General features: G+C 27.4%; 54 protein-coding genes (1 of these 54 running past the window's edge). 5 read left to right on the forward strand and 49 right to left on the reverse strand.

Annotated elements, in window-relative coordinates; genetic code table 11:
* Positions 1–190: hypothetical protein (locus BUA70_RS13185; RefSeq protein ID WP_208974712.1), on the forward strand; the 190-nt coding region annotated here is incomplete at its 5' end.
* A 172-nt stretch (positions 191–362) separates the two neighbouring features.
* On the opposite strand, the gene trpA is transcribed toward BUA70_RS13185, so the two are convergent.
* From trpA to BUA70_RS05155, 11 genes are all read right to left on the reverse strand, one after another.
* Entirely contained in the window at positions 363–1,088 is a 726-nt protein-coding gene (gene trpA / locus BUA70_RS05105; protein WP_072894566.1) for a tryptophan synthase subunit alpha, read from the reverse strand.
* Positions 1,089–1,128: 40 nt separating this feature from the next.
* A complete protein-coding gene (locus tag BUA70_RS05110; protein ID WP_341457264.1) occupies positions 1,129–2,274 on the reverse strand; it encodes an iron-containing alcohol dehydrogenase in 1,146 nt (381 codons plus the stop codon).
* Between the two features lie 27 nt (positions 2,275–2,301).
* Positions 2,302–3,087 carry a BtpA/SgcQ family protein gene (locus BUA70_RS05115; RefSeq protein WP_072894203.1) on the reverse strand — a complete coding sequence of 262 codons (786 nt, stop codon included), beginning with the start codon at positions 3,085–3,087 and terminating at the stop codon, positions 2,302–2,304.
* A 3-nt stretch (positions 3,088–3,090) separates the two neighbouring features.
* Complete coding sequence (locus BUA70_RS05120) at positions 3,091–3,846, reverse strand: nucleoside phosphorylase (protein WP_072894206.1); 756 nt, start codon at positions 3,844–3,846, stop codon at positions 3,091–3,093.
* Between the two features lie 15 nt (positions 3,847–3,861).
* The gene (locus BUA70_RS05125) at positions 3,862–4,815 is read right to left on the reverse strand and encodes a carbohydrate kinase family protein (RefSeq protein WP_072894209.1); all 954 of its coding nucleotides are present in this window, start codon (positions 4,813–4,815) and stop codon (positions 3,862–3,864) included.
* A complete protein-coding gene (locus tag BUA70_RS05130) occupies positions 4,808–5,380 on the reverse strand; it encodes a cysteine hydrolase family protein (protein WP_072894213.1) in 573 nt (190 codons plus the stop codon). Before BUA70_RS05130 ends, BUA70_RS05125 begins: the two co-directional genes overlap by 8 nt.
* The gene (locus BUA70_RS05135) at positions 5,373–6,287 is read right to left on the reverse strand and encodes an ABC transporter permease (RefSeq protein ID WP_072894215.1); all 915 of its coding nucleotides are present in this window, start codon (positions 6,285–6,287) and stop codon (positions 5,373–5,375) included. The genes BUA70_RS05130 and BUA70_RS05135 overlap by 8 nt, the downstream gene beginning before the upstream one ends.
* Positions 6,288–7,403, reverse strand: a complete 1,116-nt coding sequence (locus tag BUA70_RS05140) for an ABC transporter permease (protein ID WP_072894217.1) — start codon at positions 7,401–7,403, stop codon at positions 6,288–6,290.
* Complete coding sequence (locus BUA70_RS05145; protein WP_072894220.1) at positions 7,393–8,922, reverse strand: ABC transporter ATP-binding protein; 1,530 nt, start codon at positions 8,920–8,922, stop codon at positions 7,393–7,395. Before BUA70_RS05145 ends, BUA70_RS05140 begins: the two co-directional genes overlap by 11 nt.
* A gap of 35 nt (positions 8,923–8,957) precedes the next feature.
* Entirely contained in the window at positions 8,958–9,992 is a 1,035-nt protein-coding gene (locus tag BUA70_RS05150; protein ID WP_072894224.1) for a BMP family lipoprotein, read from the reverse strand.
* 326 nt (positions 9,993–10,318) lie between these two features.
* Positions 10,319–11,047, reverse strand: coding sequence for a GntR family transcriptional regulator (locus BUA70_RS05155; protein ID WP_072894226.1), 729 nt, complete (start codon positions 11,045–11,047; stop codon positions 10,319–10,321).
* A 608-nt stretch (positions 11,048–11,655) separates the two neighbouring features.
* On the opposite strand from BUA70_RS05155, the gene BUA70_RS13270 reads away from it, so the two are divergent.
* Positions 11,656–11,781 (forward strand): hypothetical protein, encoded by a 126-nt coding sequence (locus BUA70_RS13270; RefSeq protein ID WP_278337198.1) that lies wholly within the window; start codon positions 11,656–11,658, stop codon positions 11,779–11,781.
* A 390-nt stretch (positions 11,782–12,171) separates the two neighbouring features.
* Here the strand turns inward: BUA70_RS13270 and rbr are convergent, their stop codons facing one another.
* The 3 genes from rbr to BUA70_RS05175 form a co-directional block, all read right to left on the reverse strand.
* On the reverse strand, positions 12,172–14,229 hold the full coding sequence (gene rbr / locus BUA70_RS05160) for a rubrerythrin (protein ID WP_072894229.1): 2,058 nt from the start codon (positions 14,227–14,229) through the stop codon (positions 12,172–12,174).
* Positions 14,230–15,510: 1,281 nt separating this feature from the next.
* A complete protein-coding gene (rlmD, locus tag BUA70_RS05170; protein WP_072894234.1) occupies positions 15,511–16,866 on the reverse strand; it encodes a 23S rRNA (uracil(1939)-C(5))-methyltransferase RlmD in 1,356 nt (451 codons plus the stop codon).
* A gap of 10 nt (positions 16,867–16,876) precedes the next feature.
* Complete coding sequence (locus tag BUA70_RS05175; protein ID WP_072894237.1) at positions 16,877–17,320, reverse strand: RDD family protein; 444 nt, start codon at positions 17,318–17,320, stop codon at positions 16,877–16,879.
* Between the two features lie 331 nt (positions 17,321–17,651).
* Between BUA70_RS05175 and BUA70_RS05180 the strand changes: the two genes are divergently transcribed.
* On the forward strand, positions 17,652–19,250 hold the full coding sequence (locus tag BUA70_RS05180) for a ClC family H(+)/Cl(-) exchange transporter (RefSeq protein WP_072894240.1): 1,599 nt from the start codon (positions 17,652–17,654) through the stop codon (positions 19,248–19,250).
* Between the two features lie 277 nt (positions 19,251–19,527).
* On the opposite strand, the gene selB is transcribed toward BUA70_RS05180, so the two are convergent.
* The 4 genes from selB to BUA70_RS05200 form a co-directional block, all read right to left on the reverse strand.
* Positions 19,528–21,435 carry a selenocysteine-specific translation elongation factor gene (gene selB / locus BUA70_RS05185; protein ID WP_072894244.1) on the reverse strand — a complete coding sequence of 636 codons (1,908 nt, stop codon included), beginning with the start codon at positions 21,433–21,435 and terminating at the stop codon, positions 19,528–19,530.
* Complete coding sequence (selA, locus tag BUA70_RS05190) at positions 21,432–22,826, reverse strand: L-seryl-tRNA(Sec) selenium transferase (RefSeq protein WP_072894247.1); 1,395 nt, start codon at positions 22,824–22,826, stop codon at positions 21,432–21,434. The genes selB and selA overlap by 4 nt, the downstream gene beginning before the upstream one ends.
* A gap of 151 nt (positions 22,827–22,977) precedes the next feature.
* Complete coding sequence (gene selD, locus BUA70_RS05195; protein WP_083573463.1) at positions 22,978–24,009, reverse strand: selenide, water dikinase SelD; 1,032 nt, start codon at positions 24,007–24,009, stop codon at positions 22,978–22,980.
* A gap of 131 nt (positions 24,010–24,140) precedes the next feature.
* Positions 24,141–24,866 carry a helix-hairpin-helix domain-containing protein gene (locus BUA70_RS05200; protein WP_072894262.1) on the reverse strand — a complete coding sequence of 242 codons (726 nt, stop codon included), beginning with the start codon at positions 24,864–24,866 and terminating at the stop codon, positions 24,141–24,143.
* Between the two features lie 190 nt (positions 24,867–25,056).
* On the opposite strand from BUA70_RS05200, the gene BUA70_RS05205 reads away from it, so the two are divergent.
* On the forward strand, positions 25,057–26,397 hold the full coding sequence (locus BUA70_RS05205) for a serine hydrolase (RefSeq protein WP_072894265.1): 1,341 nt from the start codon (positions 25,057–25,059) through the stop codon (positions 26,395–26,397).
* Between the two features lie 161 nt (positions 26,398–26,558).
* On the opposite strand, the gene BUA70_RS05210 is transcribed toward BUA70_RS05205, so the two are convergent.
* The 29 genes from BUA70_RS05210 to BUA70_RS05350 form a co-directional block, all read right to left on the reverse strand.
* Positions 26,559–27,449, reverse strand: coding sequence for an RluA family pseudouridine synthase (locus tag BUA70_RS05210; RefSeq protein ID WP_072894268.1), 891 nt, complete (start codon positions 27,447–27,449; stop codon positions 26,559–26,561).
* Positions 27,450–27,511: 62 nt separating this feature from the next.
* Positions 27,512–28,798, reverse strand: coding sequence for an LCP family protein (locus tag BUA70_RS05215; protein WP_072894284.1), 1,287 nt, complete (start codon positions 28,796–28,798; stop codon positions 27,512–27,514).
* A gap of 47 nt (positions 28,799–28,845) precedes the next feature.
* Positions 28,846–29,424 carry a bis(5'-nucleosyl)-tetraphosphatase (symmetrical) YqeK gene (yqeK, locus tag BUA70_RS05220; protein ID WP_072894287.1) on the reverse strand — a complete coding sequence of 193 codons (579 nt, stop codon included), beginning with the start codon at positions 29,422–29,424 and terminating at the stop codon, positions 28,846–28,848.
* Between the two features lie 118 nt (positions 29,425–29,542).
* Positions 29,543–30,145 (reverse strand): nicotinate-nucleotide adenylyltransferase, encoded by a 603-nt coding sequence (nadD, locus tag BUA70_RS05225; RefSeq protein WP_072894290.1) that lies wholly within the window; start codon positions 30,143–30,145, stop codon positions 29,543–29,545.
* A 5-nt stretch (positions 30,146–30,150) separates the two neighbouring features.
* Positions 30,151–30,456 carry a ribosome assembly RNA-binding protein YhbY gene (gene yhbY / locus BUA70_RS05230; protein ID WP_072894293.1) on the reverse strand — a complete coding sequence of 102 codons (306 nt, stop codon included), beginning with the start codon at positions 30,454–30,456 and terminating at the stop codon, positions 30,151–30,153.
* Positions 30,457–30,472: 16 nt separating this feature from the next.
* On the reverse strand, positions 30,473–31,759 hold the full coding sequence (gene obgE, locus BUA70_RS05235) for a GTPase ObgE (RefSeq protein WP_072894296.1): 1,287 nt from the start codon (positions 31,757–31,759) through the stop codon (positions 30,473–30,475).
* Between the two features lie 426 nt (positions 31,760–32,185).
* Positions 32,186–32,485 (reverse strand): 50S ribosomal protein L27, encoded by a 300-nt coding sequence (rpmA, locus tag BUA70_RS05240; RefSeq protein WP_072894298.1) that lies wholly within the window; start codon positions 32,483–32,485, stop codon positions 32,186–32,188.
* Positions 32,486–32,489: 4 nt separating this feature from the next.
* Positions 32,490–32,864: a ribosomal-processing cysteine protease Prp gene (locus tag BUA70_RS05245; RefSeq protein ID WP_072894301.1), complete on the reverse strand. Its 375-nt coding sequence runs from the start codon at positions 32,862–32,864 to the stop codon at positions 32,490–32,492.
* A 1-nt stretch (position 32,865) separates the two neighbouring features.
* Complete coding sequence (gene rplU, locus BUA70_RS05250; protein WP_072894304.1) at positions 32,866–33,177, reverse strand: 50S ribosomal protein L21; 312 nt, start codon at positions 33,175–33,177, stop codon at positions 32,866–32,868.
* 165 nt (positions 33,178–33,342) lie between these two features.
* Positions 33,343–34,785, reverse strand: coding sequence for an Rne/Rng family ribonuclease (locus tag BUA70_RS05255; protein WP_072894307.1), 1,443 nt, complete (start codon positions 34,783–34,785; stop codon positions 33,343–33,345).
* A gap of 94 nt (positions 34,786–34,879) precedes the next feature.
* Complete coding sequence (locus BUA70_RS05260) at positions 34,880–35,581, reverse strand: TIGR03936 family radical SAM-associated protein (protein WP_072894584.1); 702 nt, start codon at positions 35,579–35,581, stop codon at positions 34,880–34,882.
* Positions 35,565–37,418, reverse strand: coding sequence for a TIGR03960 family B12-binding radical SAM protein (locus BUA70_RS05265; protein ID WP_072894310.1), 1,854 nt, complete (start codon positions 37,416–37,418; stop codon positions 35,565–35,567). Before BUA70_RS05265 ends, BUA70_RS05260 begins: the two co-directional genes overlap by 17 nt.
* 114 nt (positions 37,419–37,532) lie before the next feature.
* Complete coding sequence (locus BUA70_RS05270) at positions 37,533–38,387, reverse strand: site-2 protease family protein (protein WP_072894313.1); 855 nt, start codon at positions 38,385–38,387, stop codon at positions 37,533–37,535.
* Positions 38,388–38,444: 57 nt separating this feature from the next.
* A complete protein-coding gene (locus BUA70_RS05275) occupies positions 38,445–38,789 on the reverse strand; it encodes a hypothetical protein (protein ID WP_072894317.1) in 345 nt (114 codons plus the stop codon).
* Positions 38,790–39,008: 219 nt separating this feature from the next.
* Positions 39,009–39,371 carry a methylglyoxal synthase gene (gene mgsA / locus BUA70_RS05280; RefSeq protein WP_072894320.1) on the reverse strand — a complete coding sequence of 121 codons (363 nt, stop codon included), beginning with the start codon at positions 39,369–39,371 and terminating at the stop codon, positions 39,009–39,011.
* Positions 39,372–39,414: 43 nt separating this feature from the next.
* On the reverse strand, positions 39,415–40,542 hold the full coding sequence (gene rodA / locus BUA70_RS05285; protein ID WP_072894323.1) for a rod shape-determining protein RodA: 1,128 nt from the start codon (positions 40,540–40,542) through the stop codon (positions 39,415–39,417).
* 130 nt (positions 40,543–40,672) lie between these two features.
* Entirely contained in the window at positions 40,673–40,939 is a 267-nt protein-coding gene (gene minE / locus BUA70_RS05290) for a cell division topological specificity factor MinE (RefSeq protein WP_072894326.1), read from the reverse strand.
* A gap of 12 nt (positions 40,940–40,951) precedes the next feature.
* Positions 40,952–41,749 (reverse strand): septum site-determining protein MinD, encoded by a 798-nt coding sequence (gene minD, locus BUA70_RS05295; RefSeq protein WP_072894330.1) that lies wholly within the window; start codon positions 41,747–41,749, stop codon positions 40,952–40,954.
* 22 nt (positions 41,750–41,771) lie between these two features.
* Positions 41,772–42,407: a septum site-determining protein MinC gene (minC, locus tag BUA70_RS05300; RefSeq protein WP_072894333.1), complete on the reverse strand. Its 636-nt coding sequence runs from the start codon at positions 42,405–42,407 to the stop codon at positions 41,772–41,774.
* 327 nt (positions 42,408–42,734) lie between these two features.
* The gene (locus BUA70_RS05305) at positions 42,735–45,698 is read right to left on the reverse strand and encodes a peptidoglycan D,D-transpeptidase FtsI family protein (RefSeq protein WP_072894336.1); all 2,964 of its coding nucleotides are present in this window, start codon (positions 45,696–45,698) and stop codon (positions 42,735–42,737) included.
* Between the two features lie 11 nt (positions 45,699–45,709).
* Positions 45,710–46,207 carry a rod shape-determining protein MreD gene (gene mreD, locus BUA70_RS05310; RefSeq protein ID WP_072894340.1) on the reverse strand — a complete coding sequence of 166 codons (498 nt, stop codon included), beginning with the start codon at positions 46,205–46,207 and terminating at the stop codon, positions 45,710–45,712.
* A 3-nt stretch (positions 46,208–46,210) separates the two neighbouring features.
* Positions 46,211–47,098 carry a rod shape-determining protein MreC gene (gene mreC, locus BUA70_RS05315; RefSeq protein WP_072894343.1) on the reverse strand — a complete coding sequence of 296 codons (888 nt, stop codon included), beginning with the start codon at positions 47,096–47,098 and terminating at the stop codon, positions 46,211–46,213.
* A 3-nt stretch (positions 47,099–47,101) separates the two neighbouring features.
* The gene (locus BUA70_RS05320; RefSeq protein ID WP_072894346.1) at positions 47,102–48,121 is read right to left on the reverse strand and encodes a rod shape-determining protein; all 1,020 of its coding nucleotides are present in this window, start codon (positions 48,119–48,121) and stop codon (positions 47,102–47,104) included.
* Between the two features lie 17 nt (positions 48,122–48,138).
* On the reverse strand, positions 48,139–48,846 hold the full coding sequence (gene radC / locus BUA70_RS05325; protein ID WP_072894349.1) for a RadC family protein: 708 nt from the start codon (positions 48,844–48,846) through the stop codon (positions 48,139–48,141).
* Between the two features lie 39 nt (positions 48,847–48,885).
* Positions 48,886–49,452 (reverse strand): Maf-like protein, encoded by a 567-nt coding sequence (locus tag BUA70_RS05330; protein WP_072894353.1) that lies wholly within the window; start codon positions 49,450–49,452, stop codon positions 48,886–48,888.
* Between the two features lie 532 nt (positions 49,453–49,984).
* Positions 49,985–50,710 carry an SPOR domain-containing protein gene (locus tag BUA70_RS05335; protein ID WP_072894356.1) on the reverse strand — a complete coding sequence of 242 codons (726 nt, stop codon included), beginning with the start codon at positions 50,708–50,710 and terminating at the stop codon, positions 49,985–49,987.
* A gap of 216 nt (positions 50,711–50,926) precedes the next feature.
* Positions 50,927–51,580, reverse strand: a complete 654-nt coding sequence (locus BUA70_RS05340) for a TVP38/TMEM64 family protein (protein ID WP_072894359.1) — start codon at positions 51,578–51,580, stop codon at positions 50,927–50,929.
* 319 nt (positions 51,581–51,899) lie between these two features.
* Positions 51,900–52,076 (reverse strand): HTH domain-containing protein, encoded by a 177-nt coding sequence (locus BUA70_RS05345; RefSeq protein ID WP_072894363.1) that lies wholly within the window; start codon positions 52,074–52,076, stop codon positions 51,900–51,902.
* A gap of 82 nt (positions 52,077–52,158) precedes the next feature.
* A complete protein-coding gene (locus tag BUA70_RS05350) occupies positions 52,159–53,619 on the reverse strand; it encodes an aminoacyl-histidine dipeptidase (RefSeq protein WP_072894366.1) in 1,461 nt (486 codons plus the stop codon).
* A 205-nt stretch (positions 53,620–53,824) separates the two neighbouring features.
* On the opposite strand from BUA70_RS05350, the gene pyk reads away from it, so the two are divergent.
* The gene (pyk, locus tag BUA70_RS05355) at positions 53,825–55,240 is read left to right on the forward strand and encodes a pyruvate kinase (protein ID WP_072894371.1); all 1,416 of its coding nucleotides are present in this window, start codon (positions 53,825–53,827) and stop codon (positions 55,238–55,240) included.
* A 147-nt stretch (positions 55,241–55,387) separates the two neighbouring features.
* On the opposite strand, the gene BUA70_RS05360 is transcribed toward pyk, so the two are convergent.
* Both BUA70_RS05360 and BUA70_RS05365 read right to left on the reverse strand, forming a co-directional pair.
* Entirely contained in the window at positions 55,388–57,082 is a 1,695-nt protein-coding gene (locus BUA70_RS05360; RefSeq protein ID WP_072894375.1) for a M3 family oligoendopeptidase, read from the reverse strand.
* Positions 57,083–57,171: 89 nt separating this feature from the next.
* Positions 57,172–57,671: the 3' portion of a tetratricopeptide repeat protein gene (locus BUA70_RS05365; protein WP_072894378.1), read on the reverse strand. Its footprint extends 16 nt past the window's final position; only the last 500 of its 516 coding nucleotides appear in the window; its start codon lies off the right edge, out of view — the gene reads right to left on this strand; it ends in the stop codon at positions 57,172–57,174.

Genomic DNA, 57,671 nt, shown 5'->3' on the forward strand with positions numbered 1-57,671 from the left:
TTTATTTAAAGATATGAAAGTTAATGATTTAAGTGATATAAATAAAATAAGCTTACTTGTATTAAGTAAGCTTATTTTATTTATATTTATTTTAAGTTCTGTAGTTAATATGGATTATTATAAATTATGCCTAATTAATAATAAAATAAAATGCAATACATGTCTTTATTTATTAAATACTTTTAGTTAAATTTAAATCTAAAATATTTTACTTATCTATCATTTAATGTATTTTAGTATATTAACTCTCTTTTTATTTATAATTTTCTATATTAAAGTAATTTTTAAAAGCTATTACTTTAATCTCAATATCCTAATACATTATTTTTTCATTTAATATTATAATTTATCATATACTTAAATTATTTTGTTGCTTCTTTCAATAGTCTTATATATCTTTTCATTTCTTCTATATCATTTTGTCTATTCATAATTGCACTTCCAACAAAAACTCCATCAGCACCAGCATCTTTTGCCATTTTTATATCTTCAGGTGTTGATATTCCAACTCCACAATAAACAGGATTTTTTAATCCTGATTCTCTTAAATAATTAATACAATCTTTTAATGTTTCATAACCTTCTTTTGGTTTACAATTTGTTGGTTTTCCTTGCATATAAGTAAAACCATTTGAATTCTTTGCTATTTCTATCTCTCTCTTATCTAAAAAATATTGAACATAACAAGATATTTTTATTCCATTATCTATTAATTTTTTCTTTACACTTTCATCTTCTATTCCCACTAATATCATATCCATAGTATTATTTTCTTTACAAAAATCAACATATTTTTCTACTCCAATTTTTCTAATTGTGTGATCATAAGCTAATAATATTAACGGAATTTGTGGATACAGTTTTCTTAATGTTTTTATTCCTTCAAAATATTTATCATAATCTGAACAAGACTCTAAAGCTTTTTTCATTCTTCCTGAAATTAACTCACTATCTAAAAATGCATTATCCGTTGGAAAATCACATTCTATCATATCACATCCTGATTCTATATAATGTTTTGCCATTTCTAAACTTTTATCAATACTTGGATATCCAAAAGATAAATAACTAATTAACTTTGTACTCATTTTTATTTCTCCTTTATTCTTAGATCTATTTTTATTATTTTTAAACATATATTTCTTTTACTAATTCTTTCATCTCATCTAAAGTTGGAATTATTGGATTAGTCTTAGTACATCCATCTTTAATTGCAATTTTTGAAAATTCTTCAATGTTCTTATTGTACTCATAGTCATTATTTATAAGACCTTTAACACCTTTTGGAATTCCAATATTTTCATTTAACTTAAATATAAAATCTTCCAGATTATCTATTTCTAATTCTTTTTCTATATCTGAATAAATTTTTAATGCTCTTTTATCTTGTTTGTTAAATTTAATTACATAAGGTAATACAATAGCATCTCCTACTCCATGAGGTATTCTATAATAACTTCCAAGAGTATGTGCAATACTGTGAACTATTCCTAAGGACACATTAGTAAATGCTAATCCAGCTACCATAGATGCATTTTGCATTATTTCTCTATATTCAAGATTATCTGCCTGTTCATAAGCTTTTGGAAGAAACTTTATTATATCTTTTATAGCTTGTTTAGCTAAAATATCTGATAAATAATTTGCTCTAGTTGATACTAGTGCTTCCATTGCATGGGTTAATGCATCCATTCCAGTTTCTGCTGTAATTTTCTTTGGCATAGAAATAGTTATTCCTGGTTCTAATAGCGCAATATCAGGCATCATTTCCATATCTCCTATACCACATTTCCTATGAGTATCATCTTCTGTAATAACAATTGATCTACTAACTTCACTGGCACTTCCACTTGTTGTTGGTATAGATATCATCTTCGCTTTCTTTCTTAATTCAGGAACTTTATTTGGACTCATAACATCACTTAAAGTTTTTAATTCTGGATGCTCATAGAAAATCCACATAGCTTTTGCAGCATCCATAGCTGATCCTCCACCTAATCCAATTATCCAATCTGGATTAAATTCTGTCATAAATTCTGCACCCTTTAATACTGTTGAAAAATATGGGTCTGGTTCTACGCCTTTAAAAACTTTTGACTCTATATTAGCTTCTTTTAAATTATTTGTAATCTTATCAAGATAGCCATTTCTTTCAACACTTCCTCCACTTATTACTATTACAGCCTTTTTACCCTTTATTGTTTTTAAATAATCAAGAGCACCTTCTCCAAATACTAGATTATCTCCTGCTAATTTCATTGGTCTCATTTTCATAATATTTCACCTTTAACCTTTCATCTATTATAAATTTTCTATAATTTCTTTTGCTTTATTTAAATCCACTTCGTTCCAAACATTGTTATCTACTTTTATGCTTGTGCCAATTATTGCTCCATTTGCAATATTCATTTGTTCTCTTATATTATCCTTATTTGTTCCACTTCCTGTTAAAACTGGAATACTAACAACATTTTTAACTCTTTTAATCATTTCAATTGGGGTTTCTTCACCGGTTTGAGTTCCAGTAACTATTAATGCATCTGCACCACAGCTCTCAGCAACCCTTGCAGATTCTTCTATAGGTATATTAGAAATTAGCATATGTGAATGTTTAACTTGAATATCTGCAAATATATTAACTTCCTCAGCTTCAATTTGTTTCCTATATTGAAGTGCTTTTGTTGCACATGGTGTTACTATTCCTCCAAAATATTCAACTGTATCAATAAATACTGGTATTCTTATAAAATCTGCTCCAGCTGCCTTTGCTATTGCGAGTCCACTTTTATAATCATTAAAAGCTGCATCTATACCAACTGGAATATTTACTTCACGTTTAATAACAGCTGTTGCAGCTGCAAGAGCTGCTGTTTGTGCTAAATCTAAATTAACTTTATATGGCATGTCTCCAAAATTTTCTACCATGATAGCACTAAATCCAGCTTCTTCTATTTTCTTTGCATCTTCAATCCCCTTTTCTATAATACTTTTCATATCACCTTTAAATCCAACTGTTCCTGGAAGTGCTTTAAGATGTACCATTCCTATTACAAAAGATTTATCTTCTTTGAATAAATTCACATTCATTTTCTAATTCTCCTTACTATCTAAAATAACTATTCCATCTAATACAACTTTAACTAAGTCCTCTTCAGCCTTTGTTCTAGCATCACCTTTTAAGTAATCCTTTAGATTTTCTAAAACTGTAGTTATTGTTACGACACAACCTTTAATACCCATTAAGTTTGTTAATGTAAGAAGTGTTGCTGACTCCATATCAATTCCAACTATGTTGTAATTTTTAACTTCATTAATTCTTTTATTTAAATCTCTTCCCATTTGTTTTGATAATCTTGATTCCTTCATTTCAACATAGAATCCATCTAAACTACACATAGGTTTATTTACATATTTAAGATTATTTTTAGTTACGCTTTCATTCATAATACTTACTAATTCAAAATCAGCAACGGCAGGATAGGATTCTCTTACATAAGATTTACTAGTACCATCATCTCTCATTACAGCATTAGGTATTATAAATTTACCAAGCAAATTATCTTGAAGTCCCATAACAGTTCCAAGCCTTACTGCCACTTCCATACCACATGTATACATTTCTTCTATTGCAATAGCTGCAGATGGTCCTCCAATTCCTGTTGAAGTAACTGTTATATCTACTCCTTTATATTTTCCTGTAAATGTATTAAATTCTCTATTTACTGCTATTTCCTTAACATCTTCTAAATGTTTAACAACTTGTTTTACCCTACCTGGATCTCCAGAAAATATTACATACTTTGAAATATCCTTCTTACTAGCTTGTAAATATAAAGTTTTTTCCATATTTAAATCCTCCAATTATTTTCCTATATAATTTTTCTTATATCTTTCTTCATATTCTTTTATAGTTGGTATCCTCCCTAAACATCCCATATCTTCAATTATGAAAGATGACGCTACAGCCCCATACTTTGCACATTCAATATAACTTTTTTCTTTAGTAAGACCATATAAAAACCCTGTTATATATGCATCTCCAACACCAGTAGTATCTATAATCTTATCCGGAACTGCTATATTTATATTTTCTTTTTTTATTTTTCCATCTTCTAAATAATAAACTTCACTGCCATCTGAACCTTTTGTTATTATAACTACTTCTGCACTGCCATCTTTAAAAAGTTCATCTATACTTTCTAAGTCAAATTTACTTTCTATTTCTTTTCTTTCTCCTTCATTAGCAAATATTATATGGCTTCCATATAATAATTCTTTTAAAAATTCAAAAGGAAAGGCATTAAAGTCACATTTCATTCCTGCTACTATTTTGTTCCCAGCTTTTTTGGCACATTTCATAAAATCCCAATTTTCTTCTAAGCAACCAACTGTAATTACTGCATATTTAGATTTTGAAAATATACTTTGATCTAACTTCTTATAATATTTGCTATCCATTGCACCTGGATAAAATAAAGTAATATGATTTCCATCCTTATTTTCTATAAGATAACAGTTAGATGTGTAATCATTTTCTATTACTCTTATACCTTCCAAGGGAACTTGTCCCTCTTCTAAAAAATTTTTTAATCCGACCTTTTCAAAATCACATCCTACTCTAAAGATAGGTAAAGCTTTAATTCCTAATTTTGATGCCAAATATACTATATTAGTTGAACATCCTCCATAATGAACCTGTGCATTATCTTTATTATGTATTAATGATGTTATTCCAAATGTTGGATTATCACTAACTTTTATTATTCTATCTAAACTTGGATAACCTGAAACTATAACATCATAATATTTATTCATTCTTTTCCTCTCCCTTTATAACTTCATTTAAATCATCAAGAGTAATTACATTACCAAAATATTTATCTATATCCTGTAAATGTACTTCATTTATGTTGATGTCATTTGTAGCAACACAATCTCTTATAACAAAAGTGTTATATTCTAAATAATAAGAATCATGTACTGATGCCCTTATACAGCAATTTGTTTTAGTTCCCACAAATATTACATTCTTAATTCCATGTTCTCTTAAAACTAAATCTAAATCAGTTCCATAAAAGGCACTATATCTTCTTTTTCTAATTATAAAATCCTTATCATAATTAATATGTAAATCTTTTATCATTTCATCTCCACCAGTACCATGTATACAATTTTTTCTACCTCTTAAAAGAGCTGTATCAAATTTTCCTTCTCTATGGTAATGCTGCATAAATATTATTAATCCATTATTTTCTCTACATATATCTATAGCTTTATTTACCTTCGGTATTATATTAAGATTTTCTGGATAAAAGACTGCTCCATTAGGATCTGCAAAATCATAAACCATATCAATAACTATTAATGCCCATTTATTCATCTTTATACCCCCTATAAACTATATTTTTCTTTTTATATACTCCAACTGCTGTAAGTACAACTATAATAAATAAAAATGGTATCATTTGAACAAAAGCTCCTGGAATATTTAATCCTTGTAATCTCATCTGAACTGCATCCGCTAAACCAAATAATTCCGCAAATATAAATGTTCCAATTGGTGTTCCTCTTCCACAAAATATTGCAGCTAAGGCTATAAAACCTCTTCCGTTTGTCATATTTTCTACAAACATTGTTAAATTTTCTAATGCGAGGCTAACTCCTGCAAGAGCACAAAAAACTCCACTTAGTATTACTGCACTATATTGAATTAAAGTTGTTCTTATACCAACTGACTTTACAGCTTCAATATTTTCCCCAACAGTTCTTAAATAAACGCCATATTTAGTTTTATATAAAACTACTATAACTGCTATTAAAAGTATAAAACTTACATAAACCATTGGTGTTTGATTATTTAATATAGGTCCAATAAAAGGTATACTTTCTAAGATTGGTATATTAATAGGTTTTATTCCAACTATAGCTGAATCTGAAAATACTCCTCTTCTATTGAAGGCAACTTGTAATATAAATGATGTAATTCCAAGGGCTAAAATATTTATAGCAAGTCCTGTTACTATGTGATTACTTTTAAGAGTTATTGCAAAAAAGGACATTATTAATGCAAAAATTATTGAAATTGCTATTGCAATAACTATGGCTAGTCCAATATTTCCAGTTAAATAAGAGGTTATTACTCCTGCAAAGGCTCCCATAAGCATCATTCCTTCAAGAGCTATATTTAAAACTCCTGCTCTATGGGTAAACACTCCACCAAGAGCCACAAGCACAATAGGAGTAGCCATTCTTAATGTTCCATGTAATATATTTATTAAAGTATCCATTTAAACATCACCTCCTACTTTTACATTTGGTGTCTTTACTTTTTCACAACATGCTATATTATTTAATTGTAATTTTCTTTTATATTTTTTAATTATTTTTGTTTTTATTGCTAAATAGTTAAGTGCTAAAAAGAATATTATTAAGCCTTGAATTATTTCTACTATACTTCTAGGTACACCAACTATTAGCTCTAAAGAACTACCTCCATTTTTTAATATTCCAAAAAATAATGATGCAATTAATACTCCAATTGGATTATTAGCACTTAAAAGAGCTATTGTCATTCCATCCCAACCATATCCAGGTGAAAATTCACTAATAAATCTATGATGAACTCCTAATATTTCTCCAGCTCCAGCAAGTCCAGCTAATGCTCCACTAATTAACATTACATATATTATCTTTCTAGAAGTCCTCATACCTGTTGCTTCTGCGAAATTCATATTTCTTCCAATTGCATCAATTTCATAACCTAGTTTTGTTTTTCTATATATTAAATAAATAACTGCCACAGCTATTAAAGCAATTATGAAAGAAAAATTTAATTGATTCTTATCTACAAGCCTTGGCAAAACTGCCGTTTTTTCTATCTCTGTTGTAGCTGCAAATCCCACTCCTTCAGCCTTAAATGGAAATGATGCAAGATATGTTGTAAATAATATTGCAACATAATTTAACATTATAGTAACAACCATTTCATTAACTTTAAAAAAGGCTCTTAACACTGCTGGTATTAACGCAAATAAACATGCGAAAATCATTCCAAATGCCAAACATACTAATATATGAACTAAAGTTGGCAGTCCTTTAAAGGTAAATCCTGCATATGCAGCTGCAAAAGCTCCCATATATAGCTGCCCTTCAACTCCCATATTAAATATGTTTGCTTTAAAAGCTATTGCAGTAGCTAATCCTGTAAAAATAAGAGGTGTTGCCGCAAATAATGTATTAAGTATTGCTGATTTACTTCCTAATGCACCTTTAAACATCGCCATATATGCTAAAATCGGATTATTTCCACTTATGGCTATAAATACTCCTCCAACAATAAAAGCTAGAATAACAGGCATACAAGCACATATTAAAATATTTAATATCTCTTTTTTACTTTTCATTCATAACACTTCCCTTTTTATTAATTCCAGTCATCATAAGCCCCAACTCTTCTTTGCTAGTTTCTGAAGTCTTTACTTCACCTATTATTTTTCCTTTATACATTACAATGATTCTGTCACTTAAATTCATAATTTCTGAAAGCTCTGAAGAGATTAAAAGTACTGCTTTCCCCCTATCCCTCATATTTATAATTTGGTTATGAATAAACTCTATAGAACCAATGTCTACACCTCTTGTTGGTTGACTTGCAAGTAAAATATCTGGATTTGCTGCTATTTCTCTTGCAATTATTACTTTTTGCGCATTTCCTCCAGATAATGTTCCAACATCACAATCATAATTACCAACTCTAATATCAAATTTTTCAACCATATTTTCATAGTTTTCTTTTATATACTTATGGTTCATAATTCCCTTTATAGTAACTGGTTTATTCATATGATAGCCTGCAACTAAATTTTGTGATATACTCATAGATTTGCATAAACCATGGGCATATCTATCTTCTGGAACTACAGCAAGTTTTCTTCTTCTAAGTTCATCTGGCCACATATTTGTAACATCCTCATTATTTAGATAAACATGTCCTTTAGTTACCTTTGTAAGACCTGAAAGTATTGAAGCAAGCTCTGATTGTCCATTTCCTTCAACTCCTGCTACTCCAAGAATTTCTCCAGCCCTAACGCTAAAACTTAAATCGTTTACAACAGTTATATCTCTTTCATCTTTAGTAGATATATTTTTAACCCTTAATACTTCTTTAGTTACCCTTGACTTTTTATTATTAATAACAAAATCTACATTCCTACCGACCATAGCTTTTGCAATATCTTTTTCACTTATGTCCTTAGTTAAAAATTCACCTACAATCTCTCCACGCCTTATTACTGTTATACTATCTGAAATTTTCTTAACTTCTGAAAGTTTATGAGTTATTATAATTATTGTTTTTCCTTCTTCCTTTAATTTCTTAAGGTTAATTAAAAGTTCTTCTACTTCTTGCGGAGTTAAAACAGCTGTTGGCTCATCTAAAATTAATATATCAATATCCCTATAAAGCATCTTTAATATTTCTACTCTTTGTTGAACACCAACAGAAACATCTCTTATTTTATCTGTTGGATTAAGATCAAATCCATGCTTTTCTACTAAATCTTCAATTATTTTAATTTCTTTCTTCTTATTTATTAAGCCTTTATTTACAATCTCAGCACCTAATAATATATTTTCATATATAGCAAAGCTTGGAACTAATTTAAAATGTTGATGCACCATTCCTATTCCCTTTGCTATTGCATCTTTAGGAGATTTAAAATTAACTTTTTCTCCTTTATAAAGTATTTTTCCTTCACTAGGTTCTAATAATCCAAAAAGCATATTCATTAAAGTTGATTTTCCAGCCCCATTTTCTCCAACAATTGCTTTTATTTCTCCTTTTTTTACCTTTAAATTAATGTTTTTATTTGCATAAAATTCTCCAAATTTTTTACTAAGGTTAACTGTTTCTATTACATTCATAATGACACCTCCTTATTACTTGCATAACAAACTATCTATTTTGCTATTCCTGTAACATCTGTAACCTTTATTTCCTTGTTATTTATTTTCTCTCTTATATTTTCAATTTTCTCTAAATCTTTAGGATTTATTTTATCCTTAGTATATTTCATTTCACTTATTTGAGCTCCTCCATCTTTCATAGACATATAAAGAATTTTATTTCCCTCTAAAGTTTCTTCCTTTAACTTTTCTGCTATTTTATAAAATGAATTATCAACTCTCTTCATTACACTTGTTAATACAAATCCTTCTGCAATATAATCTTGATCTGAATCTACCCCTACTGCAAATACACCTTTATCTTTACAAGCTGCAATTACGCCTTCTCCAGTACCACCTGCTGCATGAAAGATAATATCTGCTCCTTTATCAATTTGAGCTAATGTTAGTTCCTTTCCCTTTGATGGGTCTGCAAAACTATTTGCATATCCTTTTAAAATTTTAATATTAGGATTTACATATTTCGCTCCTTCTTCATAACCTTTATAAAATTTCTCAATACCAGGTGATTCAATTCCTCCAACGAAACCAATAATATTTTCTTTATTCATCCCTTTAATATTTGTGTCATTAGTAACTAAAGCAGATAATGCTCCTGCTAAAAATGCTGCTTCATGTTCTCCAAAAACTATAGAAACTATGTTATCCCCTTCTACAATTTGATTTAAAACAACAAATTTAGTATTAGGATAATCTGGTGCTATTTTTTTTACTATATCAGCATGTCCATATTCTAAAGTAGCAACAACATTATAGCCAGTTTTAGCCAGTTCTCTTAAATACTTTTCTCCTTCTGCAATATCTTTAGGTTCAACTATTTTATAATCTACTCCAAGTTCATCCTTAGCCCTCTTTAACCCTTCTTGTCCTGAATCATTAAAAGATCTATCACCAAGTCCTCCTGAACTAGTAATCATTGCTACTTTATATTTACTAGAACTATTGGAAGTGCTACTGGAACTACATCCAGAAATCCCAAGCAACAAAAAAAGAACACTGATACTAATAGCAATTAATTTTTTAGTCATTATAAAACCCCCTATATAAAATTTATAATATTATTATTTATAAATTTCTATATTTGAAAAGTTAAACCAAATATTGTCTATTAGTTATAAAATGTTCTATACTAATTCTTTAAATAATTTATTAATATTTAAAGAAAATTTTATTTTATTTTTCAATAAATATATTAAAAGACTATATTTTCTTTTAATTTTATGTTATTATATAATTTGGTTCATAGATCATTTTTAAAGTTGTTTTGTGGTGATTCAAACTCTATTTTTGATTTTATGGACCTCTTTTTTTAACTAATAGATAGTATTTACATTGTAACTAATCAAATATATATTTATCTGTATTGTTCTAAATAAAATTTGCAAATATTTGTTGCATAGGCACTTTCAAAGTACTCTAAAACAAATTCTTCACCATCCTTCTTACCATATACTTCTCCAGTAAAATATAATAGCGGTTGATTATCTTCAATATTTAAATTTTTTGATATATATCCATGACTTAATACTGCTTCTATTGTTCTATTAGCTTTAATTATTGTTATATTAAACTCCGTTTCTAATATTTTATAGAGAGAATTTTGAGATAAATCATATTCTTCAACACCTTTAATATTTTCATACTTCATATAGGAAGTTGTAATATTAATTGGTTCTCCATCCCCTAAAAATACTCTTACAATTTTTAATACTTTCTCTCCTTCATGTATTTCTAAATGATTTGCTATCTTTTTATTTGCTGTTATAATTTTCTTTTCTAATTGTTTTATCGTTGCCTTTCTGCCTATTTTTGTAATATCTTCTGTACAACTTGTAAGTTTTACCAGTCCCTGTTTAATATTACTTTTTTTCACATAAGTTCCTTTGCCTTGTATCTTGTATAAATATCCCTTGGAAACTAGCTCTTCTATAGCTTTTCTAACTGTTATTCTACTTACCTTATACATTTCTATAAGTTCTCGTTCAGCAGGTATATTTTTTCCAGGCACAAGCTCTTCATTTTCAATTTGCCTTATTATATCCTCCATTATTGTGTAATATTTAGGATATTTTGTATCAATCATAGCTATCCCTCCTAAATGATATTACATCATATTATTATGTTGTCATGACTAGTTGATAATTTTATTGTATCTAAATTTTCACAAAATATCAACAACTTTATGAAAATGTTTACTTGAAATTTGTTAATAATCTGTGAATTAAAAATTTATCCTTTACTTTTATAATTACTGTATGAATTATTTTAATTTTTAAAAATAAATTTATATATTTTATAATATATTGATATTAATTACATAATTGAAGATATAGGGGTATCACCAATATAGAACTTCTTTAGCCTTATCTTCCCACCTAGCAGTAGACTTAAATATAGTCTTATTTGATCATAATTTACCATGTAACTAAAGACTTTTATATTAAAATTCTTACTTGTATTTACCAATATATCAGCAACACCATTATATTAAGGAATTTCTATAACTAATTCTCCTTGCTTTTATTGACTTTCTTTTGAACCTAGATATTCTAATCACTTCCATCTACTTTTGTTAGTTTCTTTCCAACTTCATGTAACTTTAACTTATCTCAAGTCCAAGTTTCATCAGAATAAAGTATGTTAGCTTCATCAAACATCTTTTTGTTATACCATAGATAAAGTAATTTAATTATGGAATTAGAATGTAAAGGTAGAATTACATCTTATAGAAATATTACAATTTTTAGGGGGAAACCTCTTGAGGTAAAAGAATTTTTAAAAGAAAACAAAATAGAAAAAGGCATTGTATTATCATAATTTATTAATAGTCTATATAGGATTACAATATTATAATTATTGGTTCATAATATTCGTATATTTAGCATTATAGGTGGCCAATACCACCAATAATTTTTATTTGGCTATATTCCAGCACTATATTAAAACATAGCTTAAACAAAAGATAAACACTAGGTATTATCTATACCTAGTGTTTTAAATATTTAATAATTTAAATTACTTTATTTATGATTTTCTTTTCATAAAAATTCATCTACTATTCTTTTTTATTTTTGCTTTAAGAATATTCAGTAAATTATAAATGTACTTGAAAATCTATTTTATCCCTTATAAACTTATATATAATATTTCTATCGATATTTAAAATATTATAATTATTTATAAAAGATTTATTTACTAAACTAATTATTAATAATTTTCAGCTCTAACTTCAAAAAATCCTTTAGCATAATTACATACAGGACAAACATCTGGAGCTTTTTTACCAATAACAAGGTATCCACAATTTAAACATTCCCACATAGTTTCTTCTGATTTTTCAAATACTTTTTGCATTTCTATATTATTTAAAAGTTTTCTATATCTATCTTCATGAGATTTTTCTATTTTAGCGACTTGTATAAATTTTTCTGATAAATCGAAGAAACCTTCTTCCTCTGCCTCTTTTGCAAATCTAGCATACATATCTGACCATTCATAGTGCTCTCCTTCTGCTGCATGTAATAAGTTCTCCTTATTATCTCCTAAGTACCCTAATTCTTTAAACCACAACTTAGAATGTTCTCTTTCATTTCCAGCTGTTTTTAAAAATAATTGATAGATTTGTTCATATCCTTCATTTTTAGCTACATCAGCAAAGAATGTATATTTATTTCTGGCTATTGATTCTCCAGCTAATGCATCCATTAAGTTCTTTTCTGTTTTTGTTCCTTTATATTTGTTAGCATTCTCACTAATTGATGATTTTTCTTCAACCTTTACAAATACTGAAGCTGGACTTTTACAAATTGGACATATAAATCCTTCTGGTAACTCTCCCTCGTGTATGTAACCACAAACTGTACAACGGTATTTAACTAATTCACTCATTTCTTCTCCTCCTAAATCTTTACTTCTATCCAAATAAATTGTATGTAACATTTCCTCTGCTAAATTACTTAAAGGCTTTCCATAAAAATCTTCATACAATTTTTTGATTTCATAATTTTCATAACTTACTCTAACCTTCATACTTGAGTCTCTTTTATATAACCCATTTATGCGTTTTTCCCTAAGCTTGTCACCTTTAAATTCAATATCCTTTGGTTGTCCACCACCACCAATACATCCTCCTGGACAAGTCATAACCTCAATAAAATGATATTGTTTATTTTCATTTTTCATCTTTGAAATAAATTTTGAAGCATTTTTAGTTCCATAAATAACGGCTATGTTAATCTCTAAGTCATTAATCTTAAAGCTAGCTTCACGAACTCCCTCCATTCCTCTAACAGTTTCTAAATCATAAAATAACTTTGGTGGATCCTCTTTAGTTATGTATTTATATGCAGTTCGAAGAGCAGCTTCCATAACACCTCCAGTATTTGCAAAAATAACACCAGCACCTGAGGCTTCTCCCATTAATTTATCAAAACTACTATCTTCTAAAGAATTAAAATCTATTCCTTTTTCCTTAGCCCAAATAGCTAATTCCCTAGTCGTTATAACATAATCCATATCTCTCATATTATCTATACCATAATATTTTCCAGATGCATTCATCTCTTCTCTTTTAATTTCAAATTTTTTAGCTGTACATGGAGTTAATGCTACATTTACAATTTTAGATGGATCAATCCTCATCTTTTTTGCAAAATAAGTCTTTATTGTAGGACCTTGCATACCAATGGGACTCTTTGAAGTTGAAATATGCTCTAATATTTCAGGATGAAATGTTTCTGCATACTTTATCCAGGCAGGACAACAACTAGTAAATTGAGGTAATGGTTTATTCTTGTTTACTATACGATCTACTAATTCACTTGCTTCTTCCACTATTGTTAAATCTGCTGCAAAATTGGTATCAAGTACATAATTAACGCCTAATTTACGAAGTAAAGTAATCATTTTTCCCTCAACAAAACTACCATCTTCCATATTAAATTCTTCACCTAAAGATATCCTAACAGCTGGGGAAGTAGAAACTATAACTATCTTATCCTTATCAGTTATTGCCTTCTGAACCTTTCTATAGTCAAAAATCTCTGTAATACTGGATGTAGGACAAACATTTGCACATTGACCACAATTAATACAAACAGCAACATCATCAGTCTTTTCTAATGAATAATGTCCATTTACTCCTATATAGTCTGTACATATATTTTTGCAACTACTACACTTTATACATTTATCTTCATCTCTACAAATTGACGGGTTATCCTTTTCAATAGCTACACGAATATCTGTAGATAAATGCTTGCTCATTGATCTTCCTCCTAATATTTAAATTTAAACTCTATTTAGATAGTATTGATTTACAATTAAATTTAAGTTAGGTATAAAAAATATCTCAAAATTAATTTTCAAATAAATATATCTTAGATTTTATTTATAACTTATAGTTGATAATACTCCCTGAACCATATTTTTTCAATTTATATAATTAATTACTATTATCTATTTTATATATATTTATTAAAATTTTTCTAAAAATCTAACAACACTCTTAACATTTTTCTAATATATAGTATTTTTAGATAAAATCTTTCTTATTTCGTAAATAATTTATTAAAAACTATCTAAAAGATATATTGTGTAAAAAATGAGCAAAAATATAAATTATTATAGTAATCTTATTTATGTAAGAAATAAACTTAGTAAATCTAAGAGCTAATATGGCATTTCAAAAGCAACACTTAGTGGCTAGATAAAATATATTAAGACATAATGATATATGAGAATGAAGTCATTACATTAAAAGAAGTTAAGACTTTAAAAAAAGAAATGGAAAGAATAAAATAGAAAAATTATGGATATATTTGCAACAAAAAATTAGATTAAATAACAGAATTTATATATAGTAATAAAAGCAACAATGATTTTCTGCTCTCCAACACTTAATAAATATATTTTTTCATTGATATCGTAATCATAATTAATTTTTCTAGTAAGTAAAATTAAAATACCTTATAAAACTATGTTTATATAAAATTTATACTAAAGAGAAATTCAATATTTCTATAATAAATGTTATCCCTAAAAAGACTGTAAAATTTTTAAAACAATCTTCAAAAAACTTTTATTAGTTAAATTTTTAGGCTTTTCTATTTCTATTATTCTCAATATTTTTTATATTTTCATTAGAATAATCTAAAAAATTCATAATAGAAAAAATATTAAACCTATTATAAAAATTAAACGCACTATTTTCTTCATAATCTCTCCTAAAATAATGTTGAAAAACTCTATCTTTATTAGTATATAATATCGCTGCTAACACTATAACAATTATTAAGGACGTAGTTAATATAATAGTTAAAGCCATAAGCTTTTTAATTTTATAAGTTTCCTTTTTTCTCTTGTTCTATTTATTATCACTATAAAAAAAACTGTACTGTTAATATCTTTGAAAGAATCTTAAAAAAGTTGCCAGCTATATTATAATAATTCTCCACGCTAAATAAAAAATGCCACCCTCTTAAGAAAAAGGTGGCAAATGGGTGGCAGACGGCAATCTTCCACCCTAATAAATCCTTATAAATAGTTCTATGCCTTGATTAGCTTAACAACCGTCTCTACATGTGGTGTATTAGGGAACATATCTTTTAATAATGTCTTTTCCACTTTATATCCTGCTTCTTCTAATACTTTTAAGTCTACAACTAATGATTTAGGGTTACAGGATACATATATTATTTGTGGAGCATTGAATTTTATTACGTAATCTAATGCTTTTGGGTGTACTCCACTTCTTGGTGGATCTAGTATTATAATCTCTGGTTTATCTTTAACCCTTTTTATAACTTCTGCTACGTCTCCAGCTATGAAGTTACAGTTATTTAATCCATTAAGCTTAGCATTTTCCTTTGCAGCTTCTACTGCTTCTTCTATAAGCTCGATTCCAATAACTTTTTTTGCTTTTCCTGCTGCTATTTGGCCTATAGTACCAGTTCCGCAATATAAATCAAATACTGTTTTGTTATCAGCATCTCCCATAAAATCTCTAACTATACTATAAAGCTTTTCTGCTCCTAGTGAGTTTGTTTGGAAGAATGAAAATGGAGATATCTTAAACTTTAATCCTAAAAGCTCTTCTGGTATAAAATCTTCTCCATATAAAACATTTAATTTATCACAGATTACTGCATCTGATAAAGAATCATTTTGTGTGTGAAGAATTCCCTTTAACTTTCCTTTATAGCTTTCATTTTTAAGTAATTCTACCCATTCTGTTAAATCAAAATCTAATTGAGTAGTAGTTACTAAGTTAACCATTATTTCTTCAGTTTTTTTACTTTTTCTTATTATAAAATGTCTTAAGTAACCTTCTCTTTTCATAACTCTATAATAAGGAAGATTTTTCTCTCTAAAATACTTTACTGTAAGATCTAAAATCTTTCTAAAGTCTTCATCAACTAAAGCACATTTATCAACATTTATTATTCCAAAACTTCTACCTTTCATGTGCATTCCAAGGGTTAACTCTCCCCCTTTTTCTTCATCACCAAAGGTAAATTCCATCTTATTTCTATATTCCCACTGAATTGAGCTTGGTTCTATACCTAAAAACTCTCCGGTATTAGCTTTTCCTTCGTCAAATAATGCCTTAACTTCCTCACATTTAAATTGAAGCTGCTTTTCATAAGGTATTGTTTGTGAAGAACATCCACCGCAAACTCCAAAATGAGGGCATTTTTTGTCTATTTCATAAGATGCTCTTTCTCTTATTTCTAAGGGTTTCATTTCTGCCCAATCTTGTTTTTTCTTTGTTATTCTTCCAAAAACTTTTTGTCCCTTAAAAGTATTTTTAGCATAAACCTTAAAACCTTCATGAAAGCCTATTCCCATTGATGGAAACTCCATAGCTTCTATATTAAGTTCAAATTGATTTCCTTTTTTCATATGTTATCTCCTACTTATTTAATTTTGTTATCTTTTCTCCTAAAGTTCCTCTCATCTTGCTACATCTGCCTATAACAGGATGAAGAATATTTATTATAACATAAATAAAGAAGAATACTGGTATTCTTTCTGCTACATAAAGTCCAAATGGTTTTAATATTAAATCAAATACTAATAATAATATTAAAGATATTCCAAGGGCGATTATTTGATCTATTAATGAAGCTACTAGTCTTATTAAAAAGTTATCTTTCTTACTACACTTTGATTCTTCTTTTAAGTTATTTAGATCTTCTTTAAGATTACTATCTAAATTCTCAATTTTTTCTATTTCCTCTTTACTAGAATAATTATCTAATTCCGTTTCTATATTTTCTTCTTTTATTTCTTCGATTATTTCATCTTTTGCAATATTTATATCTTTTTCATTTTGATTTTCATTTTCTAATGACATTTACTTTTTCTCCTCTCTATATTTAAATAAGTAAATAAAGCATTAAAGTCACTAAATATCATTCTTTTAATATACTATATTTCCTTTTATCTGTAAACCAATCACCATCCTACTTTGTAAATCATATATAATATTTTTAATGATTATAATTAATTTGTTTTTATAACTTAATAAAAAATAAATTAATATAAAAACTTAAATTTTATAAAATAAAAAATAACATCAATAAAATTTAAACATTATTAATAAAAATCTTTATTCTAGTTAACATATTTGCTATATACTTTATTTATATTTGTAACCATCTAAAATGAAGGGAGTTGATATAAATATGAAAAATGATGAGGCTCTCAATTCTACAACTAAGCTTTATAAAGTTTTAAAAGCTTTAAAACTTAGAGTTCCTATAGAAGGAGCTTTTATTGGATTATTTTCAGGTCTCATAGTTGTTGCTTATAGAGTTTTGCTTGGTAAGGCAGAATATTTTTCTATAAAAGTCTATACATTTTTAAACCATAATAAAATATATATTCCTTTAGGATTAATTGCATTAATTTTAGTTGGATATCTTGTAGGAATTATGGTTGAAAAAGAACCTATGATATCTGGTAGTGGAATCCCCCAAATTGAAGGTCTTTTAACAGGATATTTTAAAATATCTCCATTAAGAGTTCTTATTGGTAAATTTTTTGGCGGAATACTTGCTATTGGTGCAGGATTATCTTTAGGTAGAGAAGGTCCTTCTATCCAATTAGGTGCAAGCTTTGGCCACTTAATTGGTAAACTTTTTAAGAAAGCTAATTTAGAATCAAGATTTTTAATAACTAGTGGAGCTAGTGCTGGTCTTGCAGCTGCTTTTAATGCACCTTTTTCCGGTGCTATATTTTCTTTAGAGGAAGTGCACAAAAACTTTTCACCTCTAGTTCTTCTTGCTGCTATGTCAGCTTCTGTTACATCGGATTTTGTTACTAAAATATTCTTAGGCCATAAACCACTTTTTGATATACCTGGTGCAAAACCTTTATCTATAATTCCTTTTAGATATTATTGGTCACTAGTAATTTTAGGAGCTTCCTTAGGTCTTGCTGGAGCTCTATATAATTTAACTCTTTTAAAAACTCAAGATTTATATAGCAAAGTAAAATCTACAAGGAAAAGAATCATAATACCTTTTATATTTGCTCTAATATTTGGCTTAACTTTTCCTCAAATATTAGGTGGAGGCCATGGTATAATTCATCAATTATTAAGGGCAGAAATAGCTTTAAAAATGGCTATTTTACTTTTAATTTTTAAATTTATATTTTCTATGATAAGTTTCTGTTCTAATGCTCCTGGCGGAATATTATTCCCACTATTAGTTTTAGGTGGACTTATAGGTTGTATTTTTGCAAGAATTGGAATCAATCTTTTTGGTATTGATTCTACATATTTATGTAGCTTTGCTGTTATATCAATGGCTGGAATGTTCGCATCAATTGTTAGAGCTCCTATAACTGGCATTATGCTTGTATGTGAAATGAGTGGATCCTTTAATAATTTATTAAGCGTTTCACTTGTATGTATAGTATCTTATTTAGTTGCTTGTTTAACTGGTAGCGAACCAATTTATGAGTCTTTATTAGAAGAACGTATAAAAAAACAAAGGGGAGATAAAGAATGTCCATATGGAAAAGAGAATGAAAAAATCTTTATAAGATACATAATAAATCAAGGTTCTGTAATTGAAGGATTACTTGTAAAAGACTTAAAACTTCCTACTAATTCTTTAATAGTTTCAATAGAAAGAGGCATAGAAGAGATTACTCCAAGAGGAAATACTAAATTATTAAGAGGAGATTACATAATAATACTTTCTAGTGTTAAAGAGGAAACCAAAATTAGAGATTATTTAGGTCCCTTATGTGAAGAATTGCCTTATAAACCTTAGTATAATCTTTATTATTTTACATTATAATTATTTAGATCTACTTATTATAATTAATACAATCTTTTTAAATTTCTTTTAAATATAGCTAAATTAAAATTTTAAGGTTATATAAAGTTTTTGTATTAATCAATTAATATATAAGTATAATAAATATTTATAGTATATTATTCTAATCCTACCAATTTATCACATAAAAAAGAGTAGCTAGATTTGTTCATTGCACAAATCTAGCTACTCTCTATATAATAAGCAAAACTTCATGATATAAGCTTTATTTTTAAGCTAATATTCTCTTATCTTCAACTCTCTTAGTTAATTTTATATTATCAAAACTTTCTAAGATAGCAACTGCATATTTTCTACTTGTATTAAATAAATCCCTAGCTTCTCCTGCTGTAATTGAGCCATTTTTATTTATATATTCTATAACTAACTCTTTAGCTTTTAAATAATTATTTTTAGAGAAGAAACAGTCATCTACAGTTTTAATTATATCTTCTCCATCTAAAAGATATTGATAAACCATCTTAAAAGCTCCCTTATCCTTCTCATCCTTTATTATATCTTCATACTTAGGAGTTTGATATTTTCCTTCTTCGTAAGTTTTTAAAATTTTATTTTTTATTCTCTCTTGTTCCTTGGTAAAATTAACTTGAAAATCATTTTTAGCTATAAAGCTTCCTTTAATCTTTATTTCACCTTTTTCTTCTAAAATCTTTAAAATCTCATCATAATTTTTTCCCTTTAATTTTGGTCCAAAGACCTTGCTTTTAATTTCTTCTTTACTCATACCTACTTTTAAAGGATTTGCTTTATGATAACCTTCTAAAAGTTTAACTATTTCATCACCTTTATTCATAAAAAATTTACTATGAATATATACAGGCTTATCTAAAGAAACTAGATTTATTATTTTTCTATCTTTTAATAAAACACCTAAGTATTCTTCAAGTTTTTCTTCTTTTCTTCCTAAGGATTTTAGTATTTCCTTACTATCTGGAAAACTTCCACTTATTCCTTCTAAAACCTTTTCTATTATATCTTCAGCACTACCTTTTTCCTTAATTTTAAGCTCTTTTATATACTCTTCATCAAACCTCTTAACCTTTTTGCCTACTGGTTCTATAATAACTCCTCCACCTATAGTTTCCATTGGTGAATAATTTCTTATAACTATCCTATCTCCTCTTTGAGCAGTTATTGTATCTTCTAATCTTAATTGAATATAACTTTCATCACCTGGTTTAAGTTCTTCATCTGATAAAAGTATTACTCTTCCAATAATCTCTTTAGTCCCATGATAAACTCTAACTCTTTGACGATTTTCTAAATTTTTGCTTTGACTTGAAAGATACTTAAAAGAACAATCTATTATATATGAAGGCTCCATAATATTTGGAGTTGCTATAATATCTCCTCTTTTTATATCTTCTTTTTTTATATTAGATAGGTTTATTGCAGATCTTTGTCCAGCTTCTGCAAAAGGTTTATCCTCTTCATGAACCTGAATATTTCTAACTTTACCTTGTATAGTTTCTGGATAAACTTCTATAGTGTCTCCAACAGATACCCTACCACTTATAATTGTTCCTGTAACTACAGTACCAAATCCACTTATAGTAAATACTCTATCTACTGGTAATCTAAAATGTCCCTCTCTATCCTTTGATTCAACTTCATCTGTAGCCTTTTCTATCTCATCTATAAGAGCTTTTATTCCATCTTTATTTTTAGCTGAAACTTGAACTAAAGGTGCATTTTCAAGAAAAGTACCTTTTAATTTTTCTTTAACATCTTCTGTTATCATCTCAAGCCATTCTTCATCTACCATGTCTTTTTTAGTTAGTACAACTATTCCCTTTTTTACATTTAAAAGACTTAATATTTCTAAATGTTCTTTTGTTTGAGGCATTACCCCTTCATCTGCTGCTATAACAAGTAGCACTACATCCACAGTACTAACTCCTGCTAACATATTCTTTATAAATTTTTCATGACCTGGTACATCTATTATTCCAGCTCTCTTTCCTGATGGTAAATCAAAATAAGTAAATCCTAAATTTATAGATATACCTCTCTTTTTTTCTTCTTCTAAAGTATCTGTTTCTCTTCCTGTTAATGCTCTTATTAAAGTAGTTTTCCCATGGTCTATATGTCCTGCAGTACCTATAATTACATGTTTCATATCTTATCTCCTACTTCCTTAAGTCCATTTAGGATTATTTCATAATCATCTTCTTGTATTGTTCTTAAATCTATTAAAACTTCACCATTATAAACTCTAGTTATTATTGGAATTTCATATGCTCTTAGTCCTTCTTCTATATCCTTTTCAGATATTTTATCACTTTTTATTTTTATAGCATAACTTTTCATTTCTGCTGTTGGCATAGAACCGCCACCTACCATTGAACTAATTTCTCCTACATTAAACTTAAAATTTTCTTTTAATGGTGATAACTTTCTTTTAAGTCTTTGTGCTCTTTTTTTAAGTTCTTCTTCACTTAAAAGCATCATATTTAAGGTTGGAATTTTCTTTATTGCATCTATTTCATCTCTATAATGCCTTAAAGTTCCTTCTAAAGCTGCTAAAGTAAATTTATCTACTCTTAAAGCTCTTGTAATTTGATTTTTTTTCATTCTTTCTATAATTTCTTTTTTTCCTGCAATAACTCCAGCTTGAGGTCCCCCAAGCATTTTATCTCCACTAAAAGTTACTACATCTACACCTTTTTTTATACTTTCTTGTACTGTAGGTTCATATGGGAAACCATACTTTGAAAGATCTACTAAAACTCCACTACCTATATCCTCCATAACTGGTATACCTTTTTCACTGCCTAACTTTACAAGTTCTTCTAAAGGGACCTCTTCTGTAAATCCATAAATTTTAAAATTTGACGTATGAACTTTTAAAAGTACTCCTGTATTTTCAGTAATATTATTTTCATAATCATAAAGATGAGTTCTATTTGTAGTACCTACTTCAACAAGGTTTGCTTTACTAAATCTCATAACCTCAGGTATTCTAAAAGAACCTCCAATTTCTACTAATTGACCTCTTGAAACTATTGCTTCTTTATCTTCACAAAGAGTATTTAAAGCAAGCATTACTGCTGCTGCATTATTATTTACAACTAAAGCTCCCTCTGCTCCTGTAATTTCTTTTATTAATTCTTCAATATGAGAATATCTAGATCCCCTTGAACCTTTTTCTAAGTTATACTCTAAGTTATTATAATGTTTTGCAACATTAAGAATACCCTCTACTGCATCTTCACATAAAAGAGATCTACCAAGGTTTGTGTGAATAACAATTCCTGCTCCATTTACTACCCTTTTAAGATGAGGCATATTCTTTCTTTTTAAAATTTCACTTGCTTTTTTTAATACCTCTTCATCAGTAAAAGATTTTTGTATTTTACCCTGTAAAATTCCTTTTCTATAAAAGTCTATACTATCCCTTATAGATTCTACTACAAGATTTCTACTTTCTTTCTCACATAAATCATTAACTTTCTTTAAAGAAAGTAATTCATCAACCTTAGGAAGCATTCTTAAAAGCTCTTTATTCATATTCCCAACCCCCATAAATTTAATAATGATACTAAAATAAGCTATAACCTTCTGAGAAAATTATAGCTTATCTAAACTCTACTTAAGAAAATATTTTTTCCATATTAAAGATTTTTAAAGCCTTTTAACTTAAAGCTATTATGTAATATAATTATTCAACTATTATATAATAATCTTTAAAGTTCTCAACTTCTCCAACTATATTACTTTCAAGTTCTAAAGTATTTAGCTCTTCCATTAGCTTTTGAGCTACACTTCTATTACAAGTTACCATAAGTCCCCCAGATGTTTGAGGATCAAATAATATATCTTCTAGCCAAGGCTCAACATTATTTAAAAGATACTTTCCTTCTATATATACTCTATTGCTATAGCTTCCTGCTGGTACTAGCCCCATTTCACTATATTCTTTAGCTTCTTCTATATAAGGAACCATTTCTTTATATATCCTAAAAGTTTTATTGGATCCATTAGCCATTTCATATCCATGACCCATAAATCCGAATCCTGTAATATCAGTACAGGAACTTATAGGATATTTTTGAGCGATTTCTCCTGCATATTTATTTAAGGTTACCATAACCTTTACTGCTTTATTATAAGCTTCCTCTGATGCTAATCCACCTTTAATTGCTGTATTTACTATTCCTGTTCCTAATGGCTTTGTAAGTATTAAAACATCTCCAACCTCTGCTCCATAGTTTTTAAATACTTTATCAGGATGAACAACTCCCGTTACAGATAACCCATATTTAGGTTCATCATCTTGAACTGAGTGTCCTCCAACAACTACAGCTCCAGCCTCTATAACTTTATCTGCTCCGCCCTTTAAGATCTCACCTAAAATTTCTATAGGTAAGCAATTAGGAAAACAAACTATATTTAAAGCAACTACCGGCTTTCCCCCCATAGCATATACGTCACTTAAAGAATTTGCTGCCGCAATTTGTCCAAAAGTATATGGATCATCTACTACCGGTGTAAAAAAGTCTAAGGTTTGTATAGTTGCTATATCATCACTTAACTTATAAACCGCCGCATCATCTGAGGTATCAATTCCAACTATAAGATTACTACTATTGGCCTTTGGTAATTTGTCTAATATTTTTGAAAGGGTCTCCGGCCCTATTTTCGCTGCTCAGCCTGATGTCTTTGCAAGCTCTGTTAGCTTTTTATTTATCATTATCCCACCTCCAATTAAATGCTTAAACTAATTATATAATATTTTATCCCATTATAAAAGAAAGTTACAAATTTAGTTTTTTAAGTATTTTTTAGGAAAATAATTTTTTTAATGTAATTATTTAAGGATTTTTAAGTTGTAATTTTATTTTTAAATTTTTCAAAGGTCTTATCTCCTATTCTATCTATATTTTTAATATCTTCTATATTTTTAAATCCTCCATTTTTTTCCCTATACTCTATTATTTTTTCTGCAGTTTTCTCTCCAACAGAAGGAAGATTCATAAGTTCTTCTTTGCTTGCTGTATTTATGTTTATAATAGAATCTTTATCATTACTTGAATCTCCATTAGAGCTTTTGCTATTTATAGTACTATCATTACTGGGTGGAATAGTGATTCCTGCATCCACTTCTGCTTTACTTTGAATTATTACAAGATCATGATTATTTAACTTTTTTGCCCTATTTATATTTCTAATATCCGCTTCTTCTGTAAGACCTCCTGCTAAAGTTATAAGGTCATTTATAATCTTATTTTCTTCTATATAATATACATTAGGATTTTTAACCTCTCCCCTTATTTCTACTACTATTTTATTTAAAGAATCTTTTTGAATTTCTTTATTATTTAAATTATTTTCTTCATTTTTATAATTAGAACTTTCTTTTAAATTGCTTTCTGAATTATTATTAGAAGAATTAACTTCCTTACTTCCTTCCTTTTCTTCTACAAACATTTCTTCTAAAGATATATCCTCATTTTTCTTAGGAGTTGAATTAAAATATCCAACAGCTAAAAATACTGCTCCAATTATTACCATTGCAATTATACCAATTAGCTTTTCTTTTTTTCTCATAAAATTCCTCCAATTTAATGAATCTAATTGAAGTATTGACACATTTTTGCAAATTTATAGCAATGTATGCTATTTTCTGATATACTATAAAAGATTTATAAATTATCTATAAATTTTTTATAAATCTTTTATATATTAATAAAATTTGTCAACAATATTGAATAAAACATATGAATTTTGGGGGAAATATATGAAAATTTCAACTAAAAATAGTATACAATTTAAAATAAAAAATTTTATATTAATATTAACTATGATTTTAACGACTTCAATTTTTACCATTGAAGCTAAAGGAGAAACTCTTCCACCTAATATTAACGCTGAAGGAGTAGTTCTTTTAGATGGTAATACTGGTAAAGTACTTTATGGTAAAAATGAGGATCAGTCTTTAGCACCAGCATCTACAACTAAAATCCTTACTGCATTAATAGTTTTAGAAAAAACTAACTTAAATGATATTGTTACAGTAGGTAAAAATCCACCTAATGCAGAAGGAACTTCTATAGGGCTTAAAGAAGGTGACCAATATACTATAGAGGAAATCTTACATGGTCTTCTTTTGGAATCTGCCAATGATTGTGCAGAAGCCTTAGCAGAATATGTAGGTGGTTCTATAGAAAACTTTGCTAAAATAATGAATGATAAAGCTCGTTCTCTTGGTGCTATAAACTGTAATTTTGTAAATCCTAGTGGATTATATGAAGATGACCATAAAACAACAGCCCATGATTTAGCTCTAATAATGAGAGAGGTTTATAAAAACCCTGATTTTATAAGAATATCAAGAGAACCTATTTTTAAATTTCCACCAAGTAAAGTTGATGGTCTAGAAAAGTGGGTTAATAATAAAAATATGCTTATTAGAACTAGTAATTCTTACTATTATCCTTGTGCTATTTGTGGGAAAACTGGTTACACAACAAATTCACAACATACATATACTGCAGTTGCAGAAAGAAATGGTCAAATATTAGTCCTTTCCATTTTAAAGTGTCCTGATAAAGATACTTATTTTAAAGGCTCTAAAGACTTATTTGAATACGGATTTAATAATTTCAAATCCTTAAAACTTTATAGTAAAGGTGATGAAATATCAACATATAAAATAAATAAAAATCTTGAAATGCCTTTAATAGCATCACAAGACTTTTACTACACAATAAAAAATGAAGACTTAAAAAAATTTTTAAATAAAGATTTAAAGGATGTTTCTAATGAAGAAATAATCTCTACTTTAAATCCAAAAGTAGAATTAGAAAATGTAAATTTAAAAAATAAATCCTTTAATAGAGGAGATAAAATTTTAAATGGCTCAGTAAAGATTAATGATGAGGTAATAGGAACTTTATCTTTAACAGCTCCTATTGATAGAGAATACTCTAAGCTTGAAACAAGTTATTCTTTTTCATCTATTCCTCTTATAGTGATAATAATTGCAGTAATAGCAGTTATATCTATTTTAATATTGATTATATCTAAATACTCAAGCCATAAAAAGATTAAAAAGTTTAATAATAGATTTTTTAATTAAAAATAGTAATTTAAAAGAGGCTATATAACAAAGCTTTCCAAAAGACAATATACTATTTAAATATTTTAAATAGTATATTATTTAAGGGTTAGCTTTTTATGATGCCTCTTAATTTTTTACAATAAATTCTATAAATTTTTATAAATATACTTATAAAATTTTTATTTTAGCTTTTCTATAAGATTTTTCATATCCTTTGGTATATCTGCTCTTAATGAAAGTTTTTTCTTTGTTCTTGGGCTTTCAAAATCTAATCCATAAGCATGAAGTGCCTGTCTTTTTATATATTCTTCATCTTCAGTTCCATATAAAGAATCTCCAAAAATAGGATGTCCTAAATGACTTAGATGAACTCTTATTTGGTGAGTTCTTCCTGTTTCTAAAAGACATTCTACTAAGTCTCCATCTTTAAAACTTTCTAAAACTTTATAATGGGTTATACTTTCTTGTCCCCTTGGATCTATTATTCTCTTTAATGTTCCTTCCCCTACTCTATATATAGGTGCATTTATAGTTCCTTCTTTTTCTTTAAGATTTCCATGAACTATTGCTAAATATCTCTTTTTAAAGTTTTCTCCTCTCATCTCTTTTGATAAAGCCATATGGGCATATTGATTTTTTCCAATTATTATAAGACCAGATGTATTCATATCTAATCTGCTTACTAATCTTACTATACAATTTTGATTAGTTTCCTTAAAGTAATATAATATACCATTAGCTAATGTACCACTTTGATGTCTTTTAGTAGGGTGAACAACCATAAAAGGCTCTTTATTTAAAACTAAAATATCTTCATCTTCATAAACTATATTTAAATCCATTTTTTCTGCATTAAAATCTTGACTTTCATTTTTACATAAATCTACTTCTATTTTTTCTCCTAAATTTAAAACATAATTCATCTTTACAGCTTTTCCATCTACAAAAATTCTTTTATCAATAGATGCTCCCTTAATAAGTCTTGAAGATAACCCTAGTTTTTCTTTAAGAAATTCTCTTATCTTTTTTTTATCATATTCTTTAGGAACTATTTCTCTTAGGTTACTCATCTTTTCCTCCTAAAATAGAATTTATTAAACTAAATATATAAATATTTTAATTAAGTATACAGCTATTCTCCAAATTTTTTATAATCTTTTCCTAATATTATTATTATATCAGAGTCCTTTTCATCCATAGGTAATTTTTCAGTCTTTTTTATTGTTATATCATCTAATATTAATTTTTTTAATCCTTTATCACTTACCTGTATTTCACTATTCTTTGATTCTTTATAATTTCCTATTTGAATATTTTCATATCCTTTTTCTTTTAAGGTTTTCTCGCATTCTGCTGCAAGACCTTGAATTTTAGTAGCGTTTAAAATTTTTATCCTAGCAGTTTTTCTTTTATCTTTAACTTCTACTATATTCTCATCTTCATCTTTTAAAGCATCTAAAGCTTCTTTATTATAACTTTTATTGTATACAACATAAGAAGCATGATTTATAGTTTTTAAGTCACCAGACATTGTATACATCTTTATATTTTCTGATTTAATAGAAGTTAATGCCATTCCATAGGATATTATTCTTTCTGGAGACATATTAGTTTCAATATATTTAGGTAAAATATCTAAAATATTCTTGGCCTTTAATATTATAGCAGGTGATGTGCACTTTTCTACTACTTTTGATATAAATACTTGCTGATTTTTTATTCTTCCTAAATCTCCATCGCTTAACCCTGTGCCATCATTATTTTTTCTCCATCTAAAAAATTCTTCTGCCTTTTTACCATCTAAAAGAACTGTTTCACCTTTTTTAAAGTTAATGTGTAAATCTTGGCCTGGATCATCATAATACATATTTCTATCTATATGCATCTCTATTCCACCTATAGCATCTATAAAGGATCTAAATCCATCATAATCTATCTTTACTATATAATCTATAGGAGCATCTATAATTTCTTGTACAGCAGTTTTTAAAGTTTTATCTCCTCCTATAGCATAAGCTTCATTTATTTTATGATTTTTATTTTTTACCTTAATAAGGGTATCCCTAGGTATAGAAACTATAGCTAATTTATTATTTTTAGGATCAAACTTAACTACCATTAAAGTATCGGTTCTCTTAATATTATGATTTTCTTTGTGTTTAGGATCTCCAATGTCTAATCCTGCAAGTAAAATTCTAACTGGTTCTTTTAGGCCTTTATTAGAACCTGATTCCCCAGAATAATTTTTACTAAATTTTCCAGTGTAGTTATAAAAAAAAGCTACTACCCCCATACTAGCAAAAATAAGTAGTAATGTTATTATCATAATTACAAATCGTACTTTATTCTTTTTCTTATGATTTCTTTTTTCTCTTTTATTGTTTTTTTCATTTATATGATTTTCCCCTTTTATACTCATAAGCTAAACCCCTTCATTATTTTTTGTCTTCAAGAGATTTAAAAAGACTATTTATTATTTTTTTCTTGTAATAACATATAGTTTCTAGCTTCAATAGTTAAAGGATGTATTAACTGCTCACAATCTATTACAAACTTTATAGTGTTTTCAAGCCCTTTAAGAACTCCCTTATTTAAATCTGAAAAAGTAAGTTCTCTTAATCTTTCTATACCTTCAAAATCCCTTGATGGCTCTATATAATCAGCAATATATATTATTTTTTCAAGAGTTGTCATATTGATATTGCCTGTAGTATGGTATTTAACTGCATTTAATATACCTTTATCTTTTATGCCAAATATTTTCTCTCCTACTATAGCCCCTACAATTCCATGAAGTAACTGTGGAGATTCTTTACAGATTTCATCCACTTCAATATTTTCTTCCTTTAATATTTGTAAAGATTTTTCTATAGTAAAATTTTTAGCACAATCATGAATTAACGCTGCAATCTCAGCTTTTTTTTCATCTTCATTATTAATAATAGCTAATTTTTTAGCAGTTTCTATAACTCCTAAAGTATGTTTATATCTATTTTCTTTTAAGTTTTCTTTTAAATAATTGTCTATTTCTTCTAAGGTCCACATATTTAAATCTCTCCTCAAAATAAAGCGTAATTTAATAAATTATTTTTATAAAATTTATTAAAAATTATATTAATAAAATCATTACCTTTATAAATCTATAAAATTTTATAATTAAGCTTTACTTATATAAATTATTCTTTTTAATAAATTTATCTACTTCTGAAGGCAGAAAAAATTGTACTGATAAGTTATTTCTTATTCTATCTCTTATAATTGTAGAAGAAATCTCAAGAGATAAAAAATCAAGATAAATTATTTCTTTACCATATTTTAATTCAGTTCTTTTTTTCTCTTCTAAGAATTCTTTTTTATTATGTCCTGGCCTATTAAAAACAACTAACTTACATAGCTCTAATATTCTAGGTACATTATTCCATGTATGAAGATCTATTAAACAGTCTCCTCCTGTTATAAAATAAATTTCACATTGATTATTTTCCTCTTTTAAATGCTCTAAAGTTTTATAAGTATAACTTTTCTCTCTTTTTTTTACTTCGTAATCGCTTACTTCAAAACCTTCATATTCTTTTACTGCATTTTTAACCATTTCATATCTTAAGTAGCTATCAGTAACTTTTTTATTTTGTTTATGTGGTGGATTTCCACTAGGAATGAATATAATTTTATCCAAACCTAGTGTTCTTTTAGCTTCATAAGCTATATATAAATGACCTAAATGAATAGGATCAAAAGTTCCACCAAAAACTCCTATTTTTTTCATACTTTTTATTTTGTCTTTGATTGAGGAAGCTCTATTTTAGGCTTTTTAGTTGATTGTTTAAAAAGTACTAATTTGCTACCTATAGCCTGAACTCCCTCACAACCTATCTTTTCACAGATTGTATTTGAGGCTTCTCTTGCTGCCAGCCCACTGTTTTCTAAAACCTTTATTTTTATAAGTTCTCTTGCTTCTAAAGCATCTTCTACTTGCTTTAAGAATGCATCTTCTATTCCATTTTTACCAATTTGAAATATTGGTTGCATTGTATTTGCTAAAGATCTTAAATAAGCTCTTTGTTTGCTAGTAATCATATTATTCCTCCAACTATTATAGTAAGTATTCAAATTCGAAGTCATTTAATCTTACAATTTCTCCATCTTTTATTCCCATTTCTCTAAGTTCATCTAAAATTCCTTTATTTCTTAAAACTTTATGGAAATATCTTAAAGAATCTGCATCATTTACATTTACAGCTAATAATAATCTATCTACAAAGGATCCTTCTACAACATAAACATTGCCTTCTTCTCCCTTTTCTATATTAATTGTATATGTGAACTTCTTATCTTCTTCTATAAATCTTTCATCATCTGATATTTCAAGTTCTGTTATTGGAATATTTTTAAGCATTCTAGCTGCTTCCTTAACAACCTCTTCTACACCTTCATAAGTTGCTGCACTCATCTTAAATACTTTATCATATCCCATTTCATTTAATTTGTTTTTAAAAGCTTCAAAAGCTTCATCATCATATAACATATCAGCTTTATTAGCTACAACTATTTGAGGTCTATCCCAAAGCTTAACACTATATTTTTTTAGCTCTTCATTAATTTTCATAAAATCTTCATAAGGATCTCTACCTTCTAATCCTGATATATCTACTACATGAATTAAAAGTCTAGTTCTTTCTATATGTCTCAAAAAGTCTAATCCTAATCCAACACCTTCTGCGGCACCTTCTATTATTCCTGGTATATCTGCCATAACAAAAGGTTCTATCCCTGGCACTGCAACTACTCCAAGATTTGGCTTTAATGTTGTAAAATGATAGTTTGCTATTTTAGGTCTTGCTTTAGTTACTGTTGATAAAAATGTAGATTTACCTACATTAGGGAATCCTAAAAGTCCTACATCAGCAAGAAGCTTTAATTCTAATAATACCATTCTTTCATCACCAGGCATTCCTGGCTCAGCAAAATTAGGCGCTTGTCTTGTAGGTGTTGTAAACTTACAGTTTCCTTTTCCACCTTTTCCACCTCTACAAGCTACATATTCATCATCTGAGTGTGAAAGATCTGCCATTATTTTATTCGTTTCAGCATCTCTTATTATAGTTCCCATAGGAACACTTATAATAAGATCCTTACCATCTTTTCCATAACATTTAGATCCAGATCCATTTTCACCTTTTTCAGCTAAAAACTTTCTTTTGTATTTAAAATCTAGAAGAGTTGTGATTCCTGTATCAACTTTAAAGATGATACTACCACCTCTTCCTCCATCTCCTCCATCTGGTCCTCCAAGTGGAACATACTTCTCTCTTCTAAAGGAAACAGCTCCATGTCCACCGTCACCAGATTTTATAAATATTTTGGCCATATCTATAAACATATAAATCACCTTACTTTCTCTTAGGCAAATTTTTTAATTTTAATTATGTTTTATATAATTTAAATAATTTATAAGATAAAAATATTATTTAATATTATTCATATTTTTATAACCTTTTAAGATTTTATGATATACATACATTCTCTGCTTAAATAATATTATACCCTATAAAATCTACATTAATTAACTATAAAAAATAATTTAGGAAAACATTTATTAGATTATAATATAATCTTAAAAAAAATTGAAGATATTTATATAAAAGTTTAATAATTTATTATATATCTTCAAGTTGAGATATAAAGAAAAGATATTTTGTAACAAATTTTATTACTTAAAAAAATTTTATAGATTTTATAAAATAAATCTATAAAAGTAAACTAATTTTAAAAAGCACCCTATTATAAGGGTGCTTTTTATAATAAACTATTCAGCTATTGCTTCTATGTTTACTGGGTATACGCTAACTTTTTTCTTATCTCTACCCATTCTTTCGAATTTAACAACTCCATCAATTTTAGCAAATAATGTGTCATCTTTACCTTTTCCAACATTATTTCCTGGATGAATCTTTGTTCCTCTTTGTCTAACTATGATGTTTCCTGCTAGTACGAATTGTCCATCAGCTGACTTAACACCAAGTCTCTTAGATTCTGAATCTCTACCGTTCTTTGAGCTACCTACCCCTTTTTTGTGAGCGAACAATTGAAGGTTCATTATTAGCATGAGACTACACCTCCTCTTTTAACATCTTTATATATTTACATCGTTTTTTATTTCCAAAACTCTGATCTAAAGATTGAATAACACTTTTTACGCTTAAATCAAAAGTTTTAAGAAGAATTTGACATAATTCAAGTTCTTCCTTTTTAAACTTACTTAAATCTATACTTAAAAAGCCTTCATTCAACTTATAATTAGCCTTAAGACCTAAGACATCTTCTATTCCTATAATAGCACTTTGAGAAAGTACAGAAATAGAATTGCATATAATATCATAAGCTTCTCCTACAGTAGAATTTAATTCTCCATTTGAAAGAGCATGACCTTTAATCTCAAAACCAACTATATTTTCTTTGCTTTCTTTAATTACAACTGTAATCATATTAAGCTTCTATTTTTTCTATAACTAACTTAGTGTATGGTTGTCTGTGACCACTTTTTCTTCTGTAGTCTTTCTTTGGTTTGTACTTGAATACTACAACCTTCTTAGCTTTGCCTTGAGCAACAACTTTAGCAACAACCTTAGCACCTTCAACAACTGGCTTACCAACTGTTATTGCTCCATCTTTTGATACAGCAAGAACTTCTGTTAATTCAACTGTTGATTCAACCTCAGCATTCATTTTTTCAACGAATATTACGTCTCCTTCTTGAACTCTGAATTGTTTTCCACCTGTTTTAACTACTGCGTACATTAAATACACCTCCTCATAACGGTCTCGCCACTTCAGGTACACATATACCTGTAATTTATAAAATAAATCATAAAAAAACTAAAATGTTTATGTGATTTTTCAACCCTTCGCGTGCGGTTTACAAAAGCCATTTTATCATACGGCACAATATTTGTAAAGTTAATTTTAGTATTTTTCAATATTAGTTACTATGTATTGCTTAACATTTTCTATTTGATTTTTAAATATAAGCGGCTCTACTTTATAGTACTCTATTGAATCTATAAAATTCAAATAAATTTTCTTATCTATTCCATCTATTTCCTTTAAAAAATAAAATAAGTTTTCTTTTATATCTTTTTCATATTCTTTATTTATTTCTATATAGAAATCATTTATAGAAGAGCCTTCTCCTTCAACTTTTAATATTTCATTTTTTATCAAAAGTGATATATAAGAAAGTTTTAGTTTCTCTCCTGTTCCATTACATGTACTGCATTTTTCTTCTATATATTCATATATACTTTTGCCTCTTCTTCTTCTAGCTATTTGAACGAGATTAAGTTCTGTAAAAGGATATATTATACTTTTTCTTTTATCATTTTCTAAACTCTTTTTTAAAAAAGCAGAAACTTTTTTCTTATTACTATCATTTTTCATATCTATAAAGTCAACTAATATAATTCCACTTAAATTTCTAAGTCTTATTTGTCTTCCTATTTCTTCTGCAGCTTCTATATTAGTTTCTTCTGCATTCTTTTCTGCATTTTTCCCAGTTATATTTTTGCTAGAATTAACATCTATAACATACATAGCTTCTGTTTTTTCTATTATTATATTTCCACCACATTTTAAGTTAATTTTATTTTTTCTAAGAGCTAAAATTTCTTTTTCTATTCCATAAAAATCAAAAAGACTTCTTTTTTCAGTATGAATTACTATATCTATTCCTTCATCTTTTGCTAAGTAATTACTTATCATAGAATAATCATTTTCATTATCTACATAAATTCTACTTGTATCTTCACTTATATTATCTCTTAAAACTTTATGTATTAAAGAATTTTCCCCATAAAGTCTTTTAGGTTTTAAAGAATATTTTCCTTCTCTTTCTATATTATAAAGCTTATCTTCTAATTCATTAATCTCATTCTTTAAGGTTTCAACACTTACAAACTGAGCGTTTGTTCTTATAGTTATTTCTATACCACCAATTGGATCTATAGAACTTTTTATAGTTTTTATTAAATCTTTATCAGATATCTTTTTTGAAAAAATTATCCCTTCTTTTCCTGGAGTTAAAACTACATATCTACCTGGCAAAGTATATTTATTTGTAATTTTTGCTCCTTTATCTCCAAACTGTTCTTTTATTACCTCTACAATTACATCGTCACCTTTTTTTAATTTATTATTATTGGATAAAGTCATATAACCTTGTTTTTCATAACCTATATCTACAAATAAACATTTTATAGCTGGTATTATATTTTTTACTACGCCTTTATATATTTCTCCTGGTAAAGGTTCATCTCTTTCCTCTTCTATAAAACATTCACTTAATAAATTATTTTCTTTTAAAGCTATTCTCAAAAGTTTTTCTCTTCTTTCAATAAATAATTCCTTCATACCTACACCTTTCCTCTTTAAAGATATAAAGTTGTGCATAATAGCACAACTTTATATATGATAAATTATATATTTTTAATTTATAGAGATTAATTTATATATATTTATAAAGAGGCACTAATTTTTTTCCCTTTAGTGCATACATTTCTTCTCTTTTTATTTCCACAAAAGCATCCTTATTAGCATCAGTAGTATGTTCTTTTATAAAATTTGCTAAAAGATCTGCTGATAAGTTTTCTCTGCTACCACAAGCTATTAAAGTATTTACTATTAAACATTCATCTTTAACCCAATATTTAAACTCTTTTACTAAAGGTTTAATGTCTACTGTTTTTTCTCCCTTTTTGCTCTTTTTAACAGTAACCCATTCTTTCTTTGATAAAAGTTCTTTCATTTCTTCTTCTATTTTAGAAGTATTATTATATTTTATTTTTATAGTATATAAAGCTGCATCTATAAGAGCCATTCCTTGAGGAACTCTTTTTTGATTCATAACAACTTCAATATTACTTACTTCTAAAAATTTAATTCCCTTACAAGTATAGTTATTCAATATATTTTTAACTTCCTCATTTGGAAGAGTTTCTGTTAAAACTATATCTAAATAATCTCCTGTAGAATATACTCCAACAGATAAAGGCTGAGCTATTGAAAGACTCATATGTGGATTAAATCCTTTTGAATACTCTATTGGAAGTTCCGCTCTTCTAATTATTCTTTGAATTGTTCTCATTAAATCTAAATGAGATATAAATTTTATATCACTTTCTTTAGTAAATTTAATTAAGTATCGCACCTTCAAAACACTTCCCTTCCTTAAAGTTTACATTTATACCACAACCTGTACATCCTTTTCTACAGTTTTGAGTAAGAGCTCCAACTTTAGCTTTTTCATTTTCTCTTTCAAGATATGATCTATTTACACCTATATCTATAAAGTCCCAAGGAAGTATTTCATCATAACTTCTCTCTCTAAAAGCATAAAAATCTCCATCAACATTGCATTCTTTTAAAGCTTCAGTCCATACTTCAAAATCAAAGTATTCTGACCAACCATCAAATTTAGCACCTTTTTCAAAAGCTTTTATTAAAACATCACAAAGTTTTCTATCTCCTCTTGCAAATACAGCTTCCATATAAGATGTCTTTTGCTCATGATAGTTATAGTTTATAGCTCTTGTTTTAATAGCTTCCTTAACAGCACTTATTTTTTCCTTAACTTCTTCACTTTTCTCCATTGCAGCCCATTGGAAAGGAGTAAATGGTTTTGGTACAAGTATTGATGTACTTACTGTAATCTTTAATCCCTTATTTCTTATTTCCTTTGGAGTAGTGTAATACTCTCTTGCTATTTTCTCAGCTAATAGACCTATTTCCTTAGCATCTTCTACAGTTTCATATGGAAGTCCTATTATGAAATAAAGCTTTAAAGTGCTCCAACCTGCTTCAAACGCATTTTTAGCTGCCTTTAATATTTTTTCTTCTGTTAAACCTTTATTTATAACATCCCTCATTCTTTGAGAACCTGCTTCTGGAGCAAAAGTTAATCCTGTTTTTCTAACTTTTTGAATTTCTTTTATTAAATCTACTGAAAAAGCATCAACTCTAATAGAAGGAAGAGCAATTCCTACATTTTCTTTACTATGTTCTGCTATAAGTTCAGTTATAAGTTCTCTTATTTCTGAATAATCACAGGTACTTAATGAAGCTAAGGAAATCTCATCATATCCAGTTGCCTTAACTAATTCCCTTGCTTGCTTTTCTAAAGTTTCCCTTGATTTTTCTCTAACTGGTCTATATATCATTCCTGCTTGGCAGAATCTGCATCCATTAGTGCATCCTCTAAATACCTCTAAAACTATTCTATCATGAACTATTTCAGTATATGGAACTATCATATTTGTTGGGAAAGATACATTGTCAAAGTTTGGTATTATTCTCTTTCTAACAACAGCTGGAACATCATCATATTTAGGTTTAAATTCTTTTATAGTTCCATCTTCATTGTATGTAACATCATATAAAGAAGGTACATATACACCTCTTATTTTTGATATTTCTCTTAAAAATTCCTTTTTCTTTCCTTTGCCCTTGTACTTTTTATAAACATCAAGAACATCATTCATAACTTCTTCACCTTCTCCAAATTCAAAGAAGTCTACAATATCACAAAGAGGCTCTGGATTGTATGCACATGGTCCACCAGCCATTACTATTGGCTCATCTTCTCCTCTTTCTGATGCTCTAATAGTTATATTAGACATATCTAACATATTTAATATATTTGTATAACTCATTTCATATTGAAGTGTAAAACCTAATATATCAAATTTATTCAATTCATCTTTACTTTCTAATGCATATAAAGATATATTATTTTCTCTAAGTTGTTTTTCCATATCAGGCCATGGTGCAAAAGCTCTTTCACAATAAGTATCTTTTCTTTCGTTTATTGTATGATAAAGTATCCTTGTTCCTAGATGAGACATTCCAACCTCATATACATCTGGAAAACAAAAAGCAAATCTTATGTCAACTTCACTTGGATTTTTTATAACTTGATTAAGTTCACCACCTATATATCTAGCTGGTTTTTCAACTTTATATAAAATATCATCTGATATTCTAACCATTATAGTTCCTCCTATGTCTTTAGCGACTTATTTTAAAGAAAAAAGAAGTACATCTCTATACTTCTTTTATCGTCATTATATTTTATCATAAAAGATTAAAATTCTCCAACTTATTTATGTTATTTGTTTATTAATACTTATATATTCCTCTAAGGAAATATTGCCGTATTTTTTAAGTCCATCAATTATTTTATCTTCATAAATTTGACCCAGTACCTTCATATCATCATCTAAAACAATAAATAGATTAAATTTATTTTTATCAACCAAACTAAAGACTTTTGCAAGTCCTTCTTTATAATGTACTGATATTGTTTTATTTTCTAACCATTTATTTTTATAAAATCTCTTTTTCTTTTTAAAAATATCTCCCATTATAATATACATTATCCTTCCTTTTTCTTTATATGTTAAATATAGTATAAATATAGAGCAAAATAGTAGACTTATGTTTAATCTATGTAAAAATCCATATAGAAAAAATAACCCCATAAGAAATATACCGCAGATATAACTTATATAAATAGTTATATCATGAGCTCTTTTATATAGTATTTTTTTACCTAAATATGATCTAACTATTCTAAATCCATCTAGTGGATATGCAGGTAATAAATTAAATAATCCTAAACTTAAATTTATTTCAAAATTTATTTGTAAAATATAGCTATTTATTTTTAAGTTAAGAAAATAAAATAGTATAGCCATCATAATGTTAAATAAGGGACCTACCATACATATTAAAATTTCCTTATTACATCCCATCTCATCTAAATCTTTAAGTTCTAAGCTTACACCTAATGGCCCTAATTTAAAATTTTCTATATTAGCTCCAAGAATTATAGACACAAAACAGTGACATAATTCATGAAGGATAATCCAAAAAAAAGCTATAAAAATAACACTTTTAAAACCTAAAATAAAAAATATAAATATTTGAGGAATTAACCATTTGCTAATTTTTATCATCTATCCTCCTATATATTTTATTTATATATTGAAAGTTAATATAATTTATAATATTATCTATTCCAAATTATAGTTATAATTTAGTATTTTATTAAAAAAACTATCTAAATTAATTTCTTCTATAAAAGCAGCTTTAGTATAACTATTAATTTTGTTTTCTATAAATCTATTATTACTTATAAATAATATAGCAACAATAAATACTAAACTTACTAAGGTTTCTACAATGAATCTTTTAAAGGAAAATCTAACAAATAAATACTCTAAAAAATACTGGTTTTTATTTATACTTGTTGAATTATAATTATCTTTTGATTCTATCTGTCCTTCATTATTTCTATTAAACTTATTCTTAGCTAAATTACTATAATAATTTCTATACTCATTTTCATATAGTCTCAATTTTATTTCTCCATAAATTATTCTTACATAATTATTTATATTTTAAACTTAATAAAAAAATGATTGTAAAAGTGGTTTTCTAAAATTTATTATAAAAGAATAGGAACATTTTTTATTTAAACTGTATATAATACATCCCATTTTTCCTATAAAAAAAGCTATAAAATAGATTTTTTTAAATCTATTTTATAGCTTTTTATTTTTATATAAATACAATTTTTATCTTAAAGCTTTTACAAATACTTCTGCACTTCCTATATTAGTTGCTATAGGCACAGAATGAACATCACATATTCTTATAAGAGCTGAAACATCTGGCTCATGAGGCTGTGCTGTTAATGGATCTCTAAAGAATATAACAAAATTAATTTTGCCTTCTGCTATTCTACCTCCTATTTGTTGATCTCCTCCCATAGGACCTGACAAATATCCATGAACTTTTAACCCAACTTCTTCTGTTATTCTCTTACCTGTAGTTCCTGTTCCACATAAAGTATGCTGTTCAAAAATATCTTTATATCTTGATACAAACTCTATTAGTTCTTCTTTTTTTTCATCATGAGCTATTAACGCTATATTCATTTTCCCCTCTCCTTTTTACCTTGATTTTATTTATATAATTTAATTAAAAGTTAATCTTTTTCCTTCTCATACCTACATTAAGTACTAATCCAATAGATAATACTGTAGTCATAAGGGAACTTCCTCCATAACTAACTAGCGGAAGGGTTATACCAGTTATTGGCATTATACCTATAGTCATTCCTATATTTTGAAGTATAGCAAATAAAAAATAGGCAGCCATTCCAATACATATTATGGACCCAAAAATATCCTTAGCTTCTCTAGATATTAATAAAAATCTATATATCATTATCCCATAAATTACAAGCAAAAATATTGCTCCTATAGTTCCAAAGTGTTCTCCTATTATTGAAAATATAAAGTCTGTTTGATTTTCTGGTACAAAAGTAGAAGAATATCCACCTACTGAATCCTTATTCATATTTAATCCCGTGCCAAAAAAGCCTCCAGATCCTATTCCAATCATTGATTGATTTAACTGAAGATTACTTCCAAGTTCATCAGCTTCTGGATTAAAAACTGCCTTTATTCTTCCCTTTTGATAATCATGAATAAGACCAGAATTCCAAACTATTACTATAGCTACCATTATACTTGCTAATCCGCCAACAATAACTCTCCAATCTAATCCAGCACAGAAGAATATTCCTAATGCTATAAAAAAACACACCATTGTCATTCCCATATCCGGCTGACTAACTATAAACATCATAGGTACAATGGCATAAAAGGCCAAAATACAAAAATTTTTAATATTATTAATTTCTCCGTCCATATCATTTAACTTTTTTGCTAGCATAAGTATCATACCCATCTTTGCTAGTTCTGCTGGTTGAAGAGAAAATGCCCCATATCTTATCCATCCTTGAGCTCCATTAATTGTTGCTCCTTTAAATTTTGTAAAAATCAAAAGACCTATACAAATCCAATAAAAAATTGGAACATAAGCCATTATTGTACTGTAATCTATAACTAAAAGAAAATACATTACAAATAATGATAAAATAAGCCAAACAAATTGTTTTTCTGAAAATTCCATTCCCTTACTTGCTCTTGTGGCTACATATATGTTAACTATCCCAAATAAGACTATCATTATCATGGATATTAATATGCTAAGATCTAATTCTTTTAATAATTTAGTATCAATTTTCAGCTTATTTAACATATTCTTTTACCTCCGATTTTATTTTATTTATAACATAATATATTATAACTTATAAATAATAAATAACAAATGACAAATTATTTATAAAAAACACCTAGTTTTCATAAAATTAGGAAAACTAGGTGTTTTTTTATCTTCCTTTAACATTCTTTATAGGAATATTTGCTACTAAAGCTGGTGACTCTCCTTCTACTTCTGAAGGATTAGTCACTGCAATGTCTATATCATCGATATCTATCTCAATATATTTTGATAGAACTTCTAATATTTCCTTTTTCATCTCGCTTATAACTTCAGGCGCTAAATCCCCTCTATCGTGGATTAATATTAGTCTTAACCTATCTTTTGCAACATCCTTTGGGGTTGGTTTATTGGAAAATTTTCTTAAAAACTCCATTACTTTATCCCCCTATCTTCTTTTAAATAATTTTTTTAGTGAACTTAAAAATCCACCAGAATTTTGACTTAAATCCATTAAAGGAACTTCTTCTCCTGTAATTCTTCTAGCTATATTCCTAAAAGCTTCACCTGCCAGTGAATTTTCCTCTAAAACTATAGGCTCTCCTTTATTAGTTGATACTGTAACATCTCTATCATCCGGTACTACACCTAAAAGTTTTATAGATAGAACTTCTATTATATCAGCTATATCTAGCATTTCTCCTTTTTGTGTCATTTCATAATTAAGTCTATTTATTATAACACTATGGTCATCTAACCCCTTAGCATCTAATTTCCCTATTACCCTATCTGCATCTCTTACAGATGTTATTTCTGGATTTACTACAACTATAGCTCTATCAGCTCCAATTATAGCATTTTCAAATCCTTGTTCTATACCTGCTGGGCAATCTATTACTACATAATCAAACTCTTCTTTAAGTTCACTAACTAATTTAAGCATCTTATCACTGCTTATATCATTTTTATCCTTAGTTTGTGCTGTTGGTAATAAACAAAGGTTTGGAAATCTCTTATCTTTTATTAAAGCTTGTTTTATTCTACACCTATTTTCTATAACATCTACTACGGTATATACTATTCTATTTTCTAATCCCATTAACACATCTAAATTTCTAAGACCTGTATCTCCATCAACTACTACCACTTTTTTTCCTAAAGCAGCTAAAGCTGTTCCTATATTAGCTGTAGTTGTAGTTTTACCAACTCCACCTTTACCAGATGTAATAACAATCGCTATTCCCATAAACTAATTCCTCCAAAATATTTTAGTATATATATTTATTAGGTAAGTAAGGCTCTACAATAATTGAATTATCTTTTAATCTTGCTACCTCTGGATGTTTTGGCTTTTCTTCATCATCTGGTGATATAGTTAAAATATCACAAATTTGAAGAACTTCAGGCTGTAATAAAAAAGCAGCTATTATAGCCTTATTATTTCCGTTAATCCCTGCATATACTAGTCCCTTAATAGCACCTAAAACTATTATATTTCCTGCAGCATGAACTTCTGCACCTGGATTAACATCACCTATAATTACTACATTACCTGAGTAATTTATACATTGTCCACCTCTTACCGTCTTTCTTACAAATTTTGTTCTGCCTTCATAGACTCCAGTAAATGTTTTACTTTCTTTTTCCTCTTTATCTTTAAAGATACAATCTTTAATCATAACTTCTTCAAAAAGAACATCTTTAAGTCTTCTCATTTGTCTTTCATTTATTAACTTAAGGCTTGTTACTACAGTCATAGTAGCTCCCTTATAGAATTGCTTTCCCACTGATAATCTATCTAAAAGATTATCTAACATTTCATCAAAATCTTTAAACTTGTCCATATTAATTAGAGCTACTATTCCATCTTTATTACCTTTAATAAAAATTCTATCATCATACATAAGAAATAAAAACCCTCCAAAATGAGCATACTTTAGTGTCAAAATAAAAGGCATAAACCTATTTTATATACTCTTACTCTTTAATTATATACTCTAAAAAACTCAACTAAAAGAGTTTTTTTATATATTAGATAAAAACTTTTCTTTTAATATATATTTATTGTCATAAAATATATAAATAAAAATATTTCCATATTTTATTATACAATAAAAGAGCCTAACAGTACTATGAATATTATACATTGCTAAGCTCTTTTATTTTTATAATCTAAAATATAAAGTAAATATTTATTTTAAATATTTATTATATTTTAATTAGTCTTTTTGTTACTTTACTTTAGCTGCTTTTTTCTCTTCTTCAGCTTTTTTCTTTTCTTCTTCTGCTTTTTGTTTTTCTTCTAATTTAGTTTTCTCAAGCTGTTTTTGTTCTGAAAGATGAACTCCATCATCTTTAACATCATCTAGTGGAGGATTTAATGAAAATGTATATGTTCCTCCATCCATAAATGTTGGTTTATAATTTGGATTTTCCGTCTTTAACTTATCTCTATAGTAAGTTTCATAGATAGCTCTTGCAACTGGTGCTCCCAAATATCCATGACCACCATCATAAATAACTACTGCCACTGCAATTTCTGGATCATTTATAGGTGCCGCTGATACATAAACACCAAAGGCTTCTCTACCAAAAGTTTTTTGATCTTCTCTAAAGGTAGCTGTACCAGTTTTACCCCCAGTTCTTATAGGAAATCCCCTAAATACACTTGCAGCTGTACCTACATCTACACTGTTAGTCATTTCCATACCTTCTCTTATTGCATTTACTGTACTTTCAGACATATCTATTTTATCTAAAATTTCAGGTTTAAACTCTTCAACAGTTTCACCTTCTGAATTAGTAATCTTATCTACAAGATGGGCTTTGTATCTAGTTCCACCATTTACAACTGTTGCAATATAGTTTGCAAGTTGAACTAATGTAAAGTTATTTGTACCTTGACCTATAGAATCATATACAAGTTCCGCTGGAGTTGTTATAGCTCCATCTTTATTTGATATAAATTGTTCTAATGCAAAAACTACTGTCTTGACTGAGTTTTTCTTTCCTTTAGCTTCAAAATCAGCTATACTTTTTTGATATTTAGGAGATACCTTCTGAAGCTCTTCAATTGCAGCCTTAGTTTTTTTATTAAAATCACTAGAGCCATTTTTAAAATCTGAATTGCCTATTTGATTTAATCTATCATTTACTATATCCTTTAAATTCTGTTTTGCCTTTTTTATAGGCTCAGAATCATCTTCATTATATGCAATATCTAATGGTGCAAATATATAGGAATCTATAGCTCCCTTCTCAAGAGAATCTACTAATTCATATTTTGCATAATATATATTTTGCTTTTTAAAACTTTGAAAATTATAAGTTTGCCCAAAATTTTCTGCAATTTCTATACCAGTAGAAGGTTTTGCATCACTATTAGGATCTACTCCAAGGCCTGCTTTCCAAGCATAATGGGCAATTGAATCTAAAGCACCAATATTTCTTCCATTTTTCATATACATTCTATATCCTGTCTCATAGAAATAGTGGTTACAAGATACTGCAATAGCTTTTCTTATATCTATATTTGCTCCGTGATCCTTATTATCTTGCGGAGCAAAGGTTTTACCAAAAACCTCTGGATGTTCATTAAAATAATATTTTTCAGGAATAACTTCATTTGGAGTTACAACACCTTCACTTAAAGCAGCTACTGCTGTCATTGGTTTAAAGGTAGATCCTGGTGGGAAAAGTCCCATTGTTGCATAGTTATACATAGGCTTTGGAAGTACATCGTATCTATCTTCCCTATTGCCATTTTTATCTTTAGGAAATACTGTATCTATGCTAGTTTTTAATCCTCTAGCCTTTATAAAAGCTTCTCCTTTTTGCTCTATATCTGTATTAAAATATTCTTTCATAGTATCTGGAGTTAATGCTCCTGGAGTAGAAAAAACATTAGGATCAAAATCAGGATAACTTACCATAGATAAAATTCTACCAGTTTTAACTTCTATCGCAACTGCTGCCCCTCTTGTTGCATTTCTAGTATCTACATCTTCAGCAGCTCTTCCTGTTTGAAGAAATTCAAGCTGATGCTTAAGCATTTGTTCTGCCGAATATTGTATATTTTTATCAATTGAAAGATGAACATTTTCTCCTGGTGCTGGCTCTAATTTAAATAATTCCTCAGTTTTTCTTCCTGAGGAGTTTACCTTAACGGTAGTACCACCTTTTGCACCTTTTAATATTCTTTCAAAAGCTGCTTCAATTCCAGCAACACCTATTTTATCAGTAGATACATCATATCCCTTTTCTTCATATCTATCTTTTTTATCTGAATTTATGGAAGATACATATCCTAAAACTGAAGATGCTAAATTTCCATATGGATAATATCTCATAGGCTCTAAAACAACATTTATTCCAGGCATATCATTAAGCTTTTGGAGAAATATAAATGCTGTATCTTGATTTATATTTGCTGCTACAGTTATAGGTTTAAATCCTGAAAATGATTGGATTTTTATAGCATCCTTTACAACCATATATCTTCTTATATCTTGCTTTGAATATTTTTCTTCTACTTTTTTTGCTATTTCAGAAGAATCCTCTTCTTTCAATTGCTTTATTTCATCCTTTGTAGGATTCAATAATCCATATAATCCATAAAGTTTTATTAAATAATTAAAGGTTTCATCAGGAGTTATCTTTAAAAGCTCTTCATTTATTTGGCTCTCTTCATCATCTGTTAAGTCTCCTTCCTTTCCTTTAAATAATTTCTTTCTTATAGAATCATTTAATCCTCTATCTCTTTTAAATCTTATTTCTAAAGCTTTTTTAGTTTCATCATCAACATTTCCAAAGTCAAAATAAACTTTTCCGTCTTCGTCTACTTTTAATTTAAAATCATCTATTTGTTTTTCTCCCCTATCATCTAACTGAGAAAAAACTTTTTCCATTGTAGTAAAAAAATCCTTTGTAGACTTATCTGTTTCTGTAAATGTAATATTATAGGTCTGCTTATTTGTTGCTAAAAGATTATCACTTGAATCATATATCTTCCCTCTAGGTGCCTTTTCTGCTAAAAATCTTCTAGCTGCAGTATTAGCTTTATCTTTATAGTCATTATATTTATAGACTTGAAGATATAAAAGTCTTAACAAAATAACAGAAAAAATACCAAACATTATACCTATTAAAACAGAATATCTATTTATCGGCTTTTTCTTTTTAGTTGTATTTTTCATATAACCACCTATTATTTATTAAATTTCCATTGACTTTTCATACTCTCTTTGTTTGATAACTTGTATGTCCAATTATATATAAAGAAGGCTAAAATCATATTGTAGATACCCATTATTACCATTCCAAAATCTACTTTAACAGAAATATTTATAAATTTCATAATTAGAAATACTAATATATATTTAAGAACGGTTATACCACCTACTAATAATACTGGCACTAATCTTTTATTTCTAAATATATTTTCCCCTATAAAAGCTGCTAAATAACAAAGAAGTAAATTAGTTAAACAATTAATCCCAAATCCATTTGCAAAATATAAGTCTTGAAGTGCTCCTGAATATACTCCTATGATAATAGCTTCACTTTTACCGTTAATAATAGAAAAGCATATAGCAAAAGTAAATAATAAGCTTGGATATATGCCTTTTATTGATATAAAAGGCATTATACTGTTATCTATAATCAAAAATAAAATACATAAAAGTGCAAGGACTACCCTTTTCATAAATTAGCCCTCCTTATATTGTATTTCTTTTGAAGTTTTATTTTTAGGAATTATAATTAATAATTCCTCCAATTTTGAAAAATTAACATAAGGTTTAATAACAGCTGTCTTTTGAACATTTACCTTATCTTCTTCAACTGACATAACTTCCCCTATTCTTATATCCTTTGGGTAAAGCAATCCTAAACCAGAAGTTGTAATTATATCTCCTTCTTTTATTTCAGAATTTATAGGTAAATAATAAAGTTTTGCTAACATATTATTTTTATTATCCCTATATCCTTTAACTATACCACTACTATCTTTTGTGCTTTGTACCATAGCACTTACTGCAATATTTTCATTTACAAGACATTGAACCTTCGACCAATTATCATAAACTTCTGTAACTTGACCTACTAATCCAATTATATCATCACTATTTTCTCCTCCAGCAGATGCTACTACCACCACGTCTTTTTCAACGCCGTCTTTTTTACCTTTATTTATAATATAACCATCAATAAAACTTCCGCCCATTTTTCCTATTATACTTGTGGTTACATAATTATAATCTGATTTTTGATTTTTAAAATCTAAAAGATTTTTTAACCTATCATTCTCTGATTTTAAGCTATCATATTCAATCATATTATTTTTAAGTTCTACATTTTTCTTTTTAAGCTCTTCATTTTCTTTTTTTACTTCTGAAAAATGAAAGAAAAAATCAAACCCACCTTTTACTTTATCTAAAGCATTATAAGCAACTTTTTGAATAGGATTTAATGCACTACCTGCTGCTCCTATAGCTATATTTCCATTATCCCTCTTGACACTATAAACAATTATCCCTAAAAAGGTAACTGACAGTACTATAACAGTAACTGCCAGTTTATTTTTGAAAAACTTCATATGCTATCCTCTTTGTTGTCTTATAAGATCAAATTTATCTAGAGCCTTTCCAGCGCCAAGTGCAACACAATCAAGAGGTGATTCTGCTATATGTACAGGCATATGTGTTTCGTGATTTATTAAAGCGTCTAATCCCTTTAATAAAGCTCCTCCACCTGCAAGCATTATTCCTTTATCCATAATATCTGCTGCTAATTCTGGTGGTGTTTTTTCTAATGTTGTTTTTATAGCTTCTATAATTGCTGCTACTGGTTCTTTTAAAGCCTCTCTTATTTGTGATTCTGTAACAACTACAGTTTTTGGAAGTCCTGAAATTAAGTCTCTTCCCTTAATTTCCATTGATGCTTCTTCTTCAAATTCATCTGCTTTAAAGGCTGAACCTATTTCCATTTTTATTTGTTCTGATGTTCTTTCACCAATCATTAAATTATATTCTCTTTTTATATATCCAATAATAGCTTGATCCAGTTCATCTCCAGCTATTCTTAATGACTTACTTGTAACTATACCTCCAAGAGATATAATAGCAACCTCAGTAGTACCTCCACCGATATCTACTATCATGCTTCCTGTTGGTTCATCTACTGGAAGTCCTGCTCCTATTGCAGCTGCCATAGGCTCTTCCATAAGAACAACCTCTCTTGCACCAGCTTGTTTTGTAGCTTCTTCTATAGCTCTTCTTTCAACTTCAGTTACTCCTGATGGAAAGCAAACTATAATTCTTGGACTTGTAAATGCACTTTTATTTGTAATCTTTTCTATAAACTTCTTAAGCATTGTTTGTGTTATATCAAAATCTGCTATAACTCCATCCTTTAAAGGTCTTATGGCAACAATGTTGCCTGGTGTTCTACCTATCATTTGTTTAGCTTCTGTTCCTACTGCTAATGGTTTTTTTGTTAAGTTATTAATAGCAACAACTGAAGGTTCTCTTAATACTATACCTTTTCCTTTTGAGTATACAAGAGTGTTTGCGGTACCTAAATCTATACCCATATCTTTAGTCATTCCAAATAATCCCATTTTAATTCCCCTTTCAGTTAGATTATTCCTTTTTCTTTCAAACTTATAAACTTGTAATTTCCTATTATAATATGATCCAACAAGTCAATACCTAATACTTTTCCACATTCTTTTAATCTAAATGTTATATTTATATCCTCTTCACTAGGAGACGGATCTCCTGAAGGATGATTATGACAAATTATTATAGAAGCTGAACTAAATTTTATAGCTTCTAAAAAAACCTCTCTCGGATGAACTATTGATGAATTTAGAGTTCCTTTAAAGACATCTCTATCCCCTATTATAGCATTTTTTGTATTTAGCATTATGACTTTTAATACTTCTTGCTTTAAGTTCATCATATATCCCATAACATAATTAGCTATATTCTCAGGTTCTGTCACCTTTATTTCATCTATATCTAACTTAGAATATTTAAATCTTTTAAAAAGTTCACATAAAGCTAGTATTTGTGAAGACTTTGCTTCTTTAACTCCCTTTATTTTCATAAGATCTGAAGAAGATGCTCTTAATAATCCATTAATCCCTTCAACTTCTTTTAATATTCTTCCACTTAGACTTAATATATTTTCTTTAGATGTACCTGTTCTTAAAATTAACGCTAAAAGTTCTGAATTAGATAAACTTTCTGCTCCATAAATTTTAAGTCTTTCCTGAGGTCTTTCTAATTTAGGAATATCTTTCATTGTTAAATTTTTAAAGTCACAAAACTTATTTTTCATTAAGAATTCTCCTCATTTAAAGAATCCTCATCCCCACACTTAAATTTCCTTTAATAATCTTTTTAACCTATTCAGTGGAAGTCCTACAACATTATAGTAACAACCTTTAATTTCTTCTACAAAAACCCCACCATATCCTTGGATACCATAAGCTCCAGCTTTATCCATTGGCTCTTTAGTATTTATATATTTTTTGATATCCTCATCAGATAAATTAGAAAATTTAACTTCAGTACAAACTGAATCATTAATAATTTTACCTGTTGATGTGTTTATTAAAGAAATTCCTGAATATACTTTATGACAATTTCCACTAAGCCTTTTTAACATAAAAAAAGCTTCTTCTTCATTTTTAGGTTTACCTAAGATTTCCCCTTGGAAAGTTACTACGGTATCAGCAGAAATAACTATAGAATCATTTAAGTTAAATTTTTCTGCTACAGTTTTACCTTTCCAATAAGCAATCTCCTCTACATACCTTGATACATCTCCCTGAAAAACAACTTTATCTTCATCAAAATCAGAAACTATTATTTTATAATCCGATATTATTCTTGATAAAAGTTCTTTTCTTCTTTCTGATGCTGAGGCTAAAATCTTTTTCAAACTATCACTTCCTACATATGACTTATAAATATTATTACCAATATAACTAAATATATTGAAACTAATCTAAGAACCTAAAATAATCGAAAAAACTTTTTATGCTAATCATCGTATGAAGTTCAACTAATTATAAAACAAAAATACTAATATTTAGTAAAATTTCAATTTAAAATTTATTACAAAATTAAATCAAAATTCGTCTTTCTTCATAGCTTTTCCACTTTATAATTACATCTTATATAGTTTAACATTTAATAATTCACTTAACAAGTAAATTTAAAGTTATTTAAAAAATTTTTATTATTTTTATAATCTTACTATAATATGGATTATTAGCAATCTACCATTATTTTTAAAATAATATTTTTTAACCATATATTCTAAATTTTTGTAAAAATTCTCATAATTTTATGTATAAAAAAACTAAATTTTTATAGAAATAAATAAAATAAAGTATTTATATCATTTTACTTAAAAAATTTGTTTAAGCTACATAATATAAATACTTTTAATTTTTATATGTTATATATTTTTAATTTACTCTAAAAGGGCTTAAAGCCTTATATATTGTTTTATATGTTTGTTCTATATTTTCTTTATTTAATTCCTCTGGAAGCTCTGAAATTTCTTTTTTTACATCTTTTATTGTCTCTATATGTTCTTTACTATTAGGTTCTTCTAGGGAAGTTGTCCATTTTTTAAAATCTTCTGTTTTTACACTTTTAACATCTTCTTCCTGAAGCTTATTTACTATTTGAAGATACCCATTAACTATTTCTGCAAGTTCTGCAGCTCCAGAATCTTCCTTTCCTATTTCATAACGAGTAACCATACTTTTTATTCCTTCACTTTCTAATTTAGATGCGACCTCTTCTCCCTTTACTTTATCTCCTATAAATACTCCCACTCTAAATTTATCTCCATCTTGTACCGAAAAAGAATTATATTTTTCTCTAAGAGCATCTCTTTGAATATTAGCATTTGCTTCTTGAGAATAAACTCCACACTGTACTACTGCTAAAGAAAGACTGTTTTGGCTACTAATATTTTCTCCATTATCCTTATTTTCATTTATTAGAATACTATTTGAAGTATCTTTTGAAGGTTCATTTTTAAGAGACTTATCAAAAATAAACTTTCCCATAACAGTTGCTACTAATATAGCCACTAAAATCATACTCATAAAAACAATAATTACTTTTCCAATATCCCCACCTTTATTTTTTTTCTTTTTCCAATCATATCTTGTGTATTTCATATTATCACCCCACATTAATTTCTATATTTATATTCATATTGTTAAAAGTGATAATATATACCTGTATTTTTATATATAAAAATTAAATCCCCAATATATTTTGTAAAATTTATAGTTTTACATATATTAAACTTATTACTATAAAAATAATAAGTTCTAATTTGATAATAAATTTAATTACCTAACTAGAACTTAAAACTATTTATTAAATTAATATTAAACTGAATGTCTTTTTTTAAATATATATCCAGAACTTAAAGTAGCAACTATTATAAATATTGCTGGTAATATAAATTGAGGGGAAAAAGGATTAAGTATATTTTTCCCTATTATTGAATAACATAATGTTTCTGGAACAACCCCTAATAAAGATGCCAATATAAAATCTGTATATTTTATACTAGTTAATCCGCAAGTATAGCTTAAGGGATCATAAGGAAGTACTGGAGGTAATCTTAATAAAAATAATATTTTAAACCCTTTTTTGTCCATATTTTCATCAAGCTTAATCATCTTTCCTCTAACTATAGTTTCAACAAAACCTCTTCCTAATTTTCTTGCAATCCAAAAAGCTATAGTTCCTGACAAGAAAAACCCTACCATATTTAGAATAAATCCATTAAATGGTCCAAACATCACTCCTCCTGCTAGGGAAACTACTGCTGATGGAAAAACTACTACAAAAGGTTTTAAAGCATAACATATTACAAAAAATAATGCTGCATATTTACCTTTTTCTTGAATGAAGTTTGCAATGGAATCTATACTAAATTCTTTTAGGTTTTTCTTTAATATAAAAAAACCTATAATCCCTATTACTATGATTCCAACAAAAATCGTTAGTTTTAAATATACACTTTTTTTCTTCATACTATCATCCCATATTCTTTCACTAAATTATATTTTTACAATTATCTAATATTATAAGGTATTAATTTTATATTTTAAATACATTTTTTATTAAATTAACATTTTATAGATTTATATACATTTATTTGTGAAGATATTAATTATAAATTTATTTAAAAATTTAAACTATAAAATCATTCATATTTATAATTAATCATATAAAAGTAATAATTCTCCACATTTTTTATTATATTACTATGAATGAAAAGAAAATTTTATGAGATATTTAAGATAAAAATAAAAAATATCATCTATTTTTAATAGATGATATTTTTTATTTTTACTCTGCTGAATAATAGCATCTCTTTGGTGATACTATTTTTTCTTCTGATTTTAAAGCTTTTATAGCTTTATCTATATCTTTTTTATCAACACCTAATTTTTCAGCAATTTCTCCACCTTTTAATGGCTCCTCTGAATTTTTTAATAAATCATATACTTTTTCTTTTATATCCATAGTAAACCTCCAAATAACCCTTTTATTTATAAATTATAGAATATTTTCTTAATAATGTCTATAAAGTAATAATTGTTTTCTTTTATTTAATATTTTCTAATATTTTAATTAAATACTCCCATTGATTTTTTACAGAAGATATACTTATATGTTCATCTGGTGTATGAACATCATAAATATCAGGACCAAAAGATATAATGTCTATATATCTATCTTTAAACTTTTCTTTAAAAAATCCACACTCTAACCCTGCATGTAAAGCTAATATCTCTGGTTTTTCACCTGTAATATCCTCATAAATCTTTTCACATAAAACTCTTAATTTAGAATCCTTATCATATTGCCATCCTGGATACTCTGATGATTCTGAGTAATCTGCATTAATTAACTGTGATATAACTTTAAGTCTACAAGCTATATCCTCCTTTAAAGAATCTATAGAACTTCTAATTGCACTAATATATTCTACTTCACTATCAGTAGTTTTAACCATTCCTAAGTTAGTTGAACTTTCCACTAGTCCCTCAATATCACTACTCATTGTATTAACACCACTTGGTATTAATAAAAGAGCTTGTATTGCTTTTTTAGTTGTGTCCTTAGAAAATACCTTTTCTATTTTAAACCTCTCTTTATTTAAATTAATATCTATATTAGAATCTATTTCTTTAAATTCATTATAAAAAGTCTTTTTCCACTTATCTATAATGTTTTTGCATAACTGAAAATCATTTTTATCTATAGAAAGAATAACTTCCCCTTCTCTTGGGATAGCATTATCTCTATCTCCTCCATTTATTTTTACTATTTTATAATCTATGTTACTTAAAAGATCATTTAATATTCTTCCTAAAAGCTTATCACTATTTGCTCTTTGTTTATGAATCTCCATTCCAGAATGTCCACCTTTTAATCCACTAATAGATATTTTTATTGGAATAGATTTATCATCTGATTTCTCCCATTTTATTTTTAAAGAAATTTTAACTCTAACTCCTCCTGCACTACTTACTAAAAGTTTTCCCTCTTCTTCTGAATCAAGGTTTAAAAGTATTTGGCCTGTTAAATTTTTAGCATCTAAAGCTACTATTCCTCTCATATCCATTTCCTCATCTGCAGTAGCTACAAACTCTATAGGTGGATGATTTATATTTTTAGAATCTAGCAAAGCTAACCCATAGGCTATAGCTATACCATCATCTCCTCCTAATGTTGTTCCAGATGCATATATGTAATCTTCTTCTACTCTTAATTTTAAAGGATCTTTTTTAAAGTCATGTATAACATCACTATTTTTCTCACAAACCATATCCATATGCCCTTGAATTATAACTGTAGGAGAAGCTTCATATCCTTTAGTTCCTGGTTTTTTTATTATTACATTTAACATATCATCCTGTATAACTTCTAAACCTCTACTTTTAGCAAAATTTACAAGATAATCACTAATTCCCTTTTCATTTCCAGATTCTCTAGGTATTTTTGAAATTTCCTCAAAATACTTAAATACATTTTTAGGTTCTAAATTTGATATTATATTCATATTTATTCAAATCCTTTCCTACATTAATAGAGTTCAAATAAAATTATCGTCCTAATTATATAATATCTATTTTTTACTATATGTAAAATTTTAAAAATTTTAAAATTTATAATTTTTACTGAATATTTAAAATAATACTCGCAAATATTTAAATTAAGTAATATAATTAATTAATATGTAAAAATTTATAAAGAGGTGGTAAACTATGCAAAAAACAAAAATGATATTCACCATTGGTCCTGCTAGTGATAATAAAGAAACATTAAGAGAATTTATCAAAATAGGCATGAGTGCTGCAAGATTAAACTTTTCTCATGGTACTTATGAAAGTCACCTTGAAAAAATAAATATATTAAAAGATTTAAGAAAAGAAATGAATTCATCTACTGCTATATTAATAGATATTAAAGGTCCTAAAATAAGAACTCATAATTTCAAAAATGATGGAGTTACTTTAAAAGAAGGAGATAAGTTTTCATTTATTTGTGGAAAAGAAATTTTAGGCGATGAAACTAAGTGTTCTATCTCTTATGATGAACTTTATAAAGACGTTAAAGTTAATGGAACTATATTAGTAGATGATGGTCTTTTAGAATTTAAAATTTTAGAAATAGATGGTAAAGAAATAAAATGTGAAGTAGTAGTTGGCGGAGATATTAAGAATCATAAGGGAGTTAATGTTCCTAATGTTAGCATAAATCTTCCCGCAATTACAGAAAAAGATGCTGAAGATTTAAAATTTGCTTGTAAAGTAGAGGCAGATTTTGTAGCAGCTTCCTTTATAAGAAAAGCAAGTGACATATTAGAGTATCGTAAAATACTTAATGATAATGGTGGAAAAAACATAAAAATAATAGCTAAAATTGAAAGCCAAGAAGGGGTTAATAACGTTAAAGATATAATAGAGGTTGCAGACGGAATAATGGTTGCAAGAGGAGATATGGGAGTTGAAATTCCTATAGAAAAAGTTCCTATAATCCAAAAGAAAATTATAAAAAAATGCAACACTGTAGGTAAAATAGTTATAACAGCTACTCAAATGCTTGATTCAATGATAAGAAACTCAAGACCTACAAGAGCAGAAGCTTGTGATATTTGTAATGCTATCTTTGATGGTACTGATGCAATAATGCTAAGTGGTGAAAGCGCTTCTGGATTATATCCTATATTAGCAGCTAAAACAATGTCTAAAATAGCAAAGGAAACTGAAGATAATTTAGACTATGAATATATGACTAAAAGATTAAAAAATCCAGATTTAGTAGACTTTGAACATGCAATTAGCTACTCTGCTGCTAAGACTGCAAATAAATTGCCTACTAAAGCTATTGTAGCTGCTACTAAAAGTGGTGTTACTGCAAGACTTATATCTAGATATAAGCCATGTTGTCCTATAATAGCTATAACTCCAGAACCAACAGTAGCTCGTTCTCTTGCTTTAAATTTTGGAGTACTTCCAAGACTTTGTAAAGATTTCAAAACTACAGAGGAAATTTTAAGTCAAGCAAAAGAAATTGCAAAGGAAACTAAGTATATTTCAGAAGGAGATACTATAATGGTTGCAGCAGGTCCAACTTCTCAACCAGGTGGAACAAATATGCTTAAAATAGAAACAGTTTAAATAATAAGACATCTCACAAATTAAATTTTGTGAGATGTCTATTTTATTAAATATTTTTAAAATCTTTAATATTAAAATTAAGTTTTAATACTAATTTATCTCATTCATATAATACCATATTACTTTAATAAAAATCTTATATAATCTTTATTTATATACCTCTTCTAATTCATTCCACAAGAAATCCATTAATTCTTTTATCATATCTTCACTAAAGTCAAATTTAATTCCAGTATCTTTATAAAGTTCTCTTAACGGCTTTTCTGCACCTTCTGATAAACCATTCTTGTACATTTTTATAGCATTTTCTTTGTTTTCTTTATAGTTTTTATAAACTTGTAAAGCACCTAATTGAGCTATGGCATATTCTATATAATAAAATGGAACTTCATATATATGAAGTTGTTTTTTCCATCTATGTTTTAATTCCTCAGAAAGTCCAGACCAATCCATATAAGTATATACAAATGCTTTAGCTATTTTAGTAAACTCTTCATTTCTTTCCTCTTCTGTCACATCTGGATTTAAATATATCCAATGTTGAAATTTATCTACAACCATTGCCCAAGGAAGAAATTTTATTATTCCTTCTAGTTGTTCTCTTTTAGCCCTCTTAAAGTCTTCTTCATTATAAAATTCCTTCCAATGTTCCATTGTTAGAAGTTCCATAGACATAGATGCAAGTTCTGCAATTTCACTTGGAGTATCTTTATACTCTGGAACCTTTATATGAGATGCAAGCATAGCATGAACAGAGTGTCCTCCTTCATGGCAAAGAGTAACCATATCTCCTTGACTATTATCACTATTCATGAATATAAATGGTATATTACTTTCAGGAAAATAGTCACAAAATCCACCTGGTGATTTAAATTTCCTACTATCTAAATCCAAGGTTTTTTCTTTATCCATTCTATTTAAAACATCTCCAAAGAAAGGATTTAATTTATAAAATATATTTGTAACTCCATTTATTAATTCTCTAGTTGAGTTACATGGCTTTAAAGGAGTCTCACCTTTAAACACTCCTTGCTCATCCCAAGGCCTAAAACTATTTACTCCAAGTTCTTTTGCTTTTCTTTTTTCTATTTTTTCTTTTAGTGGAACTACATATTTTCTAACAGCTTCATGGAATTCATTACAATCTTCTGGATTATAGTCAAATCTTCTAAGATATTTAAACATATAATCTCTATAATTAGAAAATCCTGCATTTTTAGCAATTTCATTTCTTATATGAACTAATTTATCAAATATATCATCTAATTTTTCTTTATCCTGTAATATTCTTTCCTCTATTAATTTAAATGCTTTTTCTCTTACATCTCTATTTTCATTTCTTAAATATTTACTCATCTGAGGAAGTGTTTTTTCTTCACCGTCCCAAATAACAGTCATTGAGCCTGTTACATCATAATATTTATTAGCTAATTTATTTTCTTCTACTGATAAAGGAATATTTTCTTTTCTAAAGATTTCTATATCGTTCCTTTTTATTTTTAACATTAAATCATAATAAGAATCTAATTCGTCCTTTAAAGAACTATTATAAATAAAATTATTTATTTTATCTTTATATTCATTAATTATTGGCATTATGTATTGTTGATCATATTCATAGGTTTTCTTTATCTTTAAATCATTATTATACCCATTAAATTTAGCATAATTTCTACGTAATCTTTCCTCTATTATATTAGATAACTTATCAAAGCTACTTATCCATTCCTTTAATTCTTCTACATTCTTTATATTCTCTTTTAAAAGTTTTTCATAAGCTTTAATTATTTCTTCTTTAGGCTCATCATCATTTATATGCTTTCTTAAATCATCAAATTCCATAATAACCCTCCATTTTAAATAATATTTATATTTTAATTATAAAATATATTATCTTGAAAATATTTATGCCTTTTTTATTAAAATTTTGTTTATTTTGATAATAATTCAATCTTTTCTTTAAGATAAATGCTTTTAGGAAAAATCCCTTGTAAGTATTTGTAGGTTTCTTTAGCCTTTAAATCCTCTTTTAGTATTTCATAGCTCTCTCCAAGTTTTAGCTGTATATCTATATCAGTTCTCACCTTATTATTTTTATTTAGTCTTTCAATTATTTCTATAAAATCTTTATAATTTTTTAAATTAAATAAACTTAGTGCCTCCAAAACTTCAAATACTAAATCTTTATTATTTAATTCTAGACCCTTCCTAGAACATTCTAAGCACAACTTAAAATTTTTATTATTAAACTCTTTAATGGCACTTTCTTTTAAGATGCCAAACTCACTTTTTAACTTTTTAAAATCAAAGTAAAGATAAATACAATAGATTATCCCAATAAATAACATAAAAGGCATTGCAATTCCTATAATAAATATCATAACTCCTATTGCTATTTTCCCTCTCATTGAAGCTTTAGGATTTCTAAGAT

It is taken from the genome of Clostridium fallax (assembly GCF_900129365.1).
GTDB lineage: Bacteria > Bacillota > Clostridia > Clostridiales > Clostridiaceae > Clostridium_AH > Clostridium_AH fallax.

What these genes read in the sequence shown, in the direction of transcription:
- trpA (WP_072894566.1), bottom strand. Translation starts at nt 1,088, where the DNA reads ATGAGTACAAAGTTAATTAGTTATTTATCTTTTGGATATCCAAGTATT.
- BUA70_RS05110 (WP_341457264.1), bottom strand. Translation starts at nt 2,274, where the DNA reads ATGAAAATGAGACCAATGAAATTAGCAGGAGATAATCTAGTATTTGGA.
- BUA70_RS05115 (WP_072894203.1), bottom strand. Translation starts at nt 3,087, where the DNA reads ATGAATGTGAATTTATTCAAAGAAGATAAATCTTTTGTAATAGGAATG.
- BUA70_RS05120 (WP_072894206.1), bottom strand. Translation starts at nt 3,846, where the DNA reads ATGGAAAAAACTTTATATTTACAAGCTAGTAAGAAGGATATTTCAAAG.
- BUA70_RS05125 (WP_072894209.1), bottom strand. Translation starts at nt 4,815, where the DNA reads ATGAATAAATATTATGATGTTATAGTTTCAGGTTATCCAAGTTTAGAT.
- BUA70_RS05130 (WP_072894213.1), bottom strand. Translation starts at nt 5,380, where the DNA reads ATGAATAAATGGGCATTAATAGTTATTGATATGGTTTATGATTTTGCA.
- BUA70_RS05135 (WP_072894215.1), bottom strand. Translation starts at nt 6,287, where the DNA reads ATGGATACTTTAATAAATATATTACATGGAACATTAAGAATGGCTACT.
- BUA70_RS05140 (WP_072894217.1), bottom strand. Translation starts at nt 7,403, where the DNA reads ATGAAAAGTAAAAAAGAGATATTAAATATTTTAATATGTGCTTGTATG.
- BUA70_RS05145 (WP_072894220.1), bottom strand. Translation starts at nt 8,922, where the DNA reads ATGAATGTAATAGAAACAGTTAACCTTAGTAAAAAATTTGGAGAATTT.
- BUA70_RS05150 (WP_072894224.1), bottom strand. Translation starts at nt 9,992, where the DNA reads ATGACTAAAAAATTAATTGCTATTAGTATCAGTGTTCTTTTTTTGTTG.
- BUA70_RS05155 (WP_072894226.1), bottom strand. Translation starts at nt 11,047, where the DNA reads ATGATTGATACAAAATATCCTAAATATTACACAATAATGGAGGATATA.
- BUA70_RS13270 (WP_278337198.1), top strand. Translation starts at nt 11,656, where the DNA reads ATGGAATTAGAATGTAAAGGTAGAATTACATCTTATAGAAATATTACA.
- rbr (WP_072894229.1), bottom strand. Translation starts at nt 14,229, where the DNA reads ATGAGCAAGCATTTATCTACAGATATTCGTGTAGCTATTGAAAAGGAT.
- rlmD (WP_072894234.1), bottom strand. Translation starts at nt 16,866, where the DNA reads ATGAAAAAAGGAAATCAATTTGAACTTAATATAGAAGCTATGGAGTTT.
- BUA70_RS05175 (WP_072894237.1), bottom strand. Translation starts at nt 17,320, where the DNA reads ATGTCATTAGAAAATGAAAATCAAAATGAAAAAGATATAAATATTGCA.
- BUA70_RS05180 (WP_072894240.1), top strand. Translation starts at nt 17,652, where the DNA reads ATGAAAAATGATGAGGCTCTCAATTCTACAACTAAGCTTTATAAAGTT.
- selB (WP_072894244.1), bottom strand. Translation starts at nt 21,435, where the DNA reads ATGAAACATGTAATTATAGGTACTGCAGGACATATAGACCATGGGAAA.
- selA (WP_072894247.1), bottom strand. Translation starts at nt 22,826, where the DNA reads ATGAATAAAGAGCTTTTAAGAATGCTTCCTAAGGTTGATGAATTACTT.
- BUA70_RS05200 (WP_072894262.1), bottom strand. Translation starts at nt 24,866, where the DNA reads ATGAGAAAAAAAGAAAAGCTAATTGGTATAATTGCAATGGTAATAATT.
- BUA70_RS05205 (WP_072894265.1), top strand. Translation starts at nt 25,057, where the DNA reads ATGAAAATTTCAACTAAAAATAGTATACAATTTAAAATAAAAAATTTT.
- BUA70_RS05210 (WP_072894268.1), bottom strand. Translation starts at nt 27,449, where the DNA reads ATGAGTAACCTAAGAGAAATAGTTCCTAAAGAATATGATAAAAAAAAG.
- BUA70_RS05215 (WP_072894284.1), bottom strand. Translation starts at nt 28,798, where the DNA reads ATGAGTATAAAAGGGGAAAATCATATAAATGAAAAAAACAATAAAAGA.
- yqeK (WP_072894287.1), bottom strand. Translation starts at nt 29,424, where the DNA reads ATGTGGACCTTAGAAGAAATAGACAATTATTTAAAAGAAAACTTAAAA.
- nadD (WP_072894290.1), bottom strand. Translation starts at nt 30,145, where the DNA reads ATGAAAAAAATAGGAGTTTTTGGTGGAACTTTTGATCCTATTCATTTA.
- yhbY (WP_072894293.1), bottom strand. Translation starts at nt 30,456, where the DNA reads ATGATTACTAGCAAACAAAGAGCTTATTTAAGATCTTTAGCAAATACA.
- obgE (WP_072894296.1), bottom strand. Translation starts at nt 31,759, where the DNA reads ATGTTTATAGATATGGCCAAAATATTTATAAAATCTGGTGACGGTGGA.
- rpmA (WP_072894298.1), bottom strand. Translation starts at nt 32,485, where the DNA reads ATGCTAATAATGAACCTTCAATTGTTCGCTCACAAAAAAGGGGTAGGT.
- BUA70_RS05245 (WP_072894301.1), bottom strand. Translation starts at nt 32,864, where the DNA reads ATGATTACAGTTGTAATTAAAGAAAGCAAAGAAAATATAGTTGGTTTT.
- rplU (WP_072894304.1), bottom strand. Translation starts at nt 33,177, where the DNA reads ATGTACGCAGTAGTTAAAACAGGTGGAAAACAATTCAGAGTTCAAGAA.
- BUA70_RS05255 (WP_072894307.1), bottom strand. Translation starts at nt 34,785, where the DNA reads ATGAAGGAATTATTTATTGAAAGAAGAGAAAAACTTTTGAGAATAGCT.
- BUA70_RS05265 (WP_072894310.1), bottom strand. Translation starts at nt 37,418, where the DNA reads ATGGTTAGAATATCAGATGATATTTTATATAAAGTTGAAAAACCAGCT.
- BUA70_RS05270 (WP_072894313.1), bottom strand. Translation starts at nt 38,387, where the DNA reads ATGATAAAAATTAGCAAATGGTTAATTCCTCAAATATTTATATTTTTT.
- mgsA (WP_072894320.1), bottom strand. Translation starts at nt 39,371, where the DNA reads ATGAATATAGCGTTAATAGCTCATGATGAAAAAAAAGAAGAACTAATA.
- rodA (WP_072894323.1), bottom strand. Translation starts at nt 40,542, where the DNA reads ATGTTAAATAAGCTGAAAATTGATACTAAATTATTAAAAGAATTAGAT.
- minE (WP_072894326.1), bottom strand. Translation starts at nt 40,939, where the DNA reads ATGGAGTTTTTAAGAAAATTTTCCAATAAACCAACCCCAAAGGATGTT.
- minD (WP_072894330.1), bottom strand. Translation starts at nt 41,749, where the DNA reads ATGGGAATAGCGATTGTTATTACATCTGGTAAAGGTGGAGTTGGTAAA.
- minC (WP_072894333.1), bottom strand. Translation starts at nt 42,407, where the DNA reads ATGTATGATGATAGAATTTTTATTAAAGGTAATAAAGATGGAATAGTA.
- BUA70_RS05305 (WP_072894336.1), bottom strand. Translation starts at nt 45,698, where the DNA reads ATGAAAAATACAACTAAAAAGAAAAAGCCGATAAATAGATATTCTGTT.
- mreD (WP_072894340.1), bottom strand. Translation starts at nt 46,207, where the DNA reads ATGAAAAGGGTAGTCCTTGCACTTTTATGTATTTTATTTTTGATTATA.
- mreC (WP_072894343.1), bottom strand. Translation starts at nt 47,098, where the DNA reads ATGAAGTTTTTCAAAAATAAACTGGCAGTTACTGTTATAGTACTGTCA.
- BUA70_RS05320 (WP_072894346.1), bottom strand. Translation starts at nt 48,121, where the DNA reads ATGGGATTATTTGGAATGACTAAAGATATGGGTATAGATTTAGGTACC.
- radC (WP_072894349.1), bottom strand. Translation starts at nt 48,846, where the DNA reads ATGAAAAATAAGTTTTGTGACTTTAAAAATTTAACAATGAAAGATATT.
- BUA70_RS05335 (WP_072894356.1), bottom strand. Translation starts at nt 50,710, where the DNA reads ATGAAATACACAAGATATGATTGGAAAAAGAAAAAAAATAAAGGTGGG.
- BUA70_RS05340 (WP_072894359.1), bottom strand. Translation starts at nt 51,580, where the DNA reads ATGAAGAAAAAAAGTGTATATTTAAAACTAACGATTTTTGTTGGAATC.
- BUA70_RS05345 (WP_072894363.1), bottom strand. Translation starts at nt 52,076, where the DNA reads ATGGATATAAAAGAAAAAGTATATGATTTATTAAAAAATTCAGAGGAG.
- BUA70_RS05350 (WP_072894366.1), bottom strand. Translation starts at nt 53,619, where the DNA reads ATGAATATAATATCAAATTTAGAACCTAAAAATGTATTTAAGTATTTT.
- pyk (WP_072894371.1), top strand. Translation starts at nt 53,825, where the DNA reads ATGCAAAAAACAAAAATGATATTCACCATTGGTCCTGCTAGTGATAAT.
- BUA70_RS05360 (WP_072894375.1), bottom strand. Translation starts at nt 57,082, where the DNA reads ATGGAATTTGATGATTTAAGAAAGCATATAAATGATGATGAGCCTAAA.